46 protein-coding genes (1 of these 46 only partly in view) are annotated in these 57,671 nt (G+C 69.5%); 29 read left to right on the top strand and 17 right to left on the bottom strand.

Features of this window, described 5'->3' with window-relative positions; all coding sequences use genetic code 11:
• Positions 1-253 precede the first annotated feature (253 nt).
• Positions 254-529: a protealysin inhibitor emfourin gene (locus OX958_RS19335; RefSeq protein ID WP_270130284.1), complete on the top strand. Its 276-nt coding sequence runs from the start codon at positions 254-256 to the stop codon at positions 527-529.
• A 40-nt stretch (positions 530-569) separates the two neighbouring features.
• On the opposite strand, the gene OX958_RS19330 is transcribed toward OX958_RS19335, so the two are convergent.
• Complete coding sequence (locus tag OX958_RS19330; RefSeq protein ID WP_270130283.1) at positions 570-2,225, bottom strand: beta-N-acetylhexosaminidase; 1,656 nt, start codon at positions 2,223-2,225, stop codon at positions 570-572.
• Between the two features lie 208 nt (positions 2,226-2,433).
• On the opposite strand from OX958_RS19330, the gene OX958_RS19325 reads away from it, so the two are divergent.
• A complete protein-coding gene (locus tag OX958_RS19325) occupies positions 2,434-2,835 on the top strand; it encodes a VOC family protein (RefSeq protein WP_270130282.1) in 402 nt (133 codons plus the stop codon).
• 4 nt (positions 2,836-2,839) lie between these two features.
• Here OX958_RS19325 and OX958_RS19320 read toward each other — a convergent pair whose 3' ends face one another.
• The gene (locus tag OX958_RS19320; protein ID WP_270130281.1) at positions 2,840-3,619 is read right to left on the bottom strand and encodes a phytanoyl-CoA dioxygenase family protein; all 780 of its coding nucleotides are present in this window, start codon (positions 3,617-3,619) and stop codon (positions 2,840-2,842) included.
• Positions 3,620-3,688: 69 nt separating this feature from the next.
• On the opposite strand from OX958_RS19320, the gene OX958_RS19315 reads away from it, so the two are divergent.
• The 5 genes from OX958_RS19315 to OX958_RS19295 all read left to right on the top strand — a co-directional run bounded on the left by OX958_RS19315 (position 3,689) and on the right by OX958_RS19295 (position 9,397).
• Positions 3,689-4,540, top strand: coding sequence for a helix-turn-helix transcriptional regulator (locus OX958_RS19315; protein WP_270130280.1), 852 nt, complete (start codon positions 3,689-3,691; stop codon positions 4,538-4,540).
• A 41-nt stretch (positions 4,541-4,581) separates the two neighbouring features.
• Positions 4,582-5,205, top strand: coding sequence for a DJ-1/PfpI family protein (locus tag OX958_RS19310; RefSeq protein WP_270130278.1), 624 nt, complete (start codon positions 4,582-4,584; stop codon positions 5,203-5,205).
• A 15-nt stretch (positions 5,206-5,220) separates the two neighbouring features.
• A complete protein-coding gene (locus OX958_RS19305) occupies positions 5,221-5,667 on the top strand; it encodes a MarR family winged helix-turn-helix transcriptional regulator (RefSeq protein WP_270130276.1) in 447 nt (148 codons plus the stop codon).
• Positions 5,668-5,847: 180 nt separating this feature from the next.
• Entirely contained in the window at positions 5,848-8,511 is a 2,664-nt protein-coding gene (locus OX958_RS19300) for a discoidin domain-containing protein (protein WP_270130274.1), read from the top strand.
• A 64-nt stretch (positions 8,512-8,575) separates the two neighbouring features.
• Positions 8,576-9,397, top strand: coding sequence for an alpha/beta fold hydrolase (locus OX958_RS19295; RefSeq protein ID WP_270130272.1), 822 nt, complete (start codon positions 8,576-8,578; stop codon positions 9,395-9,397).
• Between the two features lie 6 nt (positions 9,398-9,403).
• Here OX958_RS19295 and hrpA read toward each other — a convergent pair whose 3' ends face one another.
• Genes hrpA through OX958_RS19270 form a run of 5 tightly spaced genes read right to left on the bottom strand, consistent with a single transcriptional unit; the run spans position 9,404 to position 17,056 of the window.
• Entirely contained in the window at positions 9,404-13,498 is a 4,095-nt protein-coding gene (gene hrpA, locus OX958_RS19290; protein WP_270130270.1) for an ATP-dependent RNA helicase HrpA, read from the bottom strand.
• 54 nt (positions 13,499-13,552) lie between these two features.
• Positions 13,553-13,960: a universal stress protein gene (locus OX958_RS19285; RefSeq protein WP_442913205.1), complete on the bottom strand. Its 408-nt coding sequence runs from the start codon at positions 13,958-13,960 to the stop codon at positions 13,553-13,555.
• Positions 13,961-13,998: 38 nt separating this feature from the next.
• Entirely contained in the window at positions 13,999-15,570 is a 1,572-nt protein-coding gene (locus OX958_RS19280; RefSeq protein WP_270130268.1) for a tripartite tricarboxylate transporter permease, read from the bottom strand.
• The gene (locus OX958_RS19275) at positions 15,567-16,064 is read right to left on the bottom strand and encodes a tripartite tricarboxylate transporter TctB family protein (protein WP_270130266.1); all 498 of its coding nucleotides are present in this window, start codon (positions 16,062-16,064) and stop codon (positions 15,567-15,569) included. Before OX958_RS19275 ends, OX958_RS19280 begins: the two co-directional genes overlap by 4 nt.
• Complete coding sequence (locus OX958_RS19270) at positions 16,061-17,056, bottom strand: Bug family tripartite tricarboxylate transporter substrate binding protein (protein WP_270130265.1); 996 nt, start codon at positions 17,054-17,056, stop codon at positions 16,061-16,063. Before OX958_RS19270 ends, OX958_RS19275 begins: the two co-directional genes overlap by 4 nt.
• 142 nt (positions 17,057-17,198) lie before the next feature.
• Here OX958_RS19270 and OX958_RS19265 point away from each other — a divergent pair, with 142 nt between their 5' ends.
• The 7 genes from OX958_RS19265 (at position 17,199) to OX958_RS19235 (ending at position 23,383) form a co-directional block, all read left to right on the top strand.
• Positions 17,199-17,993, top strand: a complete 795-nt coding sequence (locus tag OX958_RS19265) for an IclR family transcriptional regulator (RefSeq protein ID WP_270130264.1) — start codon at positions 17,199-17,201, stop codon at positions 17,991-17,993.
• On the top strand, positions 17,983-19,185 hold the full coding sequence (locus OX958_RS19260; RefSeq protein ID WP_270130263.1) for a CaiB/BaiF CoA transferase family protein: 1,203 nt from the start codon (positions 17,983-17,985) through the stop codon (positions 19,183-19,185). Before OX958_RS19265 ends, OX958_RS19260 begins: the two co-directional genes overlap by 11 nt.
• Positions 19,182-20,018, top strand: a complete 837-nt coding sequence (locus OX958_RS19255) for a citryl-CoA lyase (protein ID WP_270130262.1) — start codon at positions 19,182-19,184, stop codon at positions 20,016-20,018. Before OX958_RS19260 ends, OX958_RS19255 begins: the two co-directional genes overlap by 4 nt.
• Positions 20,019-20,032: 14 nt before the next feature.
• Entirely contained in the window at positions 20,033-20,653 is a 621-nt protein-coding gene (locus OX958_RS19250; protein WP_270130261.1) for a TetR/AcrR family transcriptional regulator, read from the top strand.
• 107 nt (positions 20,654-20,760) lie between these two features.
• Complete coding sequence (locus tag OX958_RS19245; protein ID WP_270130259.1) at positions 20,761-21,975, top strand: cytochrome P450; 1,215 nt, start codon at positions 20,761-20,763, stop codon at positions 21,973-21,975.
• A gap of 13 nt (positions 21,976-21,988) precedes the next feature.
• Complete coding sequence (locus tag OX958_RS19240) at positions 21,989-22,183, top strand: ferredoxin (RefSeq protein WP_270130257.1); 195 nt, start codon at positions 21,989-21,991, stop codon at positions 22,181-22,183.
• A 6-nt stretch (positions 22,184-22,189) separates the two neighbouring features.
• Positions 22,190-23,383: an NAD(P)/FAD-dependent oxidoreductase gene (locus OX958_RS19235; protein WP_270130255.1), complete on the top strand. Its 1,194-nt coding sequence runs from the start codon at positions 22,190-22,192 to the stop codon at positions 23,381-23,383.
• Here the strand turns inward: OX958_RS19235 and OX958_RS19230 are convergent.
• Positions 23,370-24,989 carry an AMP-binding protein gene (locus tag OX958_RS19230; RefSeq protein WP_270130253.1) on the bottom strand — a complete coding sequence of 540 codons (1,620 nt, stop codon included), beginning with the start codon at positions 24,987-24,989 and terminating at the stop codon, positions 23,370-23,372. The two genes, OX958_RS19235 and OX958_RS19230, sit on opposite strands and share 14 nt — an antisense overlap.
• A gap of 73 nt (positions 24,990-25,062) precedes the next feature.
• Positions 25,063-25,947 (bottom strand): SDR family NAD(P)-dependent oxidoreductase, encoded by an 885-nt coding sequence (locus OX958_RS19225; RefSeq protein ID WP_270130251.1) that lies wholly within the window; start codon positions 25,945-25,947, stop codon positions 25,063-25,065.
• A gap of 22 nt (positions 25,948-25,969) precedes the next feature.
• Between OX958_RS19225 and OX958_RS19220 the strand changes: the two genes are divergently transcribed.
• Entirely contained in the window at positions 25,970-27,184 is a 1,215-nt protein-coding gene (locus OX958_RS19220; RefSeq protein ID WP_270130249.1) for a M24 family metallopeptidase, read from the top strand.
• Here the strand turns inward: OX958_RS19220 and OX958_RS19215 are convergent.
• Complete coding sequence (locus tag OX958_RS19215; protein ID WP_270130247.1) at positions 27,181-28,155, bottom strand: GlxA family transcriptional regulator; 975 nt, start codon at positions 28,153-28,155, stop codon at positions 27,181-27,183. The two genes, OX958_RS19220 and OX958_RS19215, sit on opposite strands and share 4 nt — an antisense overlap.
• Before the next feature lie 70 nt (positions 28,156-28,225).
• Between OX958_RS19215 and OX958_RS19210 the strand changes: the two genes are divergently transcribed.
• The 3 genes from OX958_RS19210 (at position 28,226) to OX958_RS19200 (ending at position 32,266) form a co-directional block, all read left to right on the top strand.
• The gene (locus OX958_RS19210; protein WP_270130245.1) at positions 28,226-29,503 is read left to right on the top strand and encodes an MFS transporter; all 1,278 of its coding nucleotides are present in this window, start codon (positions 28,226-28,228) and stop codon (positions 29,501-29,503) included.
• A gap of 21 nt (positions 29,504-29,524) precedes the next feature.
• Positions 29,525-30,037, top strand: coding sequence for a redox-sensitive transcriptional activator SoxR (gene soxR / locus OX958_RS19205; RefSeq protein ID WP_270130243.1), 513 nt, complete (start codon positions 29,525-29,527; stop codon positions 30,035-30,037).
• Between the two features lie 114 nt (positions 30,038-30,151).
• Positions 30,152-32,266, top strand: a complete 2,115-nt coding sequence (locus OX958_RS19200; RefSeq protein ID WP_270130241.1) for a RecQ family ATP-dependent DNA helicase — start codon at positions 30,152-30,154, stop codon at positions 32,264-32,266.
• 1 nt (position 32,267) lies between these two features.
• Here the strand turns inward: OX958_RS19200 and OX958_RS19195 are convergent, their stop codons facing one another.
• Positions 32,268-33,050, bottom strand: coding sequence for an ArsR/SmtB family transcription factor (locus OX958_RS19195; protein ID WP_270130239.1), 783 nt, complete (start codon positions 33,048-33,050; stop codon positions 32,268-32,270).
• Between the two features lie 124 nt (positions 33,051-33,174).
• On the opposite strand from OX958_RS19195, the gene OX958_RS19190 reads away from it, so the two are divergent.
• Genes OX958_RS19190 through OX958_RS19175 form a run of 4 tightly spaced genes read left to right on the top strand, consistent with a single transcriptional unit; the run spans position 33,175 to position 36,988 of the window.
• Entirely contained in the window at positions 33,175-34,686 is a 1,512-nt protein-coding gene (locus tag OX958_RS19190) for an SDR family oxidoreductase (RefSeq protein WP_270130237.1), read from the top strand.
• A gap of 21 nt (positions 34,687-34,707) precedes the next feature.
• Positions 34,708-35,505 (top strand): GNAT family N-acetyltransferase, encoded by a 798-nt coding sequence (locus OX958_RS19185; protein WP_270130235.1) that lies wholly within the window; start codon positions 34,708-34,710, stop codon positions 35,503-35,505.
• A 22-nt stretch (positions 35,506-35,527) separates the two neighbouring features.
• Positions 35,528-36,280 (top strand): SDR family oxidoreductase, encoded by a 753-nt coding sequence (locus OX958_RS19180; protein ID WP_270130233.1) that lies wholly within the window; start codon positions 35,528-35,530, stop codon positions 36,278-36,280.
• 3 nt (positions 36,281-36,283) lie between these two features.
• Positions 36,284-36,988, top strand: a complete 705-nt coding sequence (locus OX958_RS19175; RefSeq protein ID WP_270130231.1) for a MerR family transcriptional regulator — start codon at positions 36,284-36,286, stop codon at positions 36,986-36,988.
• Here OX958_RS19175 and OX958_RS19170 read toward each other — a convergent pair.
• Positions 36,971-38,524 carry an adenylate/guanylate cyclase domain-containing protein gene (locus tag OX958_RS19170; RefSeq protein WP_270130229.1) on the bottom strand — a complete coding sequence of 518 codons (1,554 nt, stop codon included), beginning with the start codon at positions 38,522-38,524 and terminating at the stop codon, positions 36,971-36,973. The two genes, OX958_RS19175 and OX958_RS19170, sit on opposite strands and share 18 nt — an antisense overlap.
• A gap of 134 nt (positions 38,525-38,658) precedes the next feature.
• On the opposite strand from OX958_RS19170, the gene OX958_RS19165 reads away from it, so the two are divergent.
• The 4 genes from OX958_RS19165 (at position 38,659) to OX958_RS19150 (ending at position 43,202) form a co-directional block, all read left to right on the top strand.
• Positions 38,659-40,431 (top strand): M1 family metallopeptidase, encoded by a 1,773-nt coding sequence (locus tag OX958_RS19165; protein WP_270130228.1) that lies wholly within the window; start codon positions 38,659-38,661, stop codon positions 40,429-40,431.
• Positions 40,432-40,456: 25 nt separating this feature from the next.
• Positions 40,457-41,674: a sensor histidine kinase gene (locus OX958_RS19160; protein WP_270130226.1), complete on the top strand. Its 1,218-nt coding sequence runs from the start codon at positions 40,457-40,459 to the stop codon at positions 41,672-41,674.
• A 43-nt stretch (positions 41,675-41,717) separates the two neighbouring features.
• Positions 41,718-42,371, top strand: coding sequence for a response regulator (locus OX958_RS19155; RefSeq protein WP_270130224.1), 654 nt, complete (start codon positions 41,718-41,720; stop codon positions 42,369-42,371).
• Between the two features lie 129 nt (positions 42,372-42,500).
• Complete coding sequence (locus tag OX958_RS19150) at positions 42,501-43,202, top strand: GntR family transcriptional regulator (RefSeq protein ID WP_270130222.1); 702 nt, start codon at positions 42,501-42,503, stop codon at positions 43,200-43,202.
• Here OX958_RS19150 and OX958_RS19145 read toward each other — a convergent pair.
• The 5 genes from OX958_RS19145 to OX958_RS19125 form a co-directional block, all read right to left on the bottom strand.
• Complete coding sequence (locus tag OX958_RS19145; protein ID WP_270130220.1) at positions 43,184-44,953, bottom strand: gamma-glutamyltransferase family protein; 1,770 nt, start codon at positions 44,951-44,953, stop codon at positions 43,184-43,186. The two genes, OX958_RS19150 and OX958_RS19145, sit on opposite strands and share 19 nt — an antisense overlap.
• A 33-nt stretch (positions 44,954-44,986) precedes the next feature.
• On the bottom strand, positions 44,987-48,292 hold the full coding sequence (locus OX958_RS19140; protein ID WP_270130218.1) for a glycoside hydrolase family 97 catalytic domain-containing protein: 3,306 nt from the start codon (positions 48,290-48,292) through the stop codon (positions 44,987-44,989).
• 105 nt (positions 48,293-48,397) lie between these two features.
• Positions 48,398-49,621 carry an SWIM zinc finger family protein gene (locus tag OX958_RS19135; RefSeq protein ID WP_270130216.1) on the bottom strand — a complete coding sequence of 408 codons (1,224 nt, stop codon included), beginning with the start codon at positions 49,619-49,621 and terminating at the stop codon, positions 48,398-48,400.
• Entirely contained in the window at positions 49,618-52,509 is a 2,892-nt protein-coding gene (locus OX958_RS19130; RefSeq protein ID WP_270130214.1) for a DEAD/DEAH box helicase, read from the bottom strand. Before OX958_RS19130 ends, OX958_RS19135 begins: the two co-directional genes overlap by 4 nt.
• A gap of 59 nt (positions 52,510-52,568) precedes the next feature.
• Positions 52,569-54,452: an ABC transporter ATP-binding protein gene (locus OX958_RS19125; RefSeq protein WP_270139096.1), complete on the bottom strand. Its 1,884-nt coding sequence runs from the start codon at positions 54,450-54,452 to the stop codon at positions 52,569-52,571.
• A 178-nt stretch (positions 54,453-54,630) separates the two neighbouring features.
• Here OX958_RS19125 and OX958_RS19120 point away from each other — a divergent pair, with 178 nt between their 5' ends.
• The 3 genes in view from OX958_RS19120 to OX958_RS19110 are tightly spaced (at most 41 nt apart) and all read left to right on the top strand, a layout consistent with a single transcriptional unit that may run on beyond the window.
• Positions 54,631-55,386: a TetR/AcrR family transcriptional regulator gene (locus OX958_RS19120; RefSeq protein WP_270130212.1), complete on the top strand. Its 756-nt coding sequence runs from the start codon at positions 54,631-54,633 to the stop codon at positions 55,384-55,386.
• Between the two features lie 41 nt (positions 55,387-55,427).
• Positions 55,428-56,030 carry a TetR/AcrR family transcriptional regulator gene (locus OX958_RS19115; RefSeq protein WP_270130210.1) on the top strand — a complete coding sequence of 201 codons (603 nt, stop codon included), beginning with the start codon at positions 55,428-55,430 and terminating at the stop codon, positions 56,028-56,030.
• A protein-coding gene (locus OX958_RS19110; protein WP_270130208.1) for an ABC transporter ATP-binding protein crosses the window boundary here: on the top strand, positions 56,030-57,671 show its 5' portion. The gene runs 92 nt beyond the window's last position; only the first 1,642 of its 1,734 coding nucleotides appear in the window; the start codon lies at positions 56,030-56,032; its stop codon lies off the right edge, out of view. Before OX958_RS19115 ends, OX958_RS19110 begins: the two co-directional genes overlap by 1 nt.

Genomic DNA, 57,671 nt, shown 5'->3' with positions numbered 1-57,671 from the left:
AAGTTGCCGGCCGCCACCCAGCGTGAATCACCGGCGGCCGTGACCGCACCCCGGGCGAGTGGGGTGACGAGACAACGAAACCCCCGCCGACCTGCTGATTCGTCCCGTCCGGCCACCAGCACGGCGGTCCCGATGACAGACAAGGGTGGACAACCCGCCCTGTACGCCGGGTGATCGGCGAGGGTCCGGACCGAATTTTCTCGGCGTGTCGTGCGCGCTGGACATCGGGCACCGGGCGGGAAAGGCTGAGTGGGTGATTCTCAAGGTGGTACGCAGCGGAGGCTTCGCCGGCCTGCGGGCGACGGCAGAGCTGGACACAGCGGGCCAGCCGGACAGCGAGCGGTTGGAGCAGGTCGTGCGCGCACTGAACGGCGCCCAGTTGGGCTCTGGTCGGCCGCAGCCGGATCGGTACGTCTACCGGCTGCAGGTGCACGACACGGACGCCTCAGAGCCCAGGGAGCTGACTATGGCCGAGCAGGACCTGAACGCGGACACCGCCTGGCTCCTGGACCGCGTCCTGCAGTCCTAGAGCCAGGCGGTGCCGGTACTGCGAGCGGTACGGTCGGTGCTCAGCGCCAGCTGATCTCCGGCGCGCGGTAGAAGTTGACGCTCAACACGTCCCAGCGCGAGCCCTGACCGCCCAGACGATCCTTGTACGTCGTCCAGTCGAGTGCCGACGCCTGCGACCAGCCGAGCTCGGCGATCCCCGGCAGTCGGGGGAACGCCATGTACTCCAGCTTGTCGAGGTCGTCGAGCGTTTCGGTCCACAGCGGCGCCTCGACGCCGGCGATCGCGCTCTCCGGCAGGTTCGGCACCAGGGTGGACGGGTTCCAGTCGTAGGACTTCTGCACCGAGACGAGCCCGGCCCAGGCCTGCCCGTACGGCGTACTGGCGTCGTACTTCATGTCCAGGTAGGCGCGGTTCGCCGGGGAGAGCACGACCTTGCTGCCCTGCGCTGCCGCCTTGCGGGCGAGTTCCTGCGAGCGTGCGTCGTCAGTACCCCAGTACTGCGCGATGCTGTTCGGCGGGAGCGGCGTCTCGGCGATCTCCTGCCAGCCCATCACCCGCTTGTTCTGCTTGGTGACCAGCGCCGCCGCCTTCGGGACGAAGGTCAGGTAGTCCGAGTGCGGCGTGGAGTGCGCCTCGTCACCACCCAGGTGGAGGACGTCGCCGGGGGACTGCTCGGCGACCTCCCGGAACACGTCGTCCAGGAACTGGTAGGTGATCGGCTTGGCGACGCAGAGAGAGCTGAAGCCGACCGCGGTGCCGGTGTAGAGCGGCGGGGCGATGCCGTCGCAGTTCAGCTCCGCGTAGGACGCCAGGGCGGCGTTGGTGTGCCCAGGCGTGTCGATCTCGGGGATGACCTGCAGGTAGCGGTCGGCGGCGTACCGGACGATCTCGGCGAAGTCGGCCTTGGTGTAGGACCCGCCAGGCGTGCCGGTCGTCTCCAGGCTGCCGCCGTACGTCGTCAGCCGCGGCCAGGAGTCGATCTGGATCCGCCAGCCCTGGTCGTCCGCGAGGTGCATGTGGAACTTGTTGATCTTGTAGAGCGAGGCGAGGTCGATGTAGCGCTTGACCTCGGCCACCGAGAAGAAGTGCCGCGAGACGTCGAGCATGACGCCGCGGTAGCCGAACCGGGGCGCGTCGGCGATCGCGGTACCGGCCAGGGTCCAGGGGCCTGTCTGGCGGGTCCGCGCGTCGGCCTTGGCCGGCAGGAGCTGTCGCAGCGTGGTGACCCCGCGGAAGAGGCCTTCAGGAGTCGCGGCGGTGACGCTGACGCCCTTGCGGTCGACCCGCAGCTGGTACCCCTCGGCGCCGAGCGAGGCCGGGCCGTTGGTGGAGAGCTTGATGTCGGTGATGCCCGGCACCAGCGGCACTACGGGCAGCGGGTAGCCCGTCGAGCGGCGGAGCTGGGAGGTGAGCTGGTCAGCGACCTTCTGAGCCGCACGGCGCTCCTTGGAGGTGGAGGCGACACCTACGACGCTCCACGGCTTCAGGGAGTAGTCCTGGCCGGCCAGCGCCTGCTGGGAGGACGGCTTGGGGATCAGCGACGAGCCAGGAGCGGCTGCCGGCAGAGCGGTGGCCGACGGGCTGACGGTCGGCTGGGTGGCGGTCGGCTGGGCAGCGGCCGGCGTGGTCAGGGCGATGAGGGGAGTCGCCAGCAGGGCGGCGGTGAGGACGCCTGCCAGTGAGACCCGACGACGAGGGCGGACGAGTCGTGTCATGACGCGTAGTGTTCGTCTGCTCACAGCCGGAGTCAAGATCTTTCCGCAAACTGTTTGCGTTACTCACCGGTCCGTGACCGGTCAACAAGGCGTGTCGCAAGGTGCGAAGTGTCGGTGCGACCTGCCATTGTTTGCGGCCGGGCCTTCTGACCAGGACGGGCCCGTCTGCAAGCAAGAAGACTTTCCTGAACAGGAAGCTGGAGGACAGATGACTCAGGTGGCAGAGCAGCCGGGCACCAGTGCCGGGCGGCTCGGCTCGGTGGTGCTGGACTGCCCGGACCCGCTCGAGCTTGCCCGGTTCTACTCGACGCTGTTCGGCCTCGCGGTCGACGAGCACGGTGACGAGGACTGGCGGAGCCTGACCGGCCCCGGGTCGACGCTCGGCTTCCGGCGTTCGGAGGACTACGTGCCGGCCACCTGGCCGAGCGCGGACGCGCAGCAACTGCATCTGGACCTGATCGTCGAGGACCTGGCCAGTGGCCACGCCACGGTCGTCGCCCTCGGCGCCGAGCCCCTCGACCCGGTCGACGCGCCGCCGGCCGAGAACGCCCGCGGCTGGCGCGTCTACGCCGACCCGGCCGGCCACCCGTTCCGTATCTGCCTGGAGTAATCGGCTAGATCCACTCCGACCGCCCCGCGAACGGATAGTCGCGGCCCTCGACGTACCGGGGCCGCGGCTGGTAGCTGTTCAGCCCCGGGGAGCCCTGCAGGTGGAACGCGCTGGGATAGGGCACCTCAGGGTCGGTGATCCGGGTCGAGGTCGGGATGTAGCGGATGGTCAGCCCGCACCGCCGGTCCGGTGAGGTGTTGGCGGTGCTGCCGTGCACGATGTTGGGGTGATGGACCTCGACGTCGCCGGGCGCGAGCACGATGTCGACCGCGCTCGACTCGTCCACCTCGACCGCGATCTCCTGGCCCAGCACGCTGTCGACCGTCGTGTTCGCCCGCATCTCGGCGATCGTGCCGCGATGGCTGCCGGGGATCACCCGGACACAGCCGTTCGCCGGCGTCGAGTGGTCGACCGCCAGCCACAGGGTCACCACGCTCATCGGATCGAGCGGCCAGAACGCCGCGTCCTGGTGCCAGAGCACCGGCCGGCCGGAGTACGGCGGCTTCGAGATGTAGTGCGACGCGAACAGCGCGACGTCGGGCCCGACGAAGGCGGCGGCGATCTCCAGCAGTCTCGGATCGCTCACCAGCCGTACCCAGAACGGGTCGTCGCGCAGGAAGGCGTGGCCGAGTTCCTCGGGTCGCACGTCGGGATGCCGGGCCTGCAGCCAGCCGACATGGTCGTTCACCTCGTTGATCAGATCCGCGTCGATCACGTCGCGGAAGATGACATAGCCGTCGCGCTGGTAGGCCTGGAGGCGGTCGTCCGTCAGCACCGTGGTCATACCGGAATCCTGACCGGGCAGCGCTCGCGGAACTAGCAGCTCACCAACGCGAACTTGTACTTTGTTGAGGTGAATCAGGTACTGCGGTTCGAGTGGTCCGCGTGGGGCCGGCCGTACCACGCCGCGCGGATCCGGTTCGCGCCCCGGGCCCGCGACTCCGAACTCCACACCCATGCCGACTTCCACGAGTTGATGGGCGTGCTGACCGGGTCCGGCGAACACCTGCTCGAGACCGGTACGTCGCCGCTGGTGGCCGGTGATGTCGTCCTCGTCCGGCCCCGCGACCGGCATGCGATCAGAGGCTCCGCACCGGACGGGCTGGAATTCATCAACATCGCCTTCCCGAGTTCTGCCTGGCAGGGGTTTCTCACCCTGACCCGGACCAATCCGACCGGCAGCTGGGATGCCGCCAAGCGCCCGATCGTGTTCAGGTCCCGGGATGCCGTGGCGGTGGCGGCCACGTTCGAGCAGGCGCTCCAGAGCTTCGCCGACGAGCCCGGGCACTTCGAGCTGATGCGTTTCTGGATCGACCTGCTGCCGCAGATCTCGCCCGAGGAGCTTCCGGCGCGTGCATCCGGTAGTCAGGCGCCGGACTGGCTGACCCGTGCCTGCGCGGCGATGCGAGCCGAGGAGAATCTCCGCGGGGGAGTGCCGCGCCTGCTCGAACTGGCCGGTGTGAGTCCCGCCCATCTCTCCCGCACGCTGCGGGCGGCGTACGGGATGACTCCTACCGACTTCGTCACCGACCTCCGGCTCGAGCAGGCCGCTGCGTTGCTGGCGGCAACCTCCGGGTCGATCGCGACGATCGCCGGCCGGTGCGGCTTCGCCAGTCAGTCCTACTTCACTCGTCGCTTCACCGCGGCTCATGGCGTCTCGCCGCGGACCTTCCGGCATCGCGCTCAGCGCGCGTTCGTGCCCTGAGACCGATTGACAATGCCTTGTCACAATGACAAGCTGTTGTCATGACCATGAACGAGAACGTCACCGTCCACCTCGCCGTTCACGACACCCTGGCCGACTGGGAGTACGGGTTCGTCGCGGCCCATCTCAACAACGGCGCCTGGCACCAGGTGCCCGGGCGCTTCAGGATGCAGACGGTGAGTGCCGGGCTGGAGCCGGTCACCACGATGGGCGGCTTGCGAGTGCTGCCGGACTCGGTGCTGGCCGAGCTGAAGCCTGAGGACAGTGCGATGCTGATCCTGCCCGGCAACGACCTCTGGCCGACCGAGGCCTATGAGCCGTACGTCGCCAAGGCGCGCGAGTTCCTCGAGGCAGGTGTGCCGGTCGCGGCGATCTGCGGGGCGACGGGTGCGCTGGCACTCGCCGGTCTGCTGGACGATCGCGAGCACACGAGCAACGCGGCGGCGTTCCTGGACAGTCTCGGCTACCAGGGTGGGGCGCTGTACCGGGAGGAGGCGGCAGTGACCGATCGCGGCCTGGTCACCGCCGGCGCCAACGCGCCGATCGAGTTCGCCCGGGCGATCTTCGCGGAACTCGGCGTGTACGAGGCGCCGGTCCTCGACTCCTTGTACAAGCTGTACGGCAAGCAGGACCCGGCCGGGTTCTACGAACTCATGGCTGTCTGAGAAGGACCCGACGTTGTGAATCGCGACCAAGAACTGCTCGCCGCCGCCGCGCTGACGGCGTTCAAGCTCAACGGTCAGTTCCTCGAGCTGGCCGAGCATCTCGCTCGGCCGGCCGGGGTGACCGTGGCCTGGTGGCAGGTGCTCGGCGCCGTCCTGGGTGAACCGCTGCCGGTTCCCGCGATCGCCCGCGAGATGGGCATCACCCGCCAGGCGGTGCAGCGGACGGCGGACGTGCTGGCCGAGCGCGGACTGGCGGAGTACCGCGACAACCCCGCCCATCGACGAGCGAAGCTGGTGGCGATCACCAGCGAGGGGCGCGCGGCGATCCGCGGCATCAGCCCGCATCATGCGAGGCACGCCGCCGAGCTGGTCTCCGTCCTGGGCGCGGATCAGCTGACCGAGGCGGTCGCGGCCCTCACGAAACTGTCCGGGGCGCTGGACGCGCTCGATCTGTCCGACTGACCACCGGCGCCCCGCCTCTCGCCCCCCGCCTCTCGCCCCCGCCCCCCGCCCCCTGGCAAAGTTCCGGAACCAATCTCGGGGAACGTTCCCTTGACAGTCGACCGTTCTCCCAGCAATCTCTGAGAGAGCGCTCTCTAGCCTGCAGGAACACCCGCCCGTCCCTTCCTGATTGGTTCCCCCATGTTCAGATCCCGAGCCGGAGCGCGCTCTCCGGCACTCCTTTGGCGCCCGGTGCTGTTGCTGTCGGCCGCGCTGCTCATCGCCACCTCCTTGGTGACCCCGCACGACAGCGCCCAAGCGAGCGGCAGAGCTCAGACTGCCGTCACGCTGCTGTCGCAGGGCAAGACGGCCACCAGTTCCACTGCCGAGAACGGCGGCACGCCCGCCTCGGGGGCCGTCGACGGCAACCCCGCCACCCGGTGGGCCAGTGCGTTCGCAGATCCGCAGTGGCTCCAGGTCGACCTGGGGGCGACCTCGGCGATCAGTCAGGTGGTGCTCAACTGGGAAGCGGCGTACGCGAAGTCCTTCCAGCTGCAGGTCTCCGCCAACGCAGGCGGCCCCTGGACCACCATCCACACGACCACCACCGGTACCGGCGGCAACCAGACGATCAACGTGACCGGGAGCGGCCGCTACGTCCGACTGCTCGGTACCGAGCGCGGTACCGGCTTCGGCTACTCGCTCTGGGAGTTCCAGGTGTACGGCGGAACGGACGACGGTCCGGCCGCTTGCAGCACCACCAACGCCGCACAGGGCAAGACCGCCACCGCATCGAGTACGGAGAACGGCGGTACGCCGGCGTCGGCAGCGGTCGACGGCAACCCGGGCACCCGCTGGTCCAGCGCCGCGGCTGATCCGCAGTGGATCCAGGTCGATCTGGGCACCAGCCAGACGATCTGCAAGGTCGGCCTGAACTGGGAAGCGGCGTACGGCAAGGCTTTCCAGCTCCAGACCTCCGCCAACGCGGGCGGGCCCTGGAGCACGATCTACACCACGACGACAGGCACCGGCGGCAACCAGTCCCTCGAGGTGACCGGCACCGGCCGCTACCTCCGGGTCAACGGAACCCAGCGCGGCACGGGGTACGGGTACTCGCTGTGGGAGCTCGCCGTCCACACCACCGATGGAGGAACCGGCCCGGTGATTCCGCCGACCGACCCGATGAACCCCGACCTCGGCCCGAACGTCGACGTCTTCACCCCCGCCACCCCGCAGGCGCAGATGCAGGCGCGGCTCGACCAGGTCGCGGCAGTGCAGCACACCAACCAGTTCGGCACCGAGCGCAACGCGCTGCTGTTCAAGCCCGGCACCTACACCGCCGACGTGAACCTCGGCTTCAACACCCAGGTGGCCGGTCTCGGCCTCTCGCCGGACGACGTCAACATCAACGGTCACGTCCGGGTCGAGGCGGACTGGCTGCAGCAGGGTGACAACCCCGACAACAAGCAGAACGCCACCCAGAACTTCTGGCGCTCCGCCGAGAACCTGGCCGTCACACCTCCGAACGGCCAGATCGAGCGCTGGGCGGTCGCGCAGGCGGCGCCGTACCGGCGGATGCACCTCAAGGGCGCACCCGAGATCCAGCTCTGGAGCGGTGGCGACGGATGGGCCAGCGGCGGCCTGTTCGCCGACACCAAGATCGACGGCCGGGTCGTGTCGGGTTCGCAGCAGCAGTGGCTGTCGCGGAACTCCGAGTTCGGCAGCTGGGCCGGCTCGGTCTGGAACATGGTCTTCGTCGGCACCAAGGGCGCACCGGCGAACAACTTCCCGAACCCGTCCCACACGGTCGTCGGCAGCACCCCGCAGATCCGCGAGAAGCCCTTCCTGTACGTCGACGGCGCCGGCAGCTACAACGTCTTCGTCCCGGCGTTGCGGCAGAACACCTCCGGTACCAGCTGGTCCAACGGCCCGGCAGCCGGCTCGTCGATCTCGCTGAGCCAGTTCCTGGTCGCCAAGCCCAGCACTCCGGTCGCGACCATCAACGCCGCGCTCGACCAGGGCAAGCACCTGCTCTTCACGCCCGGCATCTACCACCTCAACGACACCATCAAGGTGACCAGGCCGAACACCGTCGTGCTCGGCATCGGCATGGCCACCCTGACCCCGGACACCGGCAAGTCGGTGATCCAGGTCGCGGACGTGGACGGCGTCAAGCTCGCCGGTCTGCTGATCGACGCCGGCCCGGTGAACTCGCCGGTCCTGGTCGAGGTCGGTCCGGCCGGGTCGGCCGCCAACCACGCGGCCAACCCCACCTCGCTGCACGACGTGTTCGTCCGCGTCGGCGGCGGCGTACACCTGGGCCGGGCCACGGTCAGCCTGCAGGTCAACAGCAACAACGTGATCGGCGACCACCTGTGGCTGTGGCGCGCGGACCACGGTGACCAGGTCGCCTGGAACCTCAACACCGCGGACACCGGCCTGGTCGTCAACGGCACCGACGTGACGATGTACGGCCTGTTCGTCGAGCACTACCAGAAGTACCAGACGATCTGGAACGGCAACGGCGGCAGGACGTACTTCTATCAGAACGAAATGCCGTACGACGTGCCCGACCAGGCTTCCTGGTCCAGCGGTGGCGGGACCCGCGGCTGGGCGGCGTACAAGGTCGCGAACAGTGTCACCAGTCATGAGGCCTGGGGCGTCGGCGCCTACTCGTTCTTCCAGACGAACCCGTCGATCGTGGCCGACCGGGGCTTCGAGGTGCCCGACACGCCAGGAGTGCGCTTCCACAGCCTGGTGTCGGTTTCTCTCGGTGGCGTCGGCACGATCGCCAACGTCATCAACAACACCGGCGGGGCGGCCAACACGGCCACCCAGCAGCGCTACGTGGTGAACTACCCCTGACCTGAGTCGGGTGCCCCCTGAATCTGATACTCAGGGGGCATCCGACCAAGGGGAGACGAAAGCTGTGACCGACCAGACCGCCGCACCGCAGACCGGCTACGCCCCGGTGAACGGCCTGCAGATGTACTACGAGATCCACGGCGAGGGCGGTACGCCGCTGTTGCTGCTGCACGGCGGGTTGTTCAACATCGACCTGCAGTTCGGCCCGCTGCTGCCGGCGCTGTCGGAGAACCGGCAGGTGATCGCGACCGACTTCCAGGGCCACGGCCGGACGAACGACATCGACCGGCCGCTCGGTACTGCCGCCCTGGCCTCCGACGTGGTCGGGCTGCTCGAGCACCTCGGCCTCGAGCAGGTCGACGTCTTCGGCTTCAGCATCGGTGGCGCAGTGGCCGTCGAGCTGGCGATCCGCAATCCCGAGCTGGTCCGCAAGGCGGTCTTCTCCTCGGTCTCGTTCGCCCCCGAGGGCAACCGGGAGGAGAACGACGGCGCGATGGCGGACTTCAAGGTCGAGATGATCGCCGGTACGCCGATGGAAGCGGAGTACCTGGCCAAATCGCCGCACCCGGATCTGGAGCACCTGCAGGTCCTGCTCGACAAGATCGGCGGCTTCGACGCCGCGGCCACCGTCTGGTCCGACGACGACATCCGCGGCATCGCCGCGCCGACCCTGATCACGGTCGGCGACTGCGACATGTTCAAGCTCGACCACATGGTCAAGTTCCTGCAGTTGCGCGGCGGTGACGTCAACGGCGACTTCGTGGGCGTGCCCGCCTCGCAGCTCGCGGTCTTCCCGGGCACCACCCACTTCAACGGCCTGGCCCGCACCAACCTGGTCCAGGACGTCGTGCTGACCTTCCTCGACGCGCCGATGCCCGAGGCCTGAGCCGCACTAGGCGGTGGTGAGCGCCTTCCGGATCCGCTTGTCGGAGACCGGGTACGGCGTGCCGAGCGTCTGCGCGAACAGGCTGATCCGGAGTTCCTCGAGCATCCACCGGACCTCGAGGAGTTCCGGACTCGGGTACTTCCCGGTCGGTACGGCGCGTAGGCGCTTCTGGTACTCGTCGGTCAGCGTCTGCACGATCGCCATCCCGGAGCGGTCGCGCATCGCGTTGGCGCCGATCTTGTCCAGCCGCTGTTCGATCCCGCGCAGGTAGCGGGCGAGATCGGGCAGCCGTTGGGCTCCGGCCTCGGTGATGAAGCCGCGATGGACCAGCCCCTCCAGTTGCCCCCGGACGTCGGACAGCGCCGCGAGCAGGGCCGGGCTGGAGGAGCGGGAGATCAGCTTGTCGACCGTTCGCGCGTTCGCCAGCACCTGCTCGACCTGCTGGAGGATCGTCAGCACGGTGTCGGCGAGGTCGGACCGGACGGCGTCGCGAAGGAACGAGAAGGCGGTGAGATTCCAGACCGGGCCGCCGGCCGCCGCCATCAACTGGTCGACGGCGGCCGAGATCGCGTCGTCCAGCAGGTCGCCGACACTGCGGTGCGGGCCTGCCAGCAGCGTCATCTTCTGCTGGTTGGTCAGGTGCCGCTGGACCACGTCGATCACCGACGGCATGGTGAGCAGCAGCAACCGGCGGGTGCCGGTCCACATCGCGGCGGCCTGGTCGCGCTCGGTCTCCTGCAGCCGGATGGCGACGCTCTTGCCGTCGTCCACCAGGGCCGGATAGCCGGCCACGGTGAGTCCGTTGCGGTGCTCGGAGAAGCTACGTGGCAGGTCGCCGAAGGTCCAGTCGGTCAGGCCGCTCTTCTCCAGCCCGCTGACCGCCTTCGAGGCGACCTGGGAGATCGCGGCCTTCGTCTTCGGCTTGAGCCGCTCCTTCAGCGCCGCGAGATCCTTGCCCTCGGCCACCGTCTTGCCGTGGTCGTCGACCACCCGGAAGGTCATCCGCAGGTGCTCCGGCACCCGCGACCAGTCCCAGTCGTCCTCGTCGATGATCACGTCGCGCAACTGCCGCAGCTCGCGCGCCATCGCCTCGACCAGCGGACCCGAGGCCGGGTCGAGCTGGGGGAGGATCTGCCGGGCGTGGTCGGGGGCCGGCACGATGTTGCGGCGGATCGCCTTCGGCAACGACTTGATCAAGGTGGTGACGAGTTCCTCCCGGAACCCCGGCACGCTCCACTCGAAACCGTCCGCGCCGACCTGGTTGAGGACCAGCAGCGGCAGGTGCACGGTGACGCCGTCGGCGTCCGTGCCGGGCTCGAAGGCGTAGGTCAGGTCGAAGGTCATCCCGTTCTGCGACCAGGTGAGCGGGAACTCCTCCTCCTTGACCTCGGCGCCTTCGCGAACCACCAGCGACCGCTCGAAGTCGAGCAGGTCGTGGTCGCGCTGCCGGGCCGTCTTCCACCAGGTGTCGAAGTGCCGGCCGGTGACCACCTCGGCGCCGATCCGCTCGTCGTAGAAGGCGAACAGCGTCTCGTCGTCGACCAGCAGGTCGCGGCGCCGGGTGCGTTCCTCCAGCTCCTCGACCTCCTCGATCAGCTTGCGGTTCTCGTGGAAGAACTTGTGGTGGGTGTCCCAGTCGCCCTCGACCAGCGCGTGCCGGATGAACAGCTCGCGCGACACCTCCGGGTCCACCGCGCCGTAGTTGATCTTGCGGTGGGCAACGATCGGTACGCCGTACAGGGTGACCTTCTCGTAGGCCATCACCGCACCGGCCTTGCGTTCCCAGTGCGGTTCGGAGTAGGAGCGCTTGACCAGGTGCTGGGCCAGGTCCTCGGCCCACTCCGGCTCGATCCTGGCGTTGACCCGGGCCCACAGCCGCGAGGTCTCGACCAGCTCGGCGGCCATCACGAACTGCGGTGGCTTCTTGAACAGGGCCGAGCCGGGGAAGATCGCGAACTTGGCGCCGCGGGCACCGATGTACTGGTGCTGGTTGGCGGGATCCTTGAGCCCGAGGTGGGACAGCAGACCGGACATCAGCGAGACGTGCACGGCCTGCGGATCGGCGGCCTCACCGGAGTTGAGCGTGACGCCGATCTGGGTGGCGACCTGGCGCAGCTGCGCGAAGATGTCCTGCCACTCGCGGACGCGGAGGTAGTTGAGGTACTCGCTCTTGCACATCCGGCGGAACTGGTTGCCGGACAGCTCCTTCTGCTGCTTCTTGAGGTAGTTCCACAGGTTGAGGAAGCCGAGGAAGTCGGAGGTCGGGTCGCGGAACCGCGCGTGCGCCTGGGTGGCCTGGGCCTCGGCGTCGGTCGGGCGCTCGCGCGGGTCCTGGATCGACAGCGCGGAGGCGATCACCATCACCTCGCGGACGCAGCCGTGCTTGCCCGCCTCGACGATCATCCGGGCCAGCCGCGGGTCGAGCGGGATCTGCGCCAGCTGCCGGCCGACCGGGGTCAGCTGCCGGGTGCGCTCGGCCGCCTTGGCCGAGTCGATCGCGCCGAGTTCGGTCAGCAGTTGCAGGCCGTCGGTGATGCTGCGCCGGTCGGGTTCGTCGATGAACGGGAACGCGGCGATGTCGCCGAGGCCGATCGCGGTCATCTGCAGGATGACGGAGGCCAGGTTGGTGCGCAGGATCTCGGGGTCGGTGAACTCCGGGCGGCTGTCGAAGTGCTCCTCGGAGTACAGCCGGATGCAGATGCCGTCGCTGGTCCGGCCGCAGCGGCCCATGCGCTGGTTGGCGCTGGCCTGCGAAACCGGCTCGATCGGCAGGTGCTGCACCTTGGTGCGGTGCGAGTAGCGGCTGATCCGGGCGGTGCCGGGATCGATCACGTACTTGATGCCGGGCACGGTCAGCGAGGTCTCGGCGACGTTGGTGGCGAGCACGATCCGCCGGCTGGACCCGTGCGACTGGAAGACACGGTGCTGCTCGGCGTTCGACAGCCGGGCGTAGAGCGGCAGGATCTCGGTGTTGCGCAGGTTGTGGTCGGCCAGCGCGTCGGCGGTGTCGCGGATCTCCCGCTCGCCGCTGAGGAAGACCAGCACGTCGCCCGGTGCCTCGCCGGCCAGCTCGTCGACCGCGTCCAGGATCGCCTGGGTCTGGTCCCGGTCGATCGTGCTCGGGTCGTCCGGATCGTTGATCGGGCGGTAGCGGGTCTCGACCGGATAGGTGCGGCCGGAGACCTCGACGATCGGCGCGGGCCGGCCGGCGGCGTCGGCGAAGTGCTCGGCGAACCGCTCCGGGTCGATGGTCGCCGAGGTGATGATCACCTTGAGGTCGGGACGCCGGGGCAGCAGTTGCTTGAGGTAGCCGAGGATGAAGTCGATGTTGAGGCTGCGCTCGTGTGCCTCGTCGATGATGAGGGTGTCGTAGCGGCTCAGCTCCCGGTCGCGCTGCAGCTCGGCCAGCAGGATGCCGTCGGTCATCAGCTTCACCAGAGAGCGGTCGCTGACCTTGTCGGTGAAGCGGACGGCGTACCCGATGGCGTCGCCGAGCTCGGTGTCCAGCTCCTCCGCGATCCGCTCGGCCACCGTCCGCGCGGCCAGCCGCCGGGGCTGGGTGTGCCCGATCATGCCGCGGACGCCGCGGCCCAGTTCCAGGCAGATCTTGGGGATCTGGGTGGTCTTGCCGGACCCGGTCTCACCCGCGATCACCACCACCTGATGGTCCCGGATCATCGCCGCGATCTCGTCCTTGAGCTGACTGACCGGCAGCTCCTCGGGATACCTGATCTCCGGTACGCCGAGCCGCCGCTGCTCCACCCGCTGCTCGGCCTGCTCGATCCGCGCGGTGATGTCGGAGAGCGCGTTCTCCCGCTTGCCGTCTTCCCGCAGTCCGCGCAACCGCTCCAGCCGCCGACCGAGTTGATCCCGGTCGACACCGATCAGCCCTTCCAGCCGGGCCGCCAGCGCCGCAACCTCACTCCCACCACTTCCGGCGCGCGACTCACCGCTCTCCGGTGGTGCGGTGTCGCCGGTGCCGACGGCAGAACCGCCCGCGGGCTTCTTGCGGCGGCGGCGAGGACGGCGGGGCCGACCGGGATCCTGGGAAGGACCGGTAGCTGGGGTGGGACTCTGCGATTCGGTCCGGGCTTCAGGCATGTCGGAACCAGTTTAGGCGGCCGGCTCCAGCCGCTCATCCCGATTTACGAAAAGTCAGTCGTCGCGGGAGCCGGCGACCTTGACGGCGAGCACCGGAACGGGGGATTCGAGCAGCACGCGCTGGGCGGTGCTGCCGAGGATGAGCTTGCCGACCGGGCTGCGGCGGCGGAGGCCGAGGACGATCAGCGTGACGTCGTTGGCCTCGGCCGCCTTGAGGAGTTCGGCGGCCACGTCGCCGGTGCCGACCGCCTGCTGGATCGTCACCTCGACGCCGCGCTCCCGCAGCCGGGCCTCGGCCGCGTCGAGCTCGGCCTGGTTCGCGTAGCGGGAGTCGATGTAGGCGTCGCCGCGGCTCGTGTTGAGCAGCAGGACGGCGGCGCCGCGCAGCTCGGCTTCGGCGGCGGCGGCTTCGAGAGCGGCCTCGCCTTCGGGCGTCGGTACGTAGCCCACCAGGATCTTCACGGGGCCCACTCTCTCATCACCGCCGGTCACCGAACTCATCAGTCGTCCTCACCGAAGGTGAGCCGGTCGCGGGTGGCTTCCCGGCCACGGAGCCGGGCGACGATCCGCGGCAGGTACGGCACGAACAGGGCCAGCACGGTCAGGATGATGATGACCAGGCTGAGCGGCCGGGTGAAGAACACGCTCGCGTCGCCGTTGGAGATCACCAGCGAGCGGCGGAACTGCTCCTCCATGGTGGGACCGAGGATGACGCCGAGGATGACCGGCGCGATCGGGAAGTCGAGTTTGCGCATGAAGAATCCGGCGACGCCGATCAGCAGCGCCATCAGGACCTCGTACCCCGAGCCGGACAGCGAGTAGACGCCGAGGCAGGCGAAGACCAGGATGCCGGCGTACAGCAGCGGCCGCGGCACCTTCAGCACCTGCACCCAGATCGCGATCAGCGGCAGGTTCATGATCAGCAGGATCAGGTTGCCGACGTAGAGCGAGGCGATCAGCGTCCAGACCAGGGTGCCCTGGTCCTCGAACAGCTGCGGGCCGGGCTGCACGTTGAAGATCTGGAACGCGGCCAGCATCACCGCGGCGGTCGCCGAGGTCGGCAGGCCGAGGGTGAGCAGCGGCACCAGGACGCCGGAGAACGACGCGTTGTTGGCCGCCTCCGGGCCGGCGACCCCCTCGATCGCGCCGTCGCCGAACTCGTCGGGATGCTTGCGGCCTGCCTTCTTCGCGCGCCGCCGCTCGATCGTGTAGCTCAGGAAGGTCGGTACCTCGGCTCCGCCCGACGGGATCGCCCCGAACGGGAAGCCGAGCGCCGTACCTCGGAGCCAGGGTGCCCACGAGCGCTTCCAGTCGTTCTTGCTCAGGTACCCGGTGCGTAGCCGGCCCTTCTCCAGCACCGCCGGCCGGTCCGGCGTACTGCGCAACTTCGATGCCACGTGCAACGTCTCGCCGATCGCGAACAGACCGACGATGACGATCACCACGTCGACGCCGTCCAGCAGCCGCAGGGTGCCGAAGGTGTAGCGCTGGGCGCCCGACAGACTGTCCAGCCCGATCAGCCCGATGAACAGACCGACCGTCAGCGACAGCAGCCCACGGATCAGCGAGTGGCCGACCAGCGCGGTCACCGCGACCATCGCCAGCAGGGTGATCGCGAAGTAGTCGGTCGACTGGAACTCGCCGGCCAGGTTGCCGATCGGCTTGGCGACGAAGGTCAGCAGCACGGTCGAGATGGTGCCGGCGATGAAGGAGCCGATCGCCGCGGTCGCGAGGGCGGCCCGGGCCCGGCCCTTGAGCGCCATCTTGTGGCCCTCGATCGCGGTCGCCACCGAGGCCGACTCGCCGGGGGTGTTGATCAGGATCGAGGTGGTGGACCCGCCGTACATGGCGCCGTAGTAGATGCCGGCGAACATGATGAAGGCGCCGATCGGGTCGGAGAAGTTGAAGGTGATCGGCAGCAGCAGCGCGATCGTCAGCGCCGGGCCGATACCGGGCAGGATGCCGACCAGCATGCCGAGGGTGACGCCGAGCACGGCCCAGAGCAGGTTCATCGGGTGCAGCACCGTGCCGAACCCGTGCAGCAGGTCGCCGAAGACGGCCAGTGAGATCACAGTCCCAGCACCCCCTCGGGCAGCGAGATGTCGAGGAACTGGGTGAACGCGATGTAGACCAGTACGGAGATCACCACGGCGACGATCGCGTCCCGCACCACCTGCCGGCTGCCGAGCACGCGGGCCGCGCAGAAGAACAGCAGCGCGGTGGCGATCATGTAGCCGAGCGGCACGACGAGGAAGGCGTAGAGGACCAGCAGCGCCGACACGGCCAGCGGCTCGAACCAGCTCCGGTCACCCTTGTTCGCGGTCCGCGGCGAGCGCAGTCCTTCGACCAGGTAGCCGATCGACAGCAGGAGCCACGCGACCGTGACGAGCAGCGGGAAGAACCGCGGTCCCGCCGGATCGAGCCCTTTGGGACTGCGGATGTCGAAGACGCCCACCAGGAACGTCGCGCTCAGGACGACCAGCACCACGGCCGCGATGATCCGCACCGGCCGCGACGCCTCGACCTCGGCGTCCGACACCTTCACCGGTTCCTCTGTCGTGCTCACACGATCCCCAGTTCTTTCAGCAGTGCCTCGACTCGGGTGGTCTCGTCGGCGATGAACTTCTTCGCGTCGTCGCCGGTCCGGAAGAAGTCGGTCCAGCCCTGCTTCTTGCGGATCTCGGCCCATTCGGGGGAGTCGTTGGTCTTCTGGACGAAGTCGATCAGGCGTTGGCGATCCGCCTCGGGAATGTCGGGTGGAGCCACGATCGCGCGCCAGTTCAGTACTTCGGCGTCGTACCCCTCGGACTTCATCGTCGGCAGCTGCTTGCCGCCGACGGTCATCGGGTCGGTGCCCGAGGTGGCCAGCACGCGCATCTTGCCGGCCGCGATCTGCTCCTCGAACTCACTCAGGCCGGAGATGCCGACCGTGACGTCGCCGGACAGGATCGCGGCCGTCGCCTCGCCGCCACCGGAGTACGAGATGTACTTGACCTTCGACGGGTCGGCGCCCGCGGTCTTCACCAGGGTGCCCGCGGTGATGTGGTCGGTGCCGCCGATGGTGCCGCCGCCCCAGCTGACCGAACTCGGGTCCGCGCGGTACTTCTCGACCAGGTCGTCGAGGGACTTCAGCGGCGAGTCCGCCTTCACCACGAGCACCTCCTGCTCGGCGGTGATGGTCGCGATCGGGGTGGTGTCGGAGATGGTGATCTTCGACTGGTTCAGGGTCAGCGCGCCGACCATCACCAGGCCGGTGATCATCAGCGTGTGCGGATCCTTGCGGTTCTTGGTGACCAGCTTCGAGATGCCGACGGCACCGCCGGCGCCGGTCACGTTGACCACCGAGACCGATCGGCCGGGAAGGAAGTCGTCCTCCTGGATCACGTGCTGGAGCTGGCGAGCGGTCAGGTCCCAGCCACCACCGGGGGCGGCGGGGACCATGATCTCGACGTTGCGGGACGGGAAGTCGCCGGCGACGCTGCCGCCCTCCAGGGCCGAACAACCGCTGAGCAGCAGGCTGACGCTCACCCCGGCGGCAACGATCACGGATCGCGGCATGTGGGTACCTCCTCGGGAACAGGCCTGACCGGAAACTAGCAGCATTCCATCAGGAGGTACAGAGATTCCGTTCTGCGGATCGGCGGGTTATCGTCGGGAAGGCGTGCGCAGTGCAGGCGCGCCGCAGCGGAAGGGGTGCCGGATGGACGGTGACGGGGAGCTGCCCGGGGTGCGAAGCGTGCACCGGGCGCTGGATCTGCTGGAGCGCTTCGACGACGAGCATCCGCTCTGGACGCTGGCCGAGCTGACGGCAGCGAGCGGTCTGCCGAAGACGACCGTGCTGCGGCTGGTGACGACCCTGGAGCAGCGCGGACTGGTTGCCTCGACAGGGCCGGGTCGTTACGCGATCGGGCCCGGCTTTCTGCGCTGGTCCCGCTTGAGCAGCGCCGGCATGGAGGTTCCGCCGGCGGTACGGGCGGCTCTGAACCGGCTGGCGACCGAGACCGGCGAGACGGCCAACCTCTACATCAGGGTCGGGCGGACTCGGGTGTGTCTCGCGCAGGCTCAAGGGACGTTGAGCGTTCGGCACACGATCGCGGTCGGCTCCGCGCTGCCGTTGTGGGGCGGTGCGGCGTCGCGGGTGTTGCTGAGCGACCCGCCGCTGCTGGCGGCGGACCCTTCGGTGATCGAGGCTGTGGCCGCTGAGTATCCGCAGGGTGAGGCCGGGTCGAAGGAGTTCAGCCCCAAGCAGCTTCGCCTTGCCGCAATACGGGCCGGCGAGCGTGGGTACGCCGTGACTCACGGAGAGCGCGAACTCGGGGCATCAGGTATCTCCGCCCCGGTACTCCGCTCCGACGGGCGGGTGGTCGCCGCGGTGGGGGTCGGCGGGCCGACGACCCGCTTCAACGACGAGCGCCTCCCGGGATACGTCGCTGCCGTACGCCGCTGCGCCGCCACCGTGAGCGCGAGTGGCTGGAGCGGTTTCAGTGCATCCTGACCTGCTCGACGGCGTGCGAGTACTGGATCTCACGAACGTGCTGGCCGGACCGTTCGCGGGATACCAGCTCGCGTTGATGGGGGCCGAGGTGGTCAAGGTGGAGGTGCCGGGGTCCGGCGACCTGGCCCGCAATCTCGGGGCCGATCCTGAGCTGAGCCAGGCCGGCCTGGGCGTTTCGTTTCTGGCGCAGAACGCCGGGAAGCGCTCTCTGACGCTGGACCTGAAGTCGCCGGCCGGCAAGGAGGTCTTCGAGCGGCTGGTGCGCGACGCCGATGTGCTGCTGGAGAACTTCAGGCCCGGCGTACTCGAGCGGCTGGGCTTCTCCTGGGCCACTCTGCAGGAGCTCAATCCCGCACTGGTGTACTGCGCCGTGTCGGGATTCGGCCAGACCGGGCCGATGCGTGGGCGGCCGGCGTATGACCAAATCATTCAGGGACTGTCCGGGATCATGAGCGTGACAGGTACGCCGGAGACCGCGCCGACCCGGACGGGGTTCCCGGTCGCCGACACACTGGGTGGCTACGCGGCGGCGTTCGCCATCTCGGCGGCGCTGGTCAAGCGCGCCCGGACCGGGGCCGGCAGCTTCCTCGACGTGTCGATGCTGGAGACCGCGATCGCGGCGATGGGCTGGGTGGTCTCCGACCTGGTGATCGGCGGCCGAGAACCGCGGGCCATGGGCAACGAAAACGTCACGTCGGCGCCGTCGGGCACGTTCGAGACGGCGGCCGGCGCGCTGAACATCGCCGCCAACAAGCAGGAGCAGTACGTCGAACTGTGCGCCGCGCTCGGCCGCCCGGAACTGATCGAGGACCCCCGGTTCACCACTCGCGACTCACGCAAGCAAAATCGGACGGCTCTCAAGGCGGAGCTGGAGAAGACGCTCAGAGAGCGCTCTGCCGCGGAGTGGGACGAGCTGCTGGCAGGAAGCGGCGTACCGGTCGCGCCGGTGCTGACCGTGGCGGAGGCGTTGTCGCTGGAGCAGATCTCGGTCCGCGAGTTGCTGCACGAGGTCGACCTGCCCGGAGGGACACGTTCGCTGCGAGTTCTGGGCAGCAGCGTTCAGGTGGACGGCGCGTCGGTCGGGCCGGGGAAGCGGCCGCCGGGGTTGGGTGAGCACACGGACGAAATTCTCGCTGAGCTCGGCTACAGCAGCGAGGAGATCAGCGGCCTTCACGAGCAGGGAGCGGTATGAGCGACAGGGCCCAGGAAGCGGCGGACTGGTGGGCAACGTCGATCACCGACATCGAGCCCGGGGAGATCCGCCTGCGCGGCTACCCGATCGAGGAACTGATCGGTGCTGTCAGCTTCCCGCAGATGATCTGGCTGATGGTGCGCGGTGAGCTGCCTTCCGAAGACGAAGCCAGGCTGCTCGAACTGACCCTGGTCGCTGCCGTCGACCACGGACCGCAGGCGCCGTCGATCGCCGCGGCCAGGATGGCCGTGTCCTGCGGTCTGGCTCTCAACAACGCGATGGCGACCGGCGTGAACCTGCTGGGCGATGTCCACGGCGGCGCCGGTCAGCAGTGCATGGGGATCCTGCAGGAGCTCAAGACGGCGGTCGACCAAGGGGAGTCGCCGACCACGGCGGCGCGCGCGCTGGTTGCGGCGTACAAGGATCGGGGGACCTTCCTGCCCGGCTTCGGCCACCGCTTCCACCCACTCGATCCGCGCCGCGACCCGTTGATGCATGCCGTCGAGCGTGCCGCGCGCGACGGCGTCGTCGAGGGCCACTACCTGGAGGTCGCGCTGGCCCTCGAATCGGTGCTGGCCGAAGGCTCCAGGCCGATCCCGATGAACATCGACGGCGCCACCGCGACCATCTACGCCGAACTGGGCCTGGCACCCGAGCTGGCTCGCGGTCTCTTCGTCCTCTCGCGATCCGTCGGCCTGCTCGCCCATGCTCGCGAGCAGCAGCTCGAACCGACCCGCATCAAGGGCCCGTTGCCGAAGAGCATCCCCGCCACCTACACCGGTACGCCGCCGCGAAGCGTGCCGCACACCTCACCGACGGACGGCCATCCCTGAGGCAGAATGACGCAATGCCGGACGACGAGACCATCACCGAGCAGCGGGTCCGCAACCGCTGGGGCGAGGGCGACCGGCTCCGCTTCGAGATCCTGGAGGGCGCCGGCCGGCTGCTGTCGGAGCTGGGCGGCGAGGATGGCCTGACCATTCGCGGCGTCGCCCGCGAGGTGGGGATCGCCCCGGCCAGCATCTACCAGCACTTCGCCGACCGGGCCGCGCTGATCGAGGGTCTGGTCGACTACGAGTTCGGCCTGCTGGTGAAGGCGATGGCCGCGGCCGACGAAAGCCTGGAACCCGGTGACGTGATGGGCCGGCTGCGGGCCCAGGTCCACGCGCATCGTGACTTCGCCGACGCCAAGCCAGGGCACTACCGGCTGTTGTTCGGCAAGGCCACCCGCCGGGCGATCAGCGGCGAGCGTCCGGTGAGCGGCCCGCTGGTGGAGGTTTTCACCAGTCTGATCACCGCCTTCGAACGCTGTGCCGACGCGGGACACGTCCTGCGCCTGCCCAGTCGCCGGGCCGCGTCGCTGGTCTTCGTCAGCGTCTACGGCCGGGCAGCGCTGCTGGACGGCGTCCAGCCGGCCCACCCGAGCGAGGACTTCCTCGACGATCTCGTCTCGCTCGTCTTCGCCTGACTCCTCACCAATTGTGACTTGAATCTCACTCTGTGGTGGCACGATGCCGAGTTACCTAACGTTTGTTCAGTAAGAAAACATTCGTTCGGTAACTCTGGGGAGCCGCGATGTCCGAGCTTGTGGAAGCAGCACCCGCCTATCCGATGACCCGCGGCAGGTGCCCGTTCGATCCGCCGCCCGAGCTGGATCGCCTGCAGGCCGAGGAGCCGCTGTCGCGGACGACGCTCTGGGACGGCAGTACGCCGTGGCTGGTGACCCGGTACGACCACTCCCGCCAGGTGCTCGCCGACCCGAGGATCAGCTCCGACCCGCGCAACGACGGCTTCCCGTTCAGCACCGAGGCGCAGTCGCGCAACCGGGGCCAGTTCACCGCGTTCATCGTCCGTGACGATCCCGAGCACGCCGCCCAGCGCCGCCTCGTCACCGCGGACTTCATGATCAAGCGGGTGGAGGCGATGCGGCCACGGATCCAGCAGCTCACCGACGGCCTGATCGACGACATCCTGGCCGGCCCGAAGCCGGTCGACCTGGTCGAGGCGCTCGCCCTGCCGTTGCCGTCACTGGTGATCTGCGAACTGCTCGGCGTCCCGTACGACGACCGCGCGCTCTTCCACCGCCTGGGCAAGCTGCTGCTCCGGCGTGAGAACACGGCCGAGCAGTCGCAGGCCGCGAGCCAGGAACTGCGGGACTACCTGCGGGACCTGGTGAACCGCAAGAACGAGGGGCCCGCCGACGATCTGCTGAGCCGGCTGATCGTCGAGCAGTTGCGTCCGGGCCGGATGACGATCGACGACGTCGTCGACATGGCCCTGTTGCTGCTGATCGCCGGCCACGAGACGACCGCCAACATGATCGCGCTCGGCACGGTCGCGCTGCTGGAACACCCCGATCAGCTCGACGCGCTCCGCGCCGCCGACGACCCGAAGGTGGTGGCGCACGCCGTCGAGGAACTGCTGCGCTACCTGACCATCGTGCACAACGGCCGCCGCCGGGTCGCCCTGGCGGACCTGGAGGTGGGCGGGCAGCTGATCCGCAAGGGCGAGGGCGTGATCGTCGCGACCGAGATCGCCAACCGCGACGAGGAGGCCTTCCCGGAGCCGGACAAGCTCGACATCCACCGGTCGGCCCGGCACCACGTCGCCTTCGGGTACGGCGTACATCAGTGCCTTGGGCAACCACTTGCCCGGGTCGAGCTGCAGGTCGTCTACCGCACCCTCTACCGGCGCATCCCGACCCTCGCGCTGGCGGTGCCGCTCGACCAGGTGCCGTTCAAACACGACATGTCCATCTACGGCGTGCACGCGCTGCCGGTCACCTGGTGAAAGGGGTCTCACGATGAAGGTGGTTCTCGATCAGGACAAGTGCATCGGTTCGGGACAGTGTGTGCTGTCCGCGCCGGAGGTGTTCGACCAGCGTGACGACGACGGCATCGCCGTACTGCTGGCGCAGCCGGCCGATGCCGGCACCGAGGAAGGCACCCGGGAGGCCGCGCGGATCTGTCCGGCGCTGGCGATCACGGTGGCGGAGTAGTCGCGCGTGCTGAACCGGATACTCGTCGTCGGTGCTTCGGCCGCGGGACTCACCGCGGCCGAAGCGCTACGGCGCGAAGGCTTCACCGAGGAGTTGACGATCGTCGGCGACGAGCCGCACGCGCCGTACGACCGGCCACCGCTGTCGAAGCAGATTCTCCGCGGCACCTGGGAGGACGACCGGACCGTACTGCGCTCCGACGCCCTGCTCGCCGGCCTGGGAGCGACCTGGATCCTCGGTACCGCGGCCACGGCGCTGGACCTGCCGGCTCGCGAGGTGACTCTCGCCGACGGCCGCGTCCTCGGCTACGACGGACTCGTCATCGCGACCGGCGCGGCGGCGCGGAGGCTGCCGTTCGGCCATCACCTGGCAGGTGTTCACGTGCTCCGCACCCTCGACGACACGTTGCGGCTGCGGGAAGAGCTGAAGACCGCCTGCTCGGTCGCGATCGTGGGTGCCGGCTTCCTCGGTGCCGAGGTGGCGGCGGTGGTTCGCGAACTGGGCTTGACGGTCACGATGATCGATCCGCTGCCCGCGCCGATGATCCGCCAGTTCGGTCCGGAGCCGGGAGAGTTGCTCAGGCGGTTGCACGAAGGGCATGGCGTCGACGTGCGCTGCGGTGTCGGCGTCACCGCGTTGCAAGGCGACGGTCGAGTCGAGGGAGTCGAGTTGGCCGACGGCTCACAGGTTGCCGCCGACGTCGTCCTGGTCGCGGTGGGAGCCAGCCCCGCCACCGGCTGGCTGGCGGGCAGTGGCCTCCCGATCGGTGACGGCGTCGAGTGCGATCAGTACTGCGTTGCCGCGCCGGGCGTCGTGGCCGCGGGCGATGTCGCGTCCTGGCACCACCCGGGAATCGGCCGCCGCCGGCTCGAGCACCGGATGAACGCCACCGAGCAGGCGACCAACGCGGCCAGGAACCTGCTGGGTCAAGGCGTCCCGTTCGAGCCGGTGCCCTACTTCTGGACCGACCAGTACGACGTGAAGCTCCAGGTCTACGGCCGCTCGGGGGCCGAGTTCGACTTCCGGATCGTCGCGGGTGATCCGGCCGAAGGTCGATTCGCCGCACTGTACGGCGACGGCGAGCAGGTGGTCGGCGCGCTCGCCTGGAACCTCCCACGGCAGGCTCGCCTGTTGCGCGAACACGTCGTTCGGTCGACCCCGTGGAACTCCGCGGCACACCAGGAGCTCAACTCTCACTGAGCTTCGTGCGGGGGACCTTCCCGGTCGCGTTGCGGGGAAGCTCCTCCAGCAGCACGATCGTGCGAGGCGTCTTGTACCGCGCGAGGTTCGCGCGCACGTGGTCGAGCAACTCGTCCTCGGTCACCTCACCGGCCGGTACGACGTACCCGACCAGCCGCTGGCCGAACTCCTCGTCCGGCACGCCCACGACGACCGCCTCGACGACTCCTGGGTGGCTCATCAGGCAGTCCTCGACCTCGACCGGGTACACGTTCTCGCCGCCGGAGACGATCATGTCGTCCTCCCGGCCGTCGACGAACAAACGGCCGTCGTCGTCGAGGTGACCGAGATCGCCGGTACTCATCCGGCCGTCGACCACCGTCTTGCTGCTGCCGTCGGAGTAGCCGCCGAAGACCAGTCCGCCGCCCGCGAAGATGCGGCCGGTGACTCCCGCCGCAACGGGCCGGTCGTCGTCGCCCAGGATCCGGACCGAACTGCCGAGGCAGGGCCGCCCGACGGTGCCTGGCGCGTCGAGCAGGTCGGCGGAGGTGGCGATCGTCGCGATGCCGATCTCGCTGGACCCGTAGGCGTCGCACAGGACCGGTCCGAACTGGGCGACGAACCGCTCGGCGAGCGCGGGACCCAAGGCCGACGCGCCGGAGATGACGGCCCGCACTGAGCTCAGGTCGGGTGCGGCGATCGCGGCCGGACCGAGGTCGAGCATCCGCTGCAGCATCACCGGTACGGCGACGATCGCGCCGGCCCTGGTCCGGTCGACCGACGCGAGCACGGCGCCGGCGTCGTACCGGCGGGACAGCACCAGCGGCGAGCCGAGGAAGAGTGCGAGCATCGAGTTCAGCAGTCCCAGCCCATGGAAGAGCGGGGGACAGATGACCATCGGTTCGCCGGCCCGCAGCCCGATCCGGTGGAGTGTGCTCGCGGTCAGTCCGGCGAGTCCCCACGCGGTCGGAGACCGGGGCGCCGCCTTGGGCGCGCCTGTGGTGCCGGAGGTGAGGATGGTGATGTGGCCGGGATGCTCGGGCTTCGGTGGCTCCGGTTCCCGGCTCTGCGCCAACTGGTCCAGCGTGGCCGATCCATCCGCTCGATCAGCCGCCGTCTCTTGCCAGGCGACCACGCCGGGCAGACCTTCGGAGGCGTCGGTGAACTCTTCGTCATGGATCAGCAGGTCGGGTCGCTGACGCTCCAGCACACTCCTGAGTTGCGGCGGAGCGAACTCCGTGTTGACGAACAGCACGTCGGCGCCGAGCCGGGAAGCAGCCAGCGTCGCCTCCAGGAAGTACCGGTGATTGCGGCACAGCACCGCGACCTTGCTTCCGGCAACAATCCCGTACCGCGCGTGCAAGGCCGCCGCCTGGCGGGAACAGCGCTGGTCGAGTTCGCCGTACGTGATGGTGCCGCGCTCGTCGAACACCGCGGGCTGATCGGGGAACCGGACGGCGGCGATCGCGCCGAGCGCTGCCATCGACTGCCCCCACTGCCGCAGTGCGCGCTCGATCGGAACCAGGTGGGCAGGCCGTGCCGATCGCCAGACGCCTGACCTGATCAGGGCGACCGACACCCCGCTGAGCTCACCGGCGGCGTTCACCAGCCACTCGGGCGGTCGCATCGGCCCGATCGGGCGAGGCCGGGCCAGGCTGCCGGACCTCGGTCGGGGGATCGGTCGCAGTGGCGTCATCAGCTCACTCGTCATCCTTGCGGGGCCGGTTCGACAGCCGGTAGTACTGCTCCAGCAACCGGTCGGTCGGTACCCGCAGAAGGTTGCCCAAGGCATCGGCCGGGCGGACCAGCGGCGGGGTGATGTTGTGCGGTCTCTCCGCCACCGCGGTGCAGACCTGATCGGCCGCCTGCTCCGGACTGAGCCCGGGCAGGCTGTTCAGCAGCGGGGTCGGTGAACTCATCCGGGTGTGCACCAGACCCATGTAGACGGTCGAGGTGGTCACCCCGTCGTCACGGATCTCCTGGGAGACGCAGCGCAGCCATATGTCGAAAGCGCTCTTCGATGCCAGGTACGCCGACCAGCGCGCCATCGGCGGCGTCCGTACTCCGGCGGTCGACACGTTCACGATGTGACCGGAGCCGCGCTCGCGCATCGACGGCAGCAGTTCGAGGACGAGCTTGGCCGGGCCGAGATAGTTGACCGCGTTGGTCCGCTCGATGTCGTGGAACCGCTGGTAGGAGTCCGCGACCGAGCGCCGGATCGACTTGCCGGCGTTGCTGACCAGGACGTCGACGCGCCCGTGCTCGGCCAGCACCTTCGCGACCACGGTCTCGATCGCCGCCGGATCGGCCAGGTTCGCCGGGTAGGCGAACGCCTTGCCGCCTTCGGCCCGGATCTCGCCGGCCACGATCTCCAGTTGCTCGGCCGTCCGCGCGAGCAGCAGCACCGTCGCGCCGGCCCGCGCGAGCCGCTTGGCCGTCGCCTCGCCGATGCCGAACGACGAACCGGTCACCAGCACGACCTTGCCGCGCACGGCGAAGGCCAGCCGGTCGTCGGGGATCCTGGACCGCCCGTTGGTCAGCGCGACCAGCAGCGGCCAGCCGAACGGACGCTTCCCAGACCTCATGCCAGATCCCATACCAGTCGCCATGGCTCGACATTACCGGCTGGTAGGCCTGCTGGCGATGCTCTCCAGCCAGTCGTCGATCGGCGCCGGGCGCAGTACCGTCGGAGCCATGCCTCGCCGATCCTCGCACCAGCCACCGACAGACTCCGCCGTACTCCGCGCCCGCCTGGCGCGGGCCAGGGAAGCGGCCGCAGGCACGGGCCTGCTGATCGCACCAGGCTCCGACCTGCGGTACCTGCTCGGCCGCGCGGGTGGTTCGCACGAGCGCCTCACCGTGCTGGTGATCCCCGCCGACGGGCCGCCCGCGCTCGTCGTACCGAAGCTGGAGGCGCCCGGTTTCGCCGACGTGCCGACCGCCGACCTCGGCATCGAGGTGGTCACCTGGGTCGACGGCGACGACCCGTACGCCGTGAGCGCCGAGCGGCTCGGTAAGCCCGGTCGCGTGGCGGTCAGCGACTTCACTCCGGCGCTGCACGTGCTCGCGATGCGGGCTGCGCTGCCGGGCGTGGAGCAGGTGCTCGCCGGGCCGATCGTGCGGGAGCTGAGGATGCGCAAGGACGCGGCCGAGGTCGAGGCGTTGCGCACGGCGGGGGCCGCGATCGACCGCGTGCACGCGCGAGTCGGCGAGTGGCTGTGGGCCGGACGGACCGAAGCGGAGGTCGGCGCCGACATCGCGGCAGCCATCGTGGAGGAAGGGCACGCCGTGGCGGACTTCGTGATCGTCGCCAGTGGCCCGAACGGCGCCAGTCCGCATCACTCGCTGTCGGAGCGGGTGATCGAGGCGGGGGACGTGGTGGTGGTCGACATCGGCGGGCCGATCCCCGAGGGCTACAACTCGGACTCGACCCGGACCTATGCGGTCGGTGAGCCGCGGGACTCCGACGTCGCGGCGACGTACGAGGTGCTGCGGTCGGCGCAGCAGGCAGCGGTGGACGCCGTCCGGCCGGGAGTGAGCGCGGAGTCGATCGACGCGGCTGCTCGCGAGGTCATCGCGGCGGCGGGTTTCGGCGAGTTCTTCATTCACCGGACCGGCCACGGCATCGGTCTCGACGTCCACGAGGAGCCGTACATCGTCGGCGGGAACCAGTTGGTCCTCGAACCAGGGATGGCGTTCAGCATCGAGCCGGGGATCTACCAGCCGGGTCGCTGGGGTGCGCGGATCGAGGACATCGTGGTGGTCACGGCCGACGGCGTGGAGTCGCTCAACCGGCGACCGCACGAGCTGGTGATCGTCTAGCCCGCGCGGAAGGTCTTGCGGTAGGCGAGCGGCGGGATGCCGACCTCGGTGCGCAGGTGGTGACGGAGCGAAGCGGCGGTGCCGAGGCCGGCTGCTTCGGCGATCCGGTCGACCGACAGGCCGGTCGTCTCCAGCAGATGGCAGGCGTGCCGGACGCGCTGCTGCAGCAGCCAGTTGCCGGGGGACTGACCGGTCTCCGCCTTGAAGCGGCGACTGAACGTCCGCACGCTCATCTTGGAGTGGGCGGCCATCGCGCCGAGAGTGATCTCGTCGCTCAGCCGCTGCAGCACCCAGGCGCGGGTCGGCGCCGTACCGTCGCTGCCTTCGTCCGGGACGACGCGCTCGATGAACTGCGACTGCCCGCCGTCCCGCCAGGGCGCGACGACACAGTGCCGGGCCGAGCGGTTGGCTACCTCGCTGCCGAAGTCCCGGCGAATCAGGTGCAGGCACAGATCGACGCCGGCCGCGAGCCCGGCCGACGTGATGATGTCGCCGTCGTCGATGAACAGCAGGTCCTCGTCGAGCAGGACCTTTGGATACAGCGCGCGGAACAGGTCGGCTCGCTGCCAGTGCGTGGTCGCCGGCCTGCCGTCGAGCAGGCCGGCTGCCGCGAGCACGAACGCGCCGGTGCAGATCGAGGCGATCCGGGTGCCGGGCCGGATCGTCGCCAGCGCCGCGGCCAGGTCGTCGGGCAGGGTGCCTTCGTGACGAGGCTGTGAGATGTAGGTGCCCGGGATGATCACCGTGTCCGCCTCGGCGAGGATCTCGGAGCCGTGGTCGGGGGTCAGCGAGAAACCCAGACCGGCCCGGATCGGCGCGGTCGTGAGGCCGCAGACCTTCACGTCGTACAGCCTGGTGCCGTCGGCGGTGGTGGCTTCGCCGAGCACGGTCGGCGGAATGGTCAGGTCGAAGCCGACCACCGGCTCCAGGGCGAGGACGGCGACCCGATGCGGAACGACGGAACCAGTCATGGCCATATCTTGACAGATGGTGGCGGTCTGGCCACTGGTTCGCCGGAGAAACCTCCCGCAGACTCGCCTGGTGACAGAAATTCTCGAGCAGAAGACGGCCCGGCGGCGGTTGCACCGCGCCTGGCCCGTCGCCGCGGTCGGCTTCATCACCCTGATCGGCGCCGCCGGTTTCCGCTCCGTGCCGAGCGTGCTGCTCGACCCGCTGCACGAGGAGTTCGGCTGGTCGCACGCCACGATCTCGGGCGCCGTCTCGATCAACCTGCTGCTGTACGGCCTGATCTCGCCGTTCGCCGCGGCGCTGATGGACCGGCTCGGCCTGCGCAAGGTGGTCAGTGGCGCGCTGGTGCTGATCGCGCTCGGGAGCGGGCTGACGATCTTCATGGACTCGTCCTGGCAACTGCTGCTGTGCTGGGGGTTGCTGGTCGGAGTCGGTACGGGCTCGATGTCGATGACGTTCGTCGCGACCATCACCGGCCGCTGGTTCTTCGAGCGTCGCGGGCTGGTCACGGGCATCCTGACGGCAGCGGGCGCTACCGGGCAGCTGGTTTTCCTTCCGCTGATCGCGCTGCTGGCCACGTCGTACGGGTGGCGGGTGCCGGCGTTGGTCGCGGCCGGCGCGGCGCTGGCCGTGGTGCCGCTGGTGTTGCTGTTCCTGCGCGACTACCCGAGCGACGTCGGGCTCCGGGCGTACGGCGCTCCGGAGGGGAGCGCCGCAGGGCAGCGGGTCGAGGCGACCGGGAACAGCGGCGTACGGGCGCTGACTGCTCTGTGGACGGCCATGCACCGGCCGGCGTTCTGGATGCTTGCCGGTGGCTTCGCGATCTGTGGAGCGTCGACGAACGGGTTGATCGGTACGCACTTCGTGACCGCCGCGCACGACCACGGGATGCCGGTGACCACTGCCGCGTCACTGCTCGCCCTGGTCGGCATCTTCGACGTGGGCGGCACCATCCTGTCGGGCTGGCTGACGGACCGCTGGGATCCGCGGTACCTGCTGATCGCCTACTACTCGCTGCGCGGGCTGTCCCTGTTGGTGCTGCCGTCGTTGCTCGGGCCGACCGCCGAGCCGAGCATGTGGGTGTTCATCATCTTCTACGGGCTCGACTGGGTGGCGACCGTGCCGCCGACCGTCGCGCTGTGCCGGGAATGGTTCGGCGTGGACGGGCCGATCGTGTTCGGCTGGGTCTTCGCCTCCCATCAGATCGGTGCCGCCGCGGCGGCCACCGGAGCCGGCGCGATCCGGGATCTGCAGGGCAGCTACAACCTGGCCTGGTACCTCGCGGGAGGACTCTGCGCGGCCGCGGCGTTGATGTCGGCCTGCATCGGACGCCGGATCCCCGTGGTCTGAGCCGCTCCGCTAGCCTCGACAATGGTTGAGGTTCAGTGGCGGGAGGACGAGGGCGTGGACATCGAGCCGGGCGAGCTGACGGTGGGGCAACTGGCCGAACGGAGTGGGGTGGCCATCTCCGCGCTGCACTTCTACGAGCGGCAGAAGCTGATCGTCAGCCGCCGGACGTCGGGCAACCAGCGCCGGTACAAGCGTGACACCCTGCGCCGGGTGGCGATGATCCGGATCGCGCAGCGGGTCGGTATCCCGCTCGGCGAAGTGGCCGCGATCCTCGCCCTGCTGCCCGGCAACCGGACGCCGACCAGGCAGGACTGGGAGCACATCTCGCAGTGCTGGCAAGCTGAGCTGGACCGGCGGATCGTGCAGTTGGAGCAACTCCGGGACGACTTCAAGGACTGCGTCGGCTGCGGCTGCCTCTCGCTGGACCGCTGCGGCCTCGCCAACCTCCACGACGTCCTGGCCGCCAAGGGTCCCGGTCCCCAACGCCTGCTCGACCCGGCCGGAAACCCCTGCCACCCAGGTAATTGCCGCTGATTGCCCCGCGAAAGCTGACGGGGCAGGTTGATGCGGGGGCCGGGACAGGTGAGTTGTCCACAGGTCGCCGGTGCGGGGCGCGGGCTGGGGGTGGCGGCGTCTAAGGTCGCGGGCATGGGTGACATCAAGCTGTCGGATGATCGGGCGAAGACCGCCGCGGAAGTGATCCACGCGATCGCCGGGGCCGGCGCGAGCCTGCGCGCCGACCAGGAGACCGCGGTTGCCGCGCTGTGCGAGCCGAACGCCCGAGTGCTGGTGGTCCAAGCCACCGGATGGGGCAAGTCCGCGGTGTACTGGGCCGCCACGGCGATCCGCCGCTCCGAAGGCGCCGGGCCGACGCTGGTGGTGTCACCGCTGTTGTCGTTGATGCGAGACCAGGTGGCCGCGGCCGGTCGAGCCGGCCTGCGGGCCGCCACGCTGAACTCCTCGAACGTCGACAACTGGTCCGGAATCGAGAACGACCTGCGTTCCGGCGCGATCGACGTACTGCTGGTGTCTCCCGAGCGGCTGGCCAACCCTGGCTTCGGCCGGCGGGTGCTGGACGGGCTCGCCGGGCAGATCGGTCTGCTGGTGATCGACGAGGCTCACGCCGTCTCCGACTGGGGACACGACTTCCGGCCGGACTACCGCCGGGTGTCCGACGTCCTGCAGAAGCTCAATCCGCAGACGCCGGTGCTCGCGACCACCGCGACCGCCAACGCGCGAGTGACCGACGACGTCGCGCACCAGCTGGGTGCGTCGACGCTCGTACTGCGAGGTCCGCTGGCCCGGTCGAGTCTGCAACTGGCGGTCGTCGACGCGCTGTCGCCGCTGGACCGCTTCGCCTGGGTCGTCGATCACCTGCCGAAGCTTCCGGGCTCCGGCATCGTCTACACGCTGACTGTCTCCGATGCTCAACGGCTGGCTGCCGCGATCCAGGAGGTGCACGGCCCAGCGGTTCCGGTCGCGGCGTACACGGGCGGGCTGGAGGCGGGAGAGCGGGAGCGGCTCGAAGACGCCTTGCGAAACAACGAGTTCAAGGCGCTGATCGCGACGTCCGCGCTGGGAATGGGGTACGACAAGCCCGACCTCGGATTCGTCGTACACGTCGGATCGCCGCCGTCGCCGGTGTCGTACTACCAGCAGGTCGGGCGTGCCGGGCGTGGCATCGACCACGCGGTGGTCGCGTTGCTGCCGTCGGACGCCGATGCCGGGGTCTGGGACTACTTCGCCACCGCGACGATCCCGGTGCCGGACCAGGTGAACAGGTTGCTGCGCGGGCTGGAGGCCTACGAGCCGGATCAACCCGCGACCGTGCCGGCCCTGGAGGCGGAGACCGGCCTGCGCCGCGGGCGGGTCGAGCTGATGCTCAAGCAGCTGGCGGTCGACGGCGCGGTCGAGCGGGTCGACCGCGGCTGGGTGCGGACGGCTGCCGACTGGAGTTTCGACGCGGCCCACTACGACGGCATCGTCTCGGTCCGCCGGCGCGAGGCCGACATCATGCGCGCCTACACCCGTGGTGAACGTTGCCTGATGCAACTACTTCAGGAGTCGCTGGACGATCCGTCCGCCGAACCGTGCGGCCGGTGCTCGGTCTGCCTGGGACTGCTGCCCGATCCGCTGACCGCGCGGCCGGATCCGGAGACCGTGCAGGCGATCACGCGACTGCTGCGTGGCGAGACGCACGTGCTGGAGCCTCGCAAGATGTGGCCGGGTGGTGCGTTCGGCGCGAAGGGGAAGATCCCGCCGGGGTTGATGGCCGAGCCCGGTCGCAGCATCGTCTATGCCGACGCTCCCGAATGGCGGGAAGTCATCCGGGCGGTGTTCAGTTCGACGCCGGCTCCGGACGCCTTGGAGGCCTTGAAGGCCGGCTGCGTCGCCGCGCTGTCGCGCTGGCGCGACGCCTGGTCCCGTCGGCCTGAGGTGGTCGTCACGCTTCCGGCCGCCGGCCATCGGGAGCTGGTGACCGAGGTCGCCAACCACCTGGCGGAGATCGGCCGCCTCGAGCGCGCCGAGCTGACCGTGAACGGCGCTGCCTTCAGTGACGAGCTCTCGTCGGCCGAGGAGGCGAAGGTGTGGCGCGACGGGGTGTCGATCGAGCCGGCCACGGCTCAGGCGATCAGCGGGCGATCGGTCCTGCTGGTCGTCGACGCGTCGTCCTCTCAATGGCCGGTCACCGTCGCCGCCGCCAAGCTTCGCGAGTCAGGTGCAGCCGCGGTGCTTCCTTTGCTCATTCATCGCCGCCCCTGAATCAGATCGATGCGGTGCCTTCGGTGAGGGACTTGAGGTCGGAGAGCAGGCGGGGCCAGCCGTTCTGGACCATCGAGCGGATCGTGCTGCCGGGTTCGAAGCCGGTGTGGACGACGGTCAGCTTCACCTGCTCGTCCTCGACCTCCAGCTCGAAACTCACGCGGGAGAGCGGTTCGGCGCCGGCCCGGGCGGCCACCTCGTCACCCAACTCGACCGCCTTCGCGAACTCCGGGGTGATGTGGTGCCAGGTGTAGGCCAGCCGCCGGTACGGGTCGTACTCGAGCACCTCCTGGCCGGGCCCCGACATGGTGACGTCACCCATGACCCAGTCGATCCTGGAGCCGACCTTCCAGTCGGTGTCGTGCTGGAGTCCCCAGTACTGCTGGGTGAAAGCCGGGTCGGTCAGCGCCTGCCAGAGCCGCTCGGGCGTGGTCCTGATGTAGGTCGTGTAGACGAAGTCCTGGTCGCTCACTGGTTCCTGCTCCAATGCTGTCTTGAGGTCGGCGAGGAGCTGCACGCGCCGCCGGTCGTACCGGCTGATCCAGCGGTCGGCGATGGCGTTGATCGGTTCGGCGTTGAGGTGGTGCAACTTCTCGCGGCCGCGCCGGACGGCGGTGACGAGATTCGCGCCTTCGAGGACGGCGAGGTGTTTGCTGACGGACTGGCGGGCCATCCGGAGTCCGGCGCACAGTTCGCCGAGCGTCTGCCCGTCGCGCTGGTTCAAGCTGTCGAGCAGTTGCCGCCGGCTGGGATCCGCCAGCGCCCGGAACACCTCGTCGTCCATCACCACTCCTCAGGCAGCTGCCGGGCTGCCTGATCACGATAGGCAGCCAGTTGGCTGCATGTCAATCCGGTCGCGAGCAGGCCGGGAGCATGATCGAGCGCGGATCGGGCACAAGATGGGCCACATGGATAAGAACAAGCTGGTTCTCGTCACAGGCGTCACTGGATACATCGGCGGGCGGCTGGTGCCTGAGCTGCTCAAGGCCGGCTACCGGGTCCGGGCGATGGCGCGCAATCCGCGCCGGCTGCAGGACCGCGAGTGGTACGACGATGTCGAGGTGGTCGAGGCCGATGCCGGTGACCGGCACCAGCTCGACGCCGCGCTCGAAGGAGTCGACGTCGCGTACTACCTGATCCACGCGCTCGGGACCGGCAAGCGCTTCGAGTCGCGCGATCGCCACACCGCGCTGACCTTCGGCACGGCCGCGCGGGAGGCCGGAGTCGGCAGGATCGTCTACCTCGGTGGCCTCTACCCTCAGGACGAAGTGCTCTCGCCGCACCTGGACTCGCGCCGCGAGGTCGGCGAGATCCTGCTCGCGTCCGGAGTACCGACGACCGTGCTGCGTGCCGCGGTCATCCTCGGGTCGGGTTCGGCCTCGTTCGAGATGCTCCGCTATCTGACCGACCGGCTGCCGGTGATGGTCACGCCGCGCTGGCTGCACACGCGGATCCAGCCGATCGCCGTCCGCGACGTCCTGCACTACCTGGTCGGCAGCGCCTCGATGCCGAGCACGGTCAACCGCGGCTTCGACATCGGCGGCCCCGACGTGCTGACCTACCGCGACATGATGCAGCGGTACGCCGCCGTCGCTCACCTCAGCAGCCGGCGGATCGTCACCCTTCCGCTGCTGACCCCGTCGCTGTCGAGCCACTGGGTCGGCCTGGTCACCCCGGTGCCGAACAGCATCGCCCGCCCGCTGGTCGACAGCCTGATCCACGAGGTCGTCTGCAAGGAACACGACATCGAGCAGTACGTGCCCGATCCGGAGCCGGGGTTCATCGACTTCGACCGGGCCGTCGAGCTGGCGCTCAAGCGCGTCCAGGAGTTCGACGTCTCCACCACCTGGGCCTCGGCGTCGATGCCGGGTGCGCCGAGCGACCCGCTGCCGGGCGATCCGGACTGGTCGGGCGGTTCGCTGTACGTCGACGAGCGGGAGAGCGCGATCGCGACGACGCCGGAGCAGCTGTGGTCGGTGATCGAAGGCATCGGCGGTGGTAACGGCTGGTACTCCTGGCGCCTCGGCTGGTGGGCCCGAGGGGTGCTCGACCGGGTCTTCGGCGGTCCCGGTCTGCGCAGAGGACGGCGCAATCCGAACGACCTGTCCATCGGTGATCCGCTCGACTGGTGGCGGGTCGAGGACATCGAGGATCTGAAGCTGCTGAGGCTGCGGGCCGAGATGCGGCTGCCCGGTCTCGCCTGGCTGGAACTGATCGTCGACACCGACGACCAGCAGCGGACGGTCTTCCGCCAGCGAGCGCTCTTCCACCCGCACGGCCTGCCCGGCCACCTGTACTGGTACGCGATCAAGCCCTTCCACGGCATCGTCTTCGGCGGGATGCAACGCAACATCGCGGCCGCGGCCGCCCGGACCGGGGACGACGCCCCGAAGTGGCGGCCGTCGCACAAATCGTCTTGACGCGAACGTGACGATAGAGGGGTGAACTTCACCAGCCTCGGCTACCGAACCGACTTGATGCTGCTGCAGCTGAGCGGCTCCGTGCTGACGGACCAAGGCGACTACGTGGTCGTCCGGACGCCTGCCAATCCGACGTTCTGGTGGGGCAACTACCTGCTCTTCCGTACGCCGTTCGCGCCGGGTGACGCGGTGGCGCGAGAGGCGATCTTCCGGCAGGAGTTCCCGGCGGCGAAGCATCTCGCGCTCGGTCTCGACACCGTCGACGGCGTGGTCGGCAGCGAGGACGAGGTGAAGGCGCTGGGGCTCGAGATCGACCGCAACACAGTGATGACCGCGCGGGAGGTTCGGGAACCGGCCCGGCCGAACCTGACCTCGCAGTACCGGGACCTGAGCAGTGACGACGACTGGGAGCAGTTGCTCGACCTGTCCCTCGCCTGCGCGACGATGACCGTCGACGAGGAGTACCGCGAGTTCAGCCGGCGCCGGATCGAAGCGGAGCGGGGGCTCTGCGGGGCCGGGCATGCGCGCTGGTTCGGCGCCTTCGACGGTGAGCGGCTGCAGGCTTCGCTCGGACTGGCCTCGGACGGGTCTGGCGTGGCCCGGTTCCAGAACGTCCAGACCCGGCCGGAGGACCGGAACCAGGGGATCGCGAGCACGCTGGTGCATCGCGCCTCGCGGTACGGGTTCGACGAGCTGGGCGCGCACACGCTGGTGATGGTGGCCGATCCCGGCTACCTCGCGATCCGGATCTACCGCGCGCTGGGATTCGACGACAACGAGGTGCAGTTGGGGACGGGCCGGGCGCCGGCGACGTCGTGACGGGGCGTGAAAGGCTGACCGCATGAGCTCGGACGAAACCCGGCGGGGAACCGCCCTGGTCACCGGCGGGAGCCGCGGTATCGGCGCGGCGGCGGCGATCGCGCTGGCGGCGGACGGATGGGATGTCGGCGTCAGCTACCTGAGCCGCTCCGGCGACGCCGAGCGGGTCGTCTCGGCCTGCGAGGAGTTGGGGCGGCGCGCGTACGCCGTCCAGGCCGACGTTGCCGAGCCTGAGCAGATCGAGCGGTTCTTCGACTCGGTCACCGCTGAGCTCGGCGCGATCGGGGCCGTGGTCAACAATGCCGGCGTGGTGTCGCCGAGTGGGCGGGTGGCCGGCTACGACCTGGGGCGGCTGGAGCGGGTGTTCCGGATCAATGCGATCGGCGCGTTCCTGGTCGCGGGCGCCGCGGTCCGGCGAATGTCGACCGCGGCCGGCGGCGCCGGGGGAGTGATCGTCAACGTGTCGTCGCGTGGCGCGGTGCTCGGGTCAGCGGGCGAGTACGTCGACTACGCCGCCAGCAAGGCTGCGGTCGACACCCTGACGGTCGGCCTGGCCAACGAGGTCGCCAAGGAGGGGATTCGCGTCCTCGGCGTCAGGCCGGGGCTGATCGAGACCGAGATCCACGAGGAAGGACGGCTGGAGCGGATCGGCGGTACGCCGCCGCTGGGTCGTCCCGGCAAGGTCGAGGAAGTGGCCGAGCTGATCGCGTTCCTGGCCTCGGATCGCGCTTCCTACATGACCGGCTCGATGGTCGACGTGGCCGGCGGCCGCTGAGCGATGGCCCTGCGACCGGTCGACCTGGCCCGGCAGGCCGGGATCTCGACGCAACTGGTCCGCAACTACGAAGCGGTCGGCATCCTGCCCGACGTGCCGCGCAGCGAGTCGGGCTACCGGCAGTACGGCGAGGTGCATCTGCGAGCACTGCTCACGTATCGCGCACTCGCGCCCGGATTCGGGAACGAGACCGCGACGGCGGTCATGCGGGCCGTGAACGACGGCGACGAGGCGCTGGCGTTCCGGCTGATCGACGGGACCCATGCGGCGCTGCACGAGCAACGGCTGGCGACGGATGCGGCGAGTGAAGCGCTGGGGGAGGCGGCCGAGGGGTTCCTGGACAAGCTGCCTGTCGTGAACGGTCCGCCTTTGCTGGTGGGCGAGTTGGCGGCGCAGCTCGGCGTACGCACCTCGACGTTGCGGGTCTGGGAGACGGCGGGACTGCTTTTGCCGGAGCGGGAGGCGGGGACGAAGTACCGGCGGTACGGGCCGGTGGAGGTGCGGGATGCGCGGATCATCGCGATGCTGCGGCGGGGGCGGTACGGGTTCGATCAGATTCGGCCTGTACTGGACGGGCTGCGTCAGACGGGGAGCACGGAGGCGCTGCGCTCCGCGGTGGCGGAGAGGCGAGCGGCGCATGATCGGCGTACTCGCGCGATGCTTCACGGATCAGCGTTGCTGCACGAGTACCTAGCTGGGGATCGCTAGCCGGGTCGGACGGTTGCGGCCCCGGACGGTGACCTCGTCGTCGGCCTTCCAGTGCACGGCTTCCGCCGGAGTGGCTTCGTCGACCGCGGTCATCGACGCGAGCAGCCGGCCGGGGACGGACTTGGCCAGCTCGGTCAACCGGGCCGCCTCGTTCACCGGGTCACCGATGACGGTGTACTCGTGCCTGCGGACGTCGCCGACCGTGCCCGCGACCACCATGCCGGCGGTGATCCCGATCCCGGCCGTTGCCTCGGGCAACTCTTCGGCCAGCCGGCTCGCCAGCGTGCGGCCCGCCTGGAGAGCGCTCCCTGCCGGGTCCGGCAGCTCGGCCGGCGCACCGAAGACGGCCAGGACGGCGTCGCCGGCGAACTTGTTGACGAAGCCGCCCTGGCGGTCCACCTCGTCGACGACGACCTCGAAGAACCTGTTCAGCAACTGGACCACCTCACCCGGCGGCCGGACCGCGGCCAGCTCGGTGGAGCCGACCAGGTCGACGAACAGCACCGCGACGAACCGCTCCTCGCCACCGAGCGCGTCGCCGGCCAGGGCCTCCCGCACGACGTCGGCACCGACGTACCGGCCGAACAGGTCGCGGATCCGTTCGCGTTCGCGCAGCCCGGCGGCCATCCGGTTGAAGCCCGCCTGGAGCGAACCGAGCTCGGTGCCGTCGAAGACGGGAATCCGGACGTTCAGCTCGCCCTCGCCGATCACCGTCAGCGCGGTGCGCACCGACCGCACCGGGGCCACCACCGAGCGGGCGGACAGCACGGTCAGCAGACCGCCGCAGCTGAGCACAACGGTGCCGAGGGCAAGGATGATCACCGACAGCCGGGTGGCCGAGACGTCCTTCTCGATCAGCGCCAGGAGCGCGGTCAGCATCAGGCCCACCACCGGCACCCCGGAGCCGACGGCCCAGAAGAACAGCGTCCGGGCCTTCAGCCCGGCAGCCAGCAGGCGCTTCGGCGGAGCCTCGTCGGCGAGCGCTCTCGCGGCCACCGGGCGAAGAGCGAACTCGCTCAGCAGGTACGCCGCCACGCAGGTGACGATGCCGCCGTCGAAGACCGTGATCCCGATCCGTAGAGCGCTCTCCGGCTGGAGCACCAGCGCGAGAACCGTGAACACGACCGTGGCCAGCAACCAGAGGAAGGCCTCGATCAGGGTGAGCCGCAGCGGCAGGCGCAAGGTGATGATCTGTTCGCGCCGGGTCGCCGGGCGGTCCTCGAGGACCCATGCCGTGGCCTTCAGCGCGTAGCGGGTGCCCCAGACGACACCGATCACGAGTGCCGCCAGCAGGTAGGCGGGGAAGGCGATCGCCCGGACCGGATCGAGGCGATCCTCGCCTGGCGGCCCCGGCATCACGAAGACCGCGAGCACGAAGACCACGCAGCCGCCGATGATGTTGGTGGCCAGCAGGAAGACAGTGAGCAGCAGTTGGCTGCGGACGCGGAGCCGGCGCGGGCTCTGGCCGGCCGGTCCGAGCAGCCACGATCCAAATGGTTTCCGCTGCAGTACGAGCTCCGGCCGCCGCTGCGACATCTTGCCCCCAGTCCGCTGGAACCGGCCGTCTGAACCGGTTTTGGCACGGTGCTGCCCGTGGCCCTAATAGGCCGCGTGTTCGGGCCGCAGCGTGGGTAGTGTCCTGCGAACGACATTCTGCCTCGGGAGCCCTTGTGAGCCACGATCGCCACTCCTACGCCGAACCGGCGTTGGTGCGCACCACCCACCTCGCGCTGGACCTCGACCTCGACTTCGCCGCCAAGGTGCTGTCGGGCACGGCCACGCACACGCTCGCCTGGAGTGGCCCCGGCGACCGGCTGGTCCTCGATACGCGGGATCTGACCATCCTCGCGGTGGACGGCGCCGCCGGGTCGGAGTGGGAACCGCTGGAGTACAGCGTCTCGGTACCCGACGACGAGCTGGGCTCCGCGCTCACCGTCCGCACCGGGCAGCACGAACAGGTGCGGGTCAGCTACCGGACGGCCCCGACGGCCACCGGCCTGCAGTGGCTCGAGCCGTCGATGACCGCGGGCGGCATGATGCCGTTCATGTTCAGCCAGTCCCAGGCGATCCATGCCCGGAGCTGGGTGCCGGTGCAGGACACTCCCGGGGTGCGGTTCAGCTACTCGGCCCACGTGACCGCCCCGCCCGAGCTGATGGTGCTGATGAGTGCCGACAACGGCACCGAGTCCCGGCGTACGGGGTCGTACGACGTGGTGATGCCGGAGCCGATCCCGTCGTACCTGCTGGCCATCGCCGCCGGAGACCTCGTCTTCGAACGGATCGGAGAGCGCTCCGGCGTCTGGGCCGAGCCGGAGATGGCCAAGCGCGCCGCCGCGGAGTTCTCCGACACCGAGGAGATGATGCGGGTCACCGAGGCGCTCTTCGGGCCCTACCGGTGGGGCCGCTACGACCTGCTGGTGCTGCCGCCGTCGTTCCCGTACGGCGGGATGGAGAACCCGCGGATGACGTTCGCCACCCCGACCGTGGTGATCGGCGACAAGTCGCTGGTCAGCGTGGTGGCGCACGAACTGGCGCACAGCTGGTCCGGCAACCTGGTCACCCAGGACAGCTGGGACGACATCTGGCTCAACGAGGGCTTCACCTCGTACGTCGAGAACCGGATCGTGGAGGCCGTCTACGGCACCGAGTTCGCCGTGATGGAGACCGCGATCAAGCAGCACGCGACGGTGGTCAAGCTGGATCCGCTCTCCGCGGCCGAACAGGCCGTCGAGCTGCCGGGGCTCAACCACCGGGCGCAGTACCACGGGACGACCGGGCTCGGACCGCTCAAGGGCTGCTGGTTCCTGGCCTGGCTGGAGGAGCGGTTCGGCCGGGAGGTCTTCGATCCCTTCCTGCGCGGCTACTTCGACCGCTTCGCGTTCCGCAGCATCAACTCCGAGGACTTCGCCGGGCATCTGCGCGAGCACCTGCTGGACGAGCACCCGGGCGTGGTGACCGAGGCGGAGATCGCCGCCTGGCTGGACCAGCCGGGTATCCCGGCCTTCGCCGAGAGAGCGGTCTCTGCGCGCTTCGAGGTCGTCGACGAAGGCCGTGAGCGCTGGCTGGCGACGGGCGAGGTACCGGACGGCGCCAAGCACTGGACCACGCAGGAGTGGCTGCGGTTCCTGGACGCCGCGCCGGACCGGCTGACGGCCGAGCAGTTGCAGCAGCTGGACCGGGAGTTCGCCCTGACCGGTACGGCGAACGGGGAGATCGCGCGGCGCTGGTACTCGATCGTTGCCGCCAGCACCTACACCCCGGCGTACGACGAACTGGCGGGCTTCCTGACCCGGGTGGGACGGATGAAGCTGGTGCTGCCCGTCTACCGGGCGCTGGCGGGAACCGGGTCCGGCCGGGAGTTCGCCGACCAGGTGTTCGCGGCCGCGAAACCCGGATATCACCCGATCACGATCGCGGCGGTGCTCAAGATCCTCGGCCGCTGACGCTCCGGGGGCTACCGTCTGGGGTATGTCGATCGAGCTGGACCGGCCAGGACCGCTGGTGGCGCTGATCAGCCCGGGGTCACGGGGTGCCCCGGGCAACGGCCGGCGCACGCCCCGGGACTGGATCGTGGACGTGCTGTTCGTCGTCGTGGGCGTGCTCGGCAGCCTGCCCGCGTGGAACACACCCGACGGATCCAGGATCCATCCGCCGCTGGCGCTCAACGTGACCATCGGCATCCTGGGCGCCCTGCTGTTGCTGGTCCGGCGGAAGTGGCCACTGGCTCTGGCGTTGGGGCTGACCGTGGTGTCGGTGGTCCTCCCGGCCGCAGGAGGCGGGAGCGCTTTGGCGCTGTTCAGTCTGGCGGTGCATCGGCGACCACTGATCAGCGGCCTCGGCTGTGCGGCGGCGATCCTGTCGGCCGCGCTGCAGATCTGGATCTACCCGCCGGCGCCGACGGTGCCCTACGTCTACTGGCTGGTGGTGGGCGCGGCGAGCCTGCTGTGTATCGCGTCGGTTGCCTGGGGCATCGTCGTACGGACGAGGCGGCAGTTGATGGCATCGCTGACCGAGCGGGCCCGGCGGGCCGAGGAGGACCAGGAGCAGCGGGTCGAGCTGGGACGCCGGCGAGAGCGCGAGCGGATCGCGCGGGAGATGCATGACGCGCTCGGCCACCGGCTGTCGTTGCTGACGGTGCACGCCGGTGCCCTCGAGTTCCGTCCGGAGATGCCGCCGGCCGAGCTGGCGGTCGCCGCCGGGGTGATCCGATCGAACGCGCGGGAGTGCCTGGAGGACCTGCGCGAGATCGTCGGCGTACTGCGGACGTCGGACTCCAGCACGCCCGGCGGCCAACGCCCGCAACCGGGTCTGGGTGACTTGGAAGCACTCGTGGAGGAATCTCGCGCGGCAGGCATGACGGTGAGGTTCACCCCGCTGGCGGCGCCGCCTGAGTCGATCCCGCTGACCATCGGGCGGCACGGCTACCGGATCGTGCAGGAGGGCCTGACCAACGCTCGCAAGCATGCGCCCGGTGAACCGGTCACCGTCGTGCTGTCAGGCGCCGCCGGCAACGGTCTGTCGATCGAGGTCCGCAACCCGATGAGCGGCAACCCTCCCGCGACCGGTTCTCGCGTCGGTCTGGTCGGACTGGCCGAACGCGCCAAGCTGGCCGGCGGAACGCTGGAGCACGGCCCGACCAGCACCGGCTCCTTCCGGTTGCACGCCTGGCTGCCCTGGCCGGAGTGACGGCTCCGATGCCGGGCCGGGACTGACGGCTACGATGCCGGGCATGGTGGTCCGGATGCTGGTGGTTGACGACGACGCGTTGGTGCGGGCCGGTCTGCGGGCCATGCTCGGCGGCGCTCCCGAACTGGAGATCGTCGGGGACGTCGGCGACGGACGGGCCGCTGTGGACGCGGTGCTGGAGTTGCGGCCGGACGTGGTGCTGATGGACATCACGATGCCGGTGATGGACGGGCTGACGGCGACCGAGCTGATCCGTGGGCGGGCAGAGGCGCCGGAGGTGGTCATTCTGACGACGTTCGGGTCCGAGGAGCACCTGCTGCAGGCGTTGCGAGCGGGAGCGGCGGGATTCCTGCTGAAGGACGCCGCACCACAGGAGATTCTCGACGCGGTGGTCAAGGTCGCCGGGGGAGACCCGATCCTGTCCGGTGCGGTGACCCGGCAGCTGATGGACTACGTGGCCGGGCCCGATGACCAGAGCCGGCGCGACCGCGCTCTCGGCGTACTGGCGAAGCTCACCGAGCGCGAACGCGAGGTCGCCGCGGCTGTTGCCCAGGGCAAGAGCAACGCGGAGATCGCGGCCGGACTGTCGATGGGCGTCCCCACGGTGAAGACGCACCTGACCCGCGTACTGACGAAGCTGGATCTCAACAACCGGGTGCAGGTGGCTCTGCTGGCCCACGACGCCGGCCTCGCCTGAGCCACCGGCCCGGCTTCGCCCACTCACCGACCGGCGCCGTCCTGGTGGCTTTCGGGCATCGACCGGACGTGTCGGCGGCTGCGGGTAGGGTGCTGCCCGAACGCTGGCAGGCCAGGAGGGGAGCTCGGGGTGGAGACGCGGTACGGGGGAAATCAGGCGCGAACGATCGGAGGGGATCACCTCGCGCTCAGGGACCAGGTGCTGGTCGAGCTGCGGCGGCGGATCGTCGACGGTGAGTACGCGCAGGGTGAGCGGCTGACCGAGAACCGGCTGGCGGACGACTTCGGGGTCTCCCGCAATCCGGTCCGGGAGGCGCTGCGGGTGGTGGAGGCCGAAGGGTTCGTGCAGATCTTGCCGCGGCGCGGTGCCGTGGTGGTGACGCTGGACGAGCCGGCGATCCGGGATCTCTTCGCCGTTCGCGAGCAGTTGGAGACGCTCGCCGCCGGGCTGGCGGCAGAGCGGGCTTCCGAGGCGGACGTTGCTCGGTTGCGGCAGTTGCTGGAAGACGCGAGCGCCGCGACCGAGGCAGGAGACTTCGATCTGGTCGCCGAGCTGAACAGTGCGCTGCACCTCGCGGTCATCGAGATCAGCGGGAACCGGTGGCTGGGGTCGCTGTCGGCCGCGATGTACCACCACGTCCACTGGGTCTTCCGCCTCGGCGCGGCCGAGCGCGCGCCGCACTCGTGGAAGGAACACATCCGGGTGGTCGACGCGATCGCCGCCGGCGACCCCGCCGCCGCCACGGAGGCAGCACGCGATCATGTGGTGGCTGCCGCCACGGCCGCCTTGGTCGCTCCCTCGGCAGCTGATGCTCAACGGCCGGTGGCGTAGCCCTGCATTCCTCGGGGATTGGCGCCGGCAGCCAGTACGCCGTCGGGAGTGCGCGCGACAGCGCAGAGCCGCCCGAGACTCCAGGGATCGGTCTCAACGACCCGGTGGCCTTTGCCGATCAACGCAGCTCGCACGGCCGGTCCTAGCCGGCTCTCGATGGTCAGGTTGCCGGGCTCGGTCGCGCGGGGGTAGAAGGACGACGGGAACGCGGTGGTGTGCCACGCGGGCGCGTCGATCGCCTCCTGCAGGTCCTGCCCGCCCGCGAGATGCCGCAGCAGGAAGAGCAGTTGCCATTGGTCCTGCTGGTCGCCGCCGGGTGACCCACACGCAAGCACCGGTACGCCGTCGCGCAGTACCAGAGTGGGCGTCAGCGTGGTCCGCGGCCGCAATCCGGGTGCGAGGGACGACGCCAGCCCTTCCTCCAGCCAGAACATCTGCAGCCGGCTCCCCAGACAGAAGCCGAGCTCCGGAATCGTCGGCGACGACTGCAACCATCCGCCGCTCGGAGTCGCGGAGATGACGTTGCCCCACTGGTCGATCACGTCGACGTGACAGGTGTCGCCGCGCGTGACGCCATCGGCCGACACCGTCGGCTCACCGGTGCTCGCGTCGCCTTCCACTCCTGCGACGGCCGTAGGCAGGCGCGGCGTACGGCCATCGGGGTTGCCTGGCCGCAGATCGTAGGAAGCCTTCGCCCCCACGAGGGCGGCACGCTGCGCCGCATAGGCCGGTGAGAGCAACGTCTCGAGCGATACGTCGACGCCATCGCCGTACCAGGCCTCACGATCGGCGTAAGACAGCTTGGTGATCTCGGTGATCGTGTGGACCGCCTCGGCGCCGGTCAGGTCGAGCGACCTCGGGTCACCGAGCTCAGCCAGCACCGCCAGCGACTGCAGCAGCGCCGGCCCTTGCCCCCAAGGAGCGGTCTTGGCGACAGTGTGCCCGTGCCAGTCGAGCGTCGCCGGCTGCTCCCAGCTCGCCTCGTACGCCGCCAGGTCGTCGCCCGTGATCAGGCCGGCATGGTCTGCGCCACTGGAATCGCGATGCGGCAACCGGGAGAAGCGATCGATCGTCTCCGCGACGAATCCTTCCCGCCAGGTCTCCCGAGCCCGTTCGAGCTGTGCGACTCGGTCGGATCCTGCCTCTTCGGCACTGACCAGCAGCCGCTCCAGCGTGTCGGCGTAGGCCGAGTTGCGAAACAGCGCGTTGGGCCGGGGCGCGCGGCCCGATTGCAACCACAGCTCGGCCGAGGTCGGCCAGTGCTCAGTGAACAGCTCCCGGACCCGGTCGACAGTTTCCCCGACCTGGGGGACCAGCGGGTGGCCGTTGCGGGCATAGCCGATGGCAGGCTCCAGCACGGTCCTGAGCGGCATCGAGCCGTGATCCCGCAGGAGGAGGAACCAGGCGTCAACAGCACCCGGTACTGCGGCTGCCAGCGGTCCCGAGCCCGGAATGATCGTCAACCCGAGGTCCCGGAAGTGCTCGATCGTGGCGCCTGCCGGAGCCGGCCCTTGTCCGCAGAGCACTCGTGGCGCCGGGTCCTTCGCGGTCGCGATGATGGCGGGCACCTCACCGGCGGGACCGTTGAGGTGCGGCTCCACGACGTGCAGCACGAACCCGGCGGCCGCCGCCGCGTCGAACGCGTTGCCACCCAGTTCCAGGATCCGCATGGCCGACTGGGAAGCCAGCCAGTGCGTCGACGAGACCATCCCGAACGTGCCGCGCAGGGTAGGCCGGGTGGTGAAGGTCATCGAACAACTCTCCCAGGGGTCGAGGCGAAGTGGCTACTGCTGTCGGTGGATCACGCCGGGGTCGGGTTCGAGGCTGATGGAGTCCAGGTTGACGTTGCCGTTGTCGTCCGGGCCGAACACGAAGTCCAGCGGAGCGGCTTGGCTGAGCGGCAGGCTGACTTGATGATCCGACCAGACGTCCCAGTTGGCCAACGCGGGAAGCTGAAGGCGAGTCGACCGGGTTCCGCTGCTGAGCGTCATGGTCTGGGTGGCGCCCATGCCGTTGGCGTAGCGGAGGCGGACGACGAAGAGGCCGTCGGCGGCGACCGGTGCGGTGAACCGTACGCCGCTGGCCTTGGTCTTCAGGCAGGCCACGAAGCCGGTGCCGGTGTAGCCAGGATGGTCGGTGCGCAGGCATGCGCCGCTGATGAGCTGCGCGGACTCCGCCTCGAGCTTGCGGGGCCCGGTGGCGAACAAGCCGCCGGCGGCCAGCAGCTCGGCCGCGAGTTCGGGAGGGATCGGTCCAGCCTCGACCAGTACGGTGAAGCGGTTGAGGGCCGCTCTCATGCCCACGACATCGTTGGCGACCGCCGCGGTGATCCCGCTTCTGACCTCCGTGGCCAATCGGTCGGCCAAGGCCGGTTCAAGCGCTCCTGAGTCGGTAGCCGTCCGTACCTTCAGCGCGAGGGAGAACAGGCCGAGCGGCCGACCGAGACGAGCGGCGAGGTTGTCGTCGATGGCGGTGCGGGCCTGCGCGGACACGTCGGAAAGGGGAAGGCCGTAGAGGGCGAGCCGTAGCTCCTGCAGAGCCAGAAGACGGCCGGTCACGTCGCCGGCACGGAGTACGGTCTCGGCTTTGGTGATCGTGGGCTGCAGGGTTGCCATCGCGGACGGGGACAGCCGGCTGGTCCTTCGCAGCTCCCGCACCAGCTCGAGCAGGGACTGGGTTTGTTCGACCAGAACGGACTCGCCACGCTCGCCGGTCGGAGCTCCCACCGCGACCCGGAAGTCCCGGTCGGATACCTCGGAGGCGGGGAGCACCCACTCGGCGATCCGGGTCCCGCCACCCGCGACACGGACCTGCTGCGCTGCACCGGCGGCCCGGCCGTCGAGGAACACCTGGGTCCGGAACTCGGCCACTGTGCTGCCGGTGTTGATGAGTGGAGCCTTCACGGTGAGCTGCTGGGTAACGGAGTTCAGCACTGCCGTCGGAGTCCCGTACTGCGCCTTTGGTGCCGCGTACCAAGGGAGTTCGCCGAGATCCGCCGCAGTTGCGGGCTTGAGCCGGACCGCTTGGCCGCCCGCGCCGACGAGTGACATGTTCAGCAGCGTGGACGACCGGACCAGCGTCTTGCGGATCTCGATCGGCTTCGGATCGCCTTTCCAGCTGGTCTGTTGCGCGTCGGCATAGCTCTCGGCCACGTAGGCGCCGGGGGAGAGGAAGGACAGCGGCACTCGAAGGGAGCGGCTGTTCTCGTCCGTGACCGCGCCGAGGTACCAGGTGTCGCCGCTGCGCCGGGCCGTCGTGGTGTGGTCACCGATGACGCTGTCCAGGACGCGGGTCTCGTCCCATGTCGTCGGCAGGTTCTTCAGGAACGCGAAGCCTGGATGCGCAGCGTAGTTCTCGGGCGTGTCCGCGAGCATCTGGAGCGGGCTGAAGAAGGTCGGGTAGAGCGCGAGTTGCGCCGCCGAGGTGGTCTGGACACGGGTGCCGAGCCGGGCCGGATCCCAGGTGACGTCGAGGACGCCGGGCGTGTAGTCGGCGGGGCCGCCCATGAACCGGGTGAAGGGAAGGATTGTCGCTTGGGCGGGTGGGTTGCCGTTGGCGCCCATGTAGTTCTGCATCTCCATCCCGGCCACGCCCTCACCCGTCATCAGGTTCGGGTAGGTGCGGGCCAGGCCGGTGGGCTTGATCGCCTCGTGGGCGTCGACCGTGATCCGGTGCCGGGCCGCGGCCTCGGTCACCCGCTGGTAGTGCCGGACGGCTTCCTGGTCGTAGTGGCTGCGGTTCACCCCGCCGAGCAGGAACTTGGTGGCGTAGCCGGTCTTGATCGCGTGGATGCCGAGCGCCTCGTACCGGGAGAAGATCTTCTCCAGGTTCCGGTCGTAGTAGTCGATGTCGCCCCGGGTCTCGTTGTGCGCGATGTACCCGACGCCGTTGGCCTCGGCGTACCGGAGGACCTCGGGCAGATCGAAGTCGGTCTGCGGGGTGAGGAAGTCCTGGCCGGCCCACGAACCACCGGCATTGGTGTTCCAGCCTTCGGCGAGGACGAATTCGGCGCCTGCGTCCTTGGCGAGATCGATGTACTGCTTGACCTGCGCGGTGGTCGCGCCGTGCTTCGGCCCGGCCGTCCAGGTGGTGGCCCGGCGCTGCAGCTCCCACCAGACGCCGACGTACGTCGCGGGCTTGATCCAGGAGGTGTCGGCGCAGATCGCGCACGGGTCGTTGAGGTTCTCGATCAGGTGGGATTCGCCGAGGTCGCCGGGGCGCTCACCGACGGTCAAGGTGCGCCACGGGGTGGAGAACTCGCCGCTCAGCTTGGCTTTCGTGCCGTCCGGAAGCGCGATCAGGTCGCTGAAGAACCGGCCGGGCTTACCGGGCACCGACTTCAGCGTCATGCTCGGGTAGTCGGTCAGGTCCGCCTCGTGCACGACGAGGTAGGAGTCCGCGGCAGGCAAGACGGTGATCGGAGTCTGGGCGGTCGCGACACCGGTCAGCGGCAGGTCGCGATAGTGCTGCTCGTCGGCGGACCAGGTCTTCCCGGCAGGGATCGACCAGCTTCTCGCGGCCGGGGCGAGGGCGAACTCGGTCTGCTCGGCGGTGACGGTGTAGGAGTCCAGGCCCGGCTGGTCGGGGAAGCGGTAACGGAAGCCCACTCCGTCGTCGAAGACCCGGAAGACCAGGTCGAGCTTGAAGTCCGTACCGGCTTGGGTCGCGTGGACGGTGAGTTCACTCGCGTGGTTGCGGATCTTGCTCGACGTACCCCAGACCGGCGTCCAGGTCTCGTCGATCGCGCGCCGCTCGACGGACTCGATCGTCATGCCCTGGGTGAGGCTGGGACGTCCGGCCAACTCGACCCCGAGCCCGGACGCACCGACGAGAACCTTGCTGCCGTTGCTCACGCTGTAGGTGAGGCGCCCGCCCTCGCTCGCGACAGCGACCCGCAAGTCCCCATCCGGCGACTCGACAACCTGTACGCCGTCCCCGGCGACCTCAGTGAGCTGGCCGGAGACGGGTCCTTCGGCACTTCCCTCGGCGCTGGCGGGAACGACCACGATCGCTCCTGAAAACAGGACGGCCGCGGCCAGCGCGAGCAGTCCTGCCCGCCGTCCTCTCGGCTCAGCGCTTTCGGTTGTCATCGGTGCCTCTTCTGCCGGGCGAGGGAGCGGAGGACCCTCCGCAACGTTCAGAGAACGTAGTGGCCGCAGAGGCGCAGGTCAACGTTGTCATGGCTCCGGGCCGGTTCACCAACCGTCCGGGCCGGCGAGGGCTGCGGTGGGGTCACGGTCGGGCGGGCCGGTGGGTTGCCATTCACCGGCTATCAGCTGGTAGGGATGCCAGCGGCCGGTGCGGTCCAAGCGGGTCTGGACCTGGACGGCCCCGGCAGTGGTCAGGCGGTTGTGGTCGACGGTGACTTGCAGGTCGCCGTCGACGGCAGCCTGGAGTTCGGTGCGGGCTCGCGCGATCTCACCTGGGTCGGGAGTCCAGGTGTGCTCCAGGACGTCCAGGCCGGGAGCGCCGCCGTATGACCAGGCTCGGACGCCGAGGGCAACGGCCGCGGGCCGATCCCAGGCTGCGGCGACGCGGTCACGCAGTACTGGATAGTCGGCGGCCAGCCGGATGCTGTCTTGCCACTCGTCGAGAATCCATGGATCGGGGGCGCCGGAGAGCAGGGCGTTGAGTTGGGCGCGGGCTCGTCTGGCAGCGTCGAGGACGAGAAGCGGCAAGGTCGCCGGCTCCAGGTCGGCCAGCGGTTGAGTACCGGTGACGACCAGGTCTTCGAGGCTGAGCTTGGGAGGGAGCGCAGGGAGCTCTGGGAGGTCACCGGCCACCGAAACCGCCGCAGTGGCTGCCACCCCTTCGAGTTCTGGTGGAGCGACGACAGCGGCAGCCGCCGTCGAGGAACGTCGCTGGAGATCTTCGAGCAACGTCTCCCGCGAGCGCCCTCGAAGGAGCAGCAGAACGAAAGGATCTTCGTCCAGCAGCCAACCCGCTTGGTAGCAGAGTCCGGCAGCATGCTGGCAGGGCAGCTCCCACCCGTCGCAGGTGCAGCTCGGGTCCAGATCACCGATCCCGGGGAGCAGCGGAACCCCGGCGTCGGCGGCCGCCTCGACCAGGTCGTGCGGCATCTCACCGTCCAGCAGCGCCGCGATGTGGCCGGCCCGGGCCGCGACCTGATCCAGGAAGCGCGCCCACTCGTCATCGTCGAGCCGATCGACCTCCACGACGGCCTCGTAGACGTCGTCCGGCGCGTACACGGTCGCCGCGAGCCGTCCGGGACTGATGGTGATCGTGCCGACCTGCCCCGAGTTCGCCGTACGGCGTCCTTTCCGCAGTTGGTCCGAGTCCAGTGAGGTGTCCTCCAGCGCCTGCACCCAGGCGCGGCCCCACCACGACTTTCCGCGCGTACTGCGTCGGCCGCCCTGCGCCGGGAAGGCAGGGAACCCGCGCGCCTCTTCGCCGCTCATCGTGCACCTCGCAGTTCCACCAGGTCGGCCAGTTCGGAGTCGGTCAGCTCGGTCAGGGCGGCCTCGCCGGCCGTCAGTACCGCGTCGGCCAGCGCGCGTTTGCTTCTCAGCATGGCCGCGATCCGGTCCTCGATGGTGCCCTCGGCAATCAGTCGGTGCACCTGCACCGGCCGGGTCTGGCCGATCCGGTAGGCGCGGTCGGTCGCCTGGTCCTCGACCGCCGGATTCCACCAGCGGTCGAAGTGCACGACGTGGTCGGCACGCGTCAGGTTCAGTCCCGTGCCCGCCGCCTTGAGCGACAGCAGGAACACCGGCACCTCGCCCGCCTGGAACCGGTCGACCATCTCCTCGCGTTTGCGCACCGGCGTGCCGCCGTGCAGCAACTGGCTGGGGATGCCCCGGTCGGTGAGGTGGCGTTCGAGGAGCCGTGCCATCGCGACGTACTGGGTGAAGACCAGGACGGCGCCGTCCTCGGCGAGGATCGTGGCGAGCAGTTCGTCGAGCAGTTCGAGCTTGCCGGAGCGGCCGGTCAGACGGGCGCCGTCACCCTCCTTGAGGTACTGCACCGGGTGGTTGCAGATCTGCTTGAGGCCGGTCAGCAGTTTCACGATCAGCCCGCGCCGGGCCATCTGGTTGCTGACGGCAACTTCATCGAGCAGCTCCCGGACGGTGGCCTCGTAGAGCGCCACCTGCTCGCGGGTGAGCGAGACGGTCTGGTCGGTCTCGGTCTTCGGTGGCAGCTCCGGCGCGATCCCGGGGTCGGACTTGCGGCGCCTGAGCAGGAACGGCTTGACCAGCTTCGCGAGCCGCTCGGCGACGGCCTCGTCCTTGTCGGCCTCGATCGGCGCCGCCCACTGGTTGCGGAAGGTGCTGAGCCGGCCGAGCAAGCCGGGGGTGGTCCAGTCGAGAATGGCCCAGAGCTCGGAGAGATTGTTCTCGACCGGTGTGCCGGTGAGGGCGACCCGGGCGAGCGCGGGGACCGTGCGCAGTGCTTTCGCCGTTCCGGAGGCCGGGTTCTTGACGTGCTGGGCCTCGTCGGCGACGAGCAGTGCCCAGCGGTGCTCGGCCAGCCGGGCGGCGTCGCGGCGAAGAGTCCCGTACGTCGTGAGCACGAACCCGCTGTCCGCGCCGTCGAGCGACCGGCCGGAGCCGTGGAAGCGCAGTACCGGGGTGCCGGGCGCGAATCGCTCGACCTCGCGCTCCCAGTTGCCGAGCAGCGAAGCAGGGCAGACGACGAGGGTGGGGCCGCTGGTCTCGGCGGTCAGCTGGCGGTGGAGGTGAAGAGAGATCAAGGTGATCGTCTTGCCAAGGCCCATGTCGTCGGCGAGGCAGCCGCCGAGGCCGAGGTCGGTCATCCGGGCGAGCCAGCGCAGGCCGCGCAACTGGTAGTCGCGGAGTGTCGCCTGCAGGGCCGCGGGCGGGTCGATCGCCTCCTGGGACCGCTCGGGGTCGGCGATCTTGGCGCGCAGTTCGTCCAGCCAGCGGGTCGGCGTGACGGTGATCTGCCGGCCTTCGAGCTCGGTGGTGCCGGTGAGGGCGGCGCTCAGCGCGTCGATCGCGGTGACCGGTTTGAGGATGCGCTGCCGCGCCTTCCGGGCCAGCTCGGGGTCGATCAGCATCCACTGGTCGCGGAGCCGCACCACCGGCCGAGTCGCTTCGGCCAGCTGGTCCAGCTCGTCCTCGGTCAGCGGGTCGTTGCCAATGGCAACTTGCCAGCTGAAGTCGAGCGTCTGGTCGCCGCCGAAGAACTTCGGCATGTCCGACGGAGGGCCGTCCTTGGAGGTGATCGCGGCACGGGCGGTCAGCTCCCGGCCCAGACTTCGGGGCCAGTGCAGCTCGACACCGGCGGCCGTCAGCCGCTGCGCGCCGGTTGCGAGCAGCCCGGCGACGTCCTCGTCGGCCAGCTCCAGGCGGTCCGGTACCGCGGAGTCGAGCAGGCGGCTCAACGGCGACCAGACCCGTGCCGCTCGCCTGATCGCGAGGGTGGCGTCGATGCGGGCCCGGGGGCCGAAGCCCGGCACGTCCTCCGCCCACACGTCGGCGGCGTCCCGCACCAGCGTCGGGTCGTTGAGGCTGTGCAACTGCACGACGGCCCGGAACCCGAGCGATTCGGGCAGCTCGATCCGCAGGGAGATGCGGACGCCGGTGTCGAGACCGGCCGACACCTCGTCGGCCCAGCCGCGCAGCCGCGATGCCTGCTGAGGTTCTCTGGCGGTGAACAGCGTGGTGCCGTGAGCTTTGACAGCGCCGGGGGAGCGAGGCATGCCGTCGGCCACCGCGTCGAGGAACTGCCGCACCAGGTCTTCGCCGACCGGGAGCCGCAGTTGGCCTGCAGCCTGGAAGTCGGCGCCGGCGCCGGAACCCGGGCCAGGGCCAGGGTCCGAACCAGGGCCGGAACCCGGACCAGCGCCAGGGCCGGGGGCGGGGGCGGGGGCGGCAAGGGGAAGACATCGGGCTTCGAATGGGATCGCCTCGGACAGCTTGAGGATCCGGTCGATATCGGGGGCGTCCAAGGGCCCTGCCCGCCAGGCGTCGTGGCCGGCGGGAGTCACGCCCGGCAGCAGGCGGCCGCGCGCCACCAACTGGAGTGCGATCAGGGCGGCGGCTCCCCAGAACGCGCCGGCCGGATGGGCGCCGGGCGTGGTGCGGACCCGGCCGAGCACCGGCACCGCCCGGTCGATCGGCAGCTCGATCACCCGGATCGAGCGGGTGGTGAGGCCGTCGCCGTCCTTCACCACCAACTGATGGGTGCCCTGCTCCCCGATCCCGAGCGGCAGGTCACCGCCTGCTGGATCCCAGAAGGCGACCTTGCCGTCCCGCGGCGGATCCGCCGGAATGAACACCGCTGCCAGCTCGGCCAGCGCCCCCGTGTGTACGTACCCTGCCAAGCCCGCACTCCCTCTCGATCAGACCACCACCTACGTCGAACTGCCGCTCTGCAACGGATTCAGACAGCTCCGACCGGGACGTCCCCGGTCACCCCAGCCTGCTCGAACTGCGTCCGGTGAAGCTCCTCGTACCGCCCGCCGGCCGCCAGCAGCTCGGTGTGCGTGCCCTGCTCGATGATCCGGCCGTCCTCGATCACCAGAATCTGGTCGGCCGCCCGGATGGTGGAGAGCCGGTGCGCGATCACGACCGCCGTCCGCCCGTTCAGTGCCTCGGCCAGGGCAGCCTGTACTGCGGCCTCGGAGGTGGAGTCCAGCGCCGCGGTCGCCTCGTCCAGGATCACGACCCGCGGTTGGGCCAGCAGCAGCCGCGCGATGGTCAGGCGTTGCCGCTCGCCACCGGAGAAGCGGTACCCGCGCTCACCGACCACTGTCTCCAGCTGGTCCGGCAGCGCCCGCACCAGGTCGAGCAGCCGTGCCCGGGTGAGTGCTTCCCAGAGCTCGTCCTCGGTCGCCTCCGGCCGAGCGAGCAGCAGGTTCTCGCGAAGAGAGTCGTGGAACAGGTGCCCGTCCTGCGTCACCATTCCGAGGGTCTCCCGCAGCGACTCCGCCGACACGTCGCGCACGTCCACCCCGGCGAGCCGCACCGAGCCCGAGTCCACGTCGTACAGCCGGGGGATCAGTTGCGCGATCGTCGACTTGCCGGCGCCGGACGATCCGACCAGCGCGACCATCTGCCCCGGCTCGGCCTTGAACGAGATCTCGTGCAGCACCTCGACGCCGCCGCGGGTGTCGAGTTTGGCCACCTCCTCCAGCGAGGCCAGCGACACCTTGTCCGCGGACGGATAGGCGAACCGCACCTTCGAGAACTCGACCGACACCGGTCCGTCCGGCACCTTGACCGCGTCCGGCTTGTCCTTGATCAGGGGCTCGAGGTCGAGCACCTCGAAGACCCGCTCGAAGCTGACCAGCGCCGTCATCACCTCGAGCCGCGCGCTCGCCAGCGCGGTCAGGGGGGAGTAGAGCCGGGTCAGCAGCAACGCCATCGCCACCACCGTGCCGGCGTCGAGCTGATCGCGCAGCGCGTAGAAGCCACCCAGCCCGTAGACGACGGCCAGAGCCAGCGCCGACACCAGCGTCAGCGCGGTCACGAAGAGCCACTGCACCATCGCGGTCCGGACGCCGATGTCGCGCACCCGCGAGGCCCGGACCGCGAACTCGTGCGACTCACGCGCCGGCCGGCCGAACAGCTTGACCAGCGTCGCCCCCGGCGCCGAGAACCGCTCCGTCATCTGCGTGCTCATGGTGGCGTTGTAGTTGGCCGCCTCCCGCTCCAGCGCGGCCAGCTTGCTGCCCACCCGGCGAGCCGGGATCACGAAGATCGGCAGGATCACCAGCGCCAGCAGCGTGATCTGCCAGGACATCTGCAGCATCACCACCAGCGTCAGTGCGAGCATCACCACGTTGCTGACGACACCGGACAGGGTGTCGCTGAAGGCCCGCTGAGCGCCGATCACGTCGTTGTTCAGCCGGGAGACGAGGGCTCCGGTCCTCGTCCGGGTGAAGAACGCGATCGGCATCTTCTGGATGTGGTCGAAGACCGCGGTCCGCAGGTCGAGGATCAGCCCCTCGCCGATCCCGGCCGACAGCCAGCGGGTGAGCAGCCCGATCCCCGCCTCGGCGACCGCGATCAGCGCGATCACGCCGGCCAGCCAGACCACGACGCTGACCGCCTTGCCGTTGACGATCGCGTCGACCACCCGGCCGGCCAGGATCGGGGTGGCCACGGCGAGCACGGCGGCGGCCACGCTCAGCACCAGGAACAGGATCAGCTGCCGGCGGTGCGGCCGGGCGAAGGCGAGGATCCGCAGCAGGGTCGCCTTCGAGAACGGGCGCTTGTCGTCCTGGGCGTGCATGGCGTGGTACATCGAGTTCCACGCGGTCATTTCCATACTCACGGCGAGACTCCGGTGGTTCGGGGGAGGACGAGACGATGATCCTCCTGACCACCGACAGTTTCCGACCGTAGAACCTCAACAAAGCTGGAGGTCAAGCCGCCATCCTTACTGAGTACGCTGTACGAGGTAACGCCGAAAGCATAGCGAACCGGAGAGAATCGCGCACATGGACAAGGACCACGGCGGCAGCGGCGACCCGGCGAAGAGCCTGGAGCTGCTCTGGGGAACGCAGGCCAGGCCGACCCGGGGACCGAAGCCGGCCCTGACCGTCGGCCAGGTCGTCGCCGCTGCCCTGAAGATCGCCGATGCCGAGGGGCTGGCGGCGATGTCGATCCGGCGGGTGGCCGACGAGCTCGGCGTCGGAGCGATGACGCTGTACCGGTACGTGCCCGGCAAAGGCGAGTTGATCGACGTCATGCTCGACACCGCGTACGGCGAGTTGCCGCTGCGCGAGGTGGCCGGCGACTGGCGGGCCAAGCTCGACCAGGTGGCCCGGGAGGCTCGGGAGATGTACCTGAAGCATCCGTGGCTGCTGCACGTCGCGGTGAGCCGCCCGCCGCTGGGGCCGGGCGTGATGGCGAAGTACGAGTACGAGTTGAGTGCGGTCGAGGGGATCGGCCTGACCGACGTGGAGATGGACGCGGTTGTCGCTCTGGTCAACGGATACGTGCACGGCGCGGTACGGAGTGCCGTGGAGGCGGCGCAGGTGATCCGGAGTTCCGGAATCACCGACAAGGAGTGGTGGCTCGCGCACGAACCGCTGCTGGACAAGATCGGCGACGCGAAGAAATACCCGCTCGCGAGCCGGGTGGGGACTACTGTCGGTCAGGAGTTCGACGCGCCGTACGACTCCGACCACGGGTTCGAGTTCGGCTTGGCCCGGGTGCTGGACGGAGTCGCCGCACTGCTGGAGCGGCGGTAATACAGTTGTGAGTGAGTGCTCACTCAGTTAACCTCGACGGGGTGAGCCCACGAGCAACTCCGATGCCACCCGACGAGCGCCGTGCGGCGATCGTCAGGGCGACGCTGCCGTTGCTGGAGAAGTACGGCGTCGACGTCAGCACCCGGCAGATCGCCGAGGCGGCGGGGGTCGCCGAGGGCACGATCTTCCGCGCCTTCGGCAGCAAGGACGCGCTGATCGACGCCGCGTTCAGGACCGCCTTCGACGTGGAGCCGTTGCTCGCCGCCGTCGGCGACATCGACCCGTCGCTGCCGCTGCGGGAGCGGATGATCGCTGCCGTCGAGATCGCCCAGACCCGGCTGCGCAAGGTCTTCACGCTGTTCGTCGCGCTCCGGATGCACCGTCGTCCCGACCTGAAGGACGATCCGGACCAGCATGCCCGGGCCAAGGCGGACGGCGCCCGGGCCGACGCGGCCTTCGCCGACCTCCTCCGCCCGGACGCCGGCCAGCTGCGGCTGACCCCGGAAGAGGTCTGTCACCGGCTGCGGCTGCTCACCTTCTCCGCCACTCACCCAATGATTTCGGACGGTCGGCCGATGACCGCCGAGGAGATCGTCGACTTCGCCCTCGACGGTGTCCGAATCCACGAACCCGGGGACCGCTGATGCTACTTCGACTGCTGCGGACGCACCTGCGCCCGTATGCCGGCAACCTGTCCATGGTGGTGGTCCTGCAACTGATCGGGACGATCGCCTCCCTCTACCTGCCCAGCCTGAACGGCGCCATCATCGACAACGGCGTCGCCAAGGGCGACACCGGCTACATCATGGAGGCCGGCGGCTGGATGCTCGGCATCAGCCTGGTGCAGATCGTCTGCACGGTGGCGGCGGTCTACTTCGGGGCGAAGACCGCGGCCCTGTTCGGCCGGGACGTGCGCGCCGCGGTGTTCCACCGGGTGGGCGAGTTCTCCGCGCGGGAGGTCAACCAGTTCGGTGCGCCGACGCTGATCTCGCGCAGTACCAACGACGTGACCCAGGTGCAGATGCTGGTCGTGACCACCTGCACGATGCTGGTCGCGGCACCGATCACGATGGTCGGCGGCGTGTTCATGGCGATCCGGGAGGACGTCGGCCTGTCCTGGCTGGTGGCCGTCGCCGTACCGTTGCTGGCGGCCTCGATCGGCCTGATCGCGAGCCGGATGGTGCCGCAGTTCCGCAAGATGCAGGTCAACATCGACGCGGTCAACCGGGTGCTGCGCGAGCAGATCACCGGGATCCGGGTGGTCCGGGCCTTCGTCCGCGAGCCGCACGAGACCGAACGCTTCGGCCAGGCGAACACCGATGTCACCGACACCGCGATCCGGGCGGGCCGGCTGATGGCGCTGGTCTTCCCCGTGGTGATGCTGATCCTGAACCTGTCCACCGTCGCGGTGCTGTGGTTCGGCGCCTCCCGGGTGAACAGCGGTGTGATGGAGGTCGGCGCGCTGACCGCGTTCATCGCCTACCTGATCCAGATCCTGTTCTCGGTGATGATGGCGACCTTCGTGATGATCATGGTGCCGCGGGCCACGGTCTGCGCGGACCGGATCAGCGAGGTACTGAACACCGAGTCCTCGGTCCGCCCGCCGGTCACCCCGCTGAGGAACTTCGCGGGCACCGGTGAACTGGTCTTCGAGAACGCCTCCTTCCAGTACCCCGGTGCCGCGGAGCCGGTACTGCGGGACGTCAGCTTCACCGCGTCGCGGGGCCGGACGACCGCGATCATCGGCAGCACCGGTGCCGGCAAGACCACCTTGCTGTCGCTGGTCCCGCGACTGTTCGACGCGACCGGTGGCCGGGTGCTCGTGGACGGGATCGACGTCCGTGACATCGAGCCCGACGCCCTGTGGGAGCGGATCGGTCTGGTCCCACAGCGGCCGTACCTGTTCTCCGGCACCGTGGCCAGCAACTTGCGGTACGGCAATCCCGACGCCACCGACGAGGACCTGTGGCAGGCGCTCGAGATCGCCCAGGGCAAGGACTTCGTCGAGGCGATGGCGCTCGGGCTGGAGGCGCCGATCTCGCAGGGCGGTACCAACGTGTCCGGAGGTCAGCGGCAGCGGCTCGCGATCGCGCGGGCGCTGGTGCGCAAGCCGGAGATCTACCTGTTCGACGACTCGTTCTCCGCGCTGGACCTGACCACCGACGCCCGGCTGCGGGCCGCGCTCGCGCCGGTGACCGCGGCCGCGGCGGTGGTGATCGTCGCCCAGCGGGTGTCCACCATCATCGACGCCGATCAGATCGTCGTGCTCGAGGACGGCGCGGTCG

It is taken from the genome of Kribbella sp. CA-293567, assembly GCF_027627575.1.
Classification (GTDB): Bacteria; Actinomycetota; Actinomycetes; order Propionibacteriales; family Kribbellaceae; genus Kribbella.
This window is presented reverse-complemented; position numbering and strand designations above follow the sequence as displayed.

What these genes read in the sequence shown, in the direction of transcription:
- OX958_RS19270 (WP_270130265.1), bottom strand. Translation starts at nt 17,056, where the DNA reads ATGCCGCGATCCGTGATCGTTGCCGCCGGGGTGAGCGTCAGCCTGCTG.
- OX958_RS19190 (WP_270130237.1), top strand. Translation starts at nt 33,175, where the DNA reads ATGGATAAGAACAAGCTGGTTCTCGTCACAGGCGTCACTGGATACATC.
- OX958_RS19215 (WP_270130247.1), bottom strand. Translation starts at nt 28,155, where the DNA reads ATGACTGGTTCCGTCGTTCCGCATCGGGTCGCCGTCCTCGCCCTGGAG.
- OX958_RS19155 (WP_270130224.1), top strand. Translation starts at nt 41,718, where the DNA reads ATGGTGGTCCGGATGCTGGTGGTTGACGACGACGCGTTGGTGCGGGCC.
- OX958_RS19330 (WP_270130283.1), bottom strand. Translation starts at nt 2,225, where the DNA reads ATGACACGACTCGTCCGCCCTCGTCGTCGGGTCTCACTGGCAGGCGTC.
- OX958_RS19125 (WP_270139096.1), bottom strand. Translation starts at nt 54,452, where the DNA reads ATGACCGCGTGGAACTCGATGTACCACGCCATGCACGCCCAGGACGAC.
- soxR (WP_270130243.1), top strand. Translation starts at nt 29,525, where the DNA reads ATGGTTGAGGTTCAGTGGCGGGAGGACGAGGGCGTGGACATCGAGCCG.
- OX958_RS19220 (WP_270130249.1), top strand. Translation starts at nt 25,970, where the DNA reads ATGGCTCGACATTACCGGCTGGTAGGCCTGCTGGCGATGCTCTCCAGC.
- OX958_RS19145 (WP_270130220.1), bottom strand. Translation starts at nt 44,953, where the DNA reads ATGACCTTCACCACCCGGCCTACCCTGCGCGGCACGTTCGGGATGGTC.
- OX958_RS19225 (WP_270130251.1), bottom strand. Translation starts at nt 25,947, where the DNA reads ATGAGGTCTGGGAAGCGTCCGTTCGGCTGGCCGCTGCTGGTCGCGCTG.
- OX958_RS19170 (WP_270130229.1), bottom strand. Translation starts at nt 38,524, where the DNA reads ATGTCGCAGCGGCGGCCGGAGCTCGTACTGCAGCGGAAACCATTTGGA.
- OX958_RS19140 (WP_270130218.1), bottom strand. Translation starts at nt 48,292, where the DNA reads ATGACAACCGAAAGCGCTGAGCCGAGAGGACGGCGGGCAGGACTGCTC.
- OX958_RS19160 (WP_270130226.1), top strand. Translation starts at nt 40,457, where the DNA reads ATGTCGATCGAGCTGGACCGGCCAGGACCGCTGGTGGCGCTGATCAGC.
- OX958_RS19175 (WP_270130231.1), top strand. Translation starts at nt 36,284, where the DNA reads ATGGCCCTGCGACCGGTCGACCTGGCCCGGCAGGCCGGGATCTCGACG.
- hrpA (WP_270130270.1), bottom strand. Translation starts at nt 13,498, where the DNA reads ATGCCTGAAGCCCGGACCGAATCGCAGAGTCCCACCCCAGCTACCGGT.
- OX958_RS19240 (WP_270130257.1), top strand. Translation starts at nt 21,989, where the DNA reads ATGAAGGTGGTTCTCGATCAGGACAAGTGCATCGGTTCGGGACAGTGT.
- OX958_RS19230 (WP_270130253.1), bottom strand. Translation starts at nt 24,989, where the DNA reads ATGCGACCGCCCGAGTGGCTGGTGAACGCCGCCGGTGAGCTCAGCGGG.
- OX958_RS19120 (WP_270130212.1), top strand. Translation starts at nt 54,631, where the DNA reads ATGGACAAGGACCACGGCGGCAGCGGCGACCCGGCGAAGAGCCTGGAG.
- OX958_RS19265 (WP_270130264.1), top strand. Translation starts at nt 17,199, where the DNA reads ATGGACGGTGACGGGGAGCTGCCCGGGGTGCGAAGCGTGCACCGGGCG.
- OX958_RS19325 (WP_270130282.1), top strand. Translation starts at nt 2,434, where the DNA reads ATGACTCAGGTGGCAGAGCAGCCGGGCACCAGTGCCGGGCGGCTCGGC.
- OX958_RS19320 (WP_270130281.1), bottom strand. Translation starts at nt 3,619, where the DNA reads ATGACCACGGTGCTGACGGACGACCGCCTCCAGGCCTACCAGCGCGAC.
- OX958_RS19300 (WP_270130274.1), top strand. Translation starts at nt 5,848, where the DNA reads ATGTTCAGATCCCGAGCCGGAGCGCGCTCTCCGGCACTCCTTTGGCGC.
- OX958_RS19255 (WP_270130262.1), top strand. Translation starts at nt 19,182, where the DNA reads ATGAGCGACAGGGCCCAGGAAGCGGCGGACTGGTGGGCAACGTCGATC.
- OX958_RS19245 (WP_270130259.1), top strand. Translation starts at nt 20,761, where the DNA reads ATGTCCGAGCTTGTGGAAGCAGCACCCGCCTATCCGATGACCCGCGGC.
- OX958_RS19200 (WP_270130241.1), top strand. Translation starts at nt 30,152, where the DNA reads ATGGGTGACATCAAGCTGTCGGATGATCGGGCGAAGACCGCCGCGGAA.
- OX958_RS19195 (WP_270130239.1), bottom strand. Translation starts at nt 33,050, where the DNA reads ATGGACGACGAGGTGTTCCGGGCGCTGGCGGATCCCAGCCGGCGGCAA.
- OX958_RS19310 (WP_270130278.1), top strand. Translation starts at nt 4,582, where the DNA reads ATGACCATGAACGAGAACGTCACCGTCCACCTCGCCGTTCACGACACC.
- OX958_RS19180 (WP_270130233.1), top strand. Translation starts at nt 35,528, where the DNA reads ATGAGCTCGGACGAAACCCGGCGGGGAACCGCCCTGGTCACCGGCGGG.
- OX958_RS19250 (WP_270130261.1), top strand. Translation starts at nt 20,033, where the DNA reads ATGCCGGACGACGAGACCATCACCGAGCAGCGGGTCCGCAACCGCTGG.
- OX958_RS19135 (WP_270130216.1), bottom strand. Translation starts at nt 49,621, where the DNA reads ATGAGCGGCGAAGAGGCGCGCGGGTTCCCTGCCTTCCCGGCGCAGGGC.